Source organism: Streptomyces sp. NPDC058195 (genome assembly GCF_042883525.1).
Taxonomy (GTDB): domain Bacteria; phylum Actinomycetota; class Actinomycetes; order Streptomycetales; family Streptomycetaceae; genus Streptomyces.
Genome location: NZ_JBHVVM010000024.1, coordinates 57,672 through 114,821, shown reverse-complemented (window position 1 = coordinate 114,821; position 57,150 = coordinate 57,672). Strand labels below are relative to the sequence as shown.

The 57,150-nt window shown below is 71.3% G+C and carries 47 protein-coding genes and 8 tRNA genes (2 of these 55 running past the window's edge); 20 read left to right on the top strand and 35 right to left on the bottom strand.

The features are described from left to right. The 11 genes from ACFVWY_RS26495 to ACFVWY_RS26445 form a co-directional block, all read right to left on the bottom strand. Positions 1–1,390: the 5' portion of a PucR family transcriptional regulator gene (locus ACFVWY_RS26495; RefSeq protein ID WP_389876848.1), read on the bottom strand. 314 nt of this gene lie to the left of the window's left edge; the window shows 1,390 of its 1,704 coding nt (coding positions 1–1,390); the start codon lies at positions 1,388–1,390; its stop codon lies beyond the left edge, outside the window. A gap of 34 nt (positions 1,391–1,424) precedes the next feature. Beyond that, positions 1,425–2,660, bottom strand: coding sequence for a cytochrome P450 (locus ACFVWY_RS26490; protein WP_389876846.1), 1,236 nt, complete (start codon positions 2,658–2,660; stop codon positions 1,425–1,427). A 57-nt stretch (positions 2,661–2,717) separates the two neighbouring features. Beyond that, positions 2,718–4,112 (bottom strand): NAD(P)/FAD-dependent oxidoreductase, encoded by a 1,395-nt coding sequence (locus tag ACFVWY_RS26485; protein WP_389876844.1) that lies wholly within the window; start codon positions 4,110–4,112, stop codon positions 2,718–2,720. Beyond that, on the bottom strand, positions 4,102–4,347 hold the full coding sequence (locus ACFVWY_RS26480) for a ferredoxin (protein ID WP_389876842.1): 246 nt from the start codon (positions 4,345–4,347) through the stop codon (positions 4,102–4,104). The genes ACFVWY_RS26485 and ACFVWY_RS26480 overlap by 11 nt, the downstream gene beginning before the upstream one ends. 586 nt (positions 4,348–4,933) lie before the next feature. Beyond that, positions 4,934–6,160, bottom strand: a complete 1,227-nt coding sequence (locus ACFVWY_RS26475; RefSeq protein ID WP_389876841.1) for a mannosyltransferase family protein — start codon at positions 6,158–6,160, stop codon at positions 4,934–4,936. A gap of 31 nt (positions 6,161–6,191) precedes the next feature. Next, positions 6,192–6,623, bottom strand: a complete 432-nt coding sequence (locus ACFVWY_RS26470) for a hypothetical protein (protein ID WP_389876840.1) — start codon at positions 6,621–6,623, stop codon at positions 6,192–6,194. Then, a complete protein-coding gene (locus tag ACFVWY_RS26465; protein WP_389876839.1) occupies positions 6,616–7,113 on the bottom strand; it encodes a SigE family RNA polymerase sigma factor in 498 nt (165 codons plus the stop codon). Before ACFVWY_RS26465 ends, ACFVWY_RS26470 begins: the two co-directional genes overlap by 8 nt. A 117-nt stretch (positions 7,114–7,230) precedes the next feature. Then, positions 7,231–8,142 (bottom strand): hypothetical protein, encoded by a 912-nt coding sequence (locus ACFVWY_RS26460; RefSeq protein WP_389876837.1) that lies wholly within the window; start codon positions 8,140–8,142, stop codon positions 7,231–7,233. Next, the gene (locus ACFVWY_RS26455) at positions 8,139–10,211 is read right to left on the bottom strand and encodes a hypothetical protein (RefSeq protein ID WP_389876835.1); all 2,073 of its coding nucleotides are present in this window, start codon (positions 10,209–10,211) and stop codon (positions 8,139–8,141) included. Before ACFVWY_RS26455 ends, ACFVWY_RS26460 begins: the two co-directional genes overlap by 4 nt. Beyond that, positions 10,208–11,116, bottom strand: coding sequence for a hypothetical protein (locus tag ACFVWY_RS26450; protein ID WP_389876833.1), 909 nt, complete (start codon positions 11,114–11,116; stop codon positions 10,208–10,210). Before ACFVWY_RS26450 ends, ACFVWY_RS26455 begins: the two co-directional genes overlap by 4 nt. A gap of 140 nt (positions 11,117–11,256) precedes the next feature. Further along, positions 11,257–11,901, bottom strand: a complete 645-nt coding sequence (locus tag ACFVWY_RS26445) for a Crp/Fnr family transcriptional regulator (RefSeq protein WP_389876831.1) — start codon at positions 11,899–11,901, stop codon at positions 11,257–11,259. A gap of 685 nt (positions 11,902–12,586) precedes the next feature. Between ACFVWY_RS26445 and ACFVWY_RS26440 the strand changes: the two genes are divergently transcribed. Together ACFVWY_RS26440 and ACFVWY_RS26435 are read left to right on the top strand one after the other, a co-directional pair. Beyond that, on the top strand, positions 12,587–12,826 hold the full coding sequence (locus ACFVWY_RS26440; RefSeq protein ID WP_389876830.1) for a DUF397 domain-containing protein: 240 nt from the start codon (positions 12,587–12,589) through the stop codon (positions 12,824–12,826). Between the two features lie 55 nt (positions 12,827–12,881). Next, positions 12,882–13,835, top strand: a complete 954-nt coding sequence (locus ACFVWY_RS26435) for a helix-turn-helix domain-containing protein (RefSeq protein ID WP_389876828.1) — start codon at positions 12,882–12,884, stop codon at positions 13,833–13,835. 42 nt (positions 13,836–13,877) lie between these two features. Here ACFVWY_RS26435 and ACFVWY_RS26430 read toward each other — a convergent pair whose 3' ends face one another. The 3 genes from ACFVWY_RS26430 to ACFVWY_RS26420 form a co-directional block, all read right to left on the bottom strand. Continuing rightward, positions 13,878–14,657: an SAM-dependent methyltransferase gene (locus ACFVWY_RS26430; protein WP_389876827.1), complete on the bottom strand. Its 780-nt coding sequence runs from the start codon at positions 14,655–14,657 to the stop codon at positions 13,878–13,880. 374 nt (positions 14,658–15,031) lie between these two features. Further along, entirely contained in the window at positions 15,032–15,979 is a 948-nt protein-coding gene (locus ACFVWY_RS26425; RefSeq protein WP_389876825.1) for a helix-turn-helix domain-containing protein, read from the bottom strand. Between the two features lie 141 nt (positions 15,980–16,120). Next, a complete protein-coding gene (locus tag ACFVWY_RS26420; protein ID WP_389876823.1) occupies positions 16,121–16,384 on the bottom strand; it encodes a hypothetical protein in 264 nt (87 codons plus the stop codon). A 589-nt stretch (positions 16,385–16,973) separates the two neighbouring features. On the opposite strand from ACFVWY_RS26420, the gene ACFVWY_RS26415 reads away from it, so the two are divergent. Continuing rightward, a complete protein-coding gene (locus ACFVWY_RS26415) occupies positions 16,974–17,537 on the top strand; it encodes a dihydrofolate reductase family protein (RefSeq protein WP_389876821.1) in 564 nt (187 codons plus the stop codon). Positions 17,538–18,610: 1,073 nt separating this feature from the next. On the opposite strand, the gene ACFVWY_RS26410 is transcribed toward ACFVWY_RS26415, so the two are convergent. From ACFVWY_RS26410 to ACFVWY_RS26400, 3 genes are all read right to left on the bottom strand, one after another. Beyond that, positions 18,611–18,683, bottom strand: a tRNA-Lys gene (locus tag ACFVWY_RS26410). Between the two features lie 117 nt (positions 18,684–18,800). After that, entirely contained in the window at positions 18,801–20,762 is a 1,962-nt protein-coding gene (locus tag ACFVWY_RS26405; protein ID WP_389876819.1) for a DEAD/DEAH box helicase, read from the bottom strand. A gap of 209 nt (positions 20,763–20,971) precedes the next feature. Continuing rightward, on the bottom strand, positions 20,972–21,571 hold the full coding sequence (locus tag ACFVWY_RS26400) for a hypothetical protein (RefSeq protein ID WP_389876818.1): 600 nt from the start codon (positions 21,569–21,571) through the stop codon (positions 20,972–20,974). Positions 21,572–21,836: 265 nt separating this feature from the next. Between ACFVWY_RS26400 and ACFVWY_RS26395 the strand changes: the two genes are divergently transcribed. The 4 genes from ACFVWY_RS26395 (at position 21,837) to ACFVWY_RS26380 (ending at position 22,676) form a co-directional block, all read left to right on the top strand. Then, positions 21,837–22,187, top strand: a complete 351-nt coding sequence (locus ACFVWY_RS26395) for a metallopeptidase family protein (protein WP_389876816.1) — start codon at positions 21,837–21,839, stop codon at positions 22,185–22,187. A 202-nt stretch (positions 22,188–22,389) separates the two neighbouring features. After that, positions 22,390–22,462, top strand: a tRNA-Glu gene (locus ACFVWY_RS26390). A 39-nt stretch (positions 22,463–22,501) separates the two neighbouring features. Then, positions 22,502–22,576: transfer RNA gene (locus tag ACFVWY_RS26385), tRNA-Asp, on the top strand. Positions 22,577–22,599: 23 nt separating this feature from the next. Further along, positions 22,600–22,676 (top strand) — tRNA-Phe (locus ACFVWY_RS26380). Positions 22,677–22,714: 38 nt separating this feature from the next. On the opposite strand, the gene ACFVWY_RS26375 is transcribed toward ACFVWY_RS26380, so the two are convergent. From ACFVWY_RS26375 to ACFVWY_RS26365, 3 genes are all read right to left on the bottom strand, one after another. Continuing rightward, the gene (locus ACFVWY_RS26375) at positions 22,715–23,566 is read right to left on the bottom strand and encodes a cytochrome c biogenesis CcdA family protein (RefSeq protein ID WP_389876815.1); all 852 of its coding nucleotides are present in this window, start codon (positions 23,564–23,566) and stop codon (positions 22,715–22,717) included. Continuing rightward, positions 23,563–24,399 carry a DsbA family protein gene (locus ACFVWY_RS26370; protein ID WP_389876813.1) on the bottom strand — a complete coding sequence of 279 codons (837 nt, stop codon included), beginning with the start codon at positions 24,397–24,399 and terminating at the stop codon, positions 23,563–23,565. The genes ACFVWY_RS26375 and ACFVWY_RS26370 overlap by 4 nt, the downstream gene beginning before the upstream one ends. A gap of 64 nt (positions 24,400–24,463) precedes the next feature. Then, positions 24,464–24,955, bottom strand: a complete 492-nt coding sequence (locus tag ACFVWY_RS26365) for a hypothetical protein (protein WP_389876811.1) — start codon at positions 24,953–24,955, stop codon at positions 24,464–24,466. Positions 24,956–25,111: 156 nt separating this feature from the next. On the opposite strand from ACFVWY_RS26365, the gene hrpA reads away from it, so the two are divergent. Both hrpA and ACFVWY_RS26355 read left to right on the top strand, forming a co-directional pair. Further along, on the top strand, positions 25,112–29,071 hold the full coding sequence (gene hrpA, locus ACFVWY_RS26360; RefSeq protein WP_389876809.1) for an ATP-dependent RNA helicase HrpA: 3,960 nt from the start codon (positions 25,112–25,114) through the stop codon (positions 29,069–29,071). A gap of 138 nt (positions 29,072–29,209) precedes the next feature. After that, positions 29,210–29,284: transfer RNA gene (locus tag ACFVWY_RS26355), tRNA-Asp, on the top strand. A gap of 957 nt (positions 29,285–30,241) precedes the next feature. On the opposite strand, the gene bldC is transcribed toward ACFVWY_RS26355, so the two are convergent. Both bldC and ACFVWY_RS26345 read right to left on the bottom strand, forming a co-directional pair. After that, entirely contained in the window at positions 30,242–30,448 is a 207-nt protein-coding gene (gene bldC / locus ACFVWY_RS26350; protein WP_003949541.1) for a developmental transcriptional regulator BldC, read from the bottom strand. Positions 30,449–31,063: 615 nt separating this feature from the next. Beyond that, positions 31,064–31,906 carry a hypothetical protein gene (locus ACFVWY_RS26345; protein ID WP_389876807.1) on the bottom strand — a complete coding sequence of 281 codons (843 nt, stop codon included), beginning with the start codon at positions 31,904–31,906 and terminating at the stop codon, positions 31,064–31,066. 175 nt (positions 31,907–32,081) lie between these two features. On the opposite strand from ACFVWY_RS26345, the gene ACFVWY_RS26340 reads away from it, so the two are divergent. Together ACFVWY_RS26340 and ACFVWY_RS26335 are read left to right on the top strand one after the other, a co-directional pair. Further along, positions 32,082–33,173, top strand: coding sequence for a Leu/Phe/Val dehydrogenase (locus ACFVWY_RS26340; protein ID WP_389876805.1), 1,092 nt, complete (start codon positions 32,082–32,084; stop codon positions 33,171–33,173). Positions 33,174–33,509: 336 nt separating this feature from the next. Beyond that, a complete protein-coding gene (locus ACFVWY_RS26335) occupies positions 33,510–33,764 on the top strand; it encodes a DUF3073 domain-containing protein (RefSeq protein ID WP_148837076.1) in 255 nt (84 codons plus the stop codon). Positions 33,765–33,947: 183 nt separating this feature from the next. On the opposite strand, the gene purM is transcribed toward ACFVWY_RS26335, so the two are convergent. The 5 genes from purM to ACFVWY_RS26310 all read right to left on the bottom strand — a co-directional run bounded on the left by purM (position 33,948) and on the right by ACFVWY_RS26310 (position 39,071). After that, positions 33,948–35,021, bottom strand: coding sequence for a phosphoribosylformylglycinamidine cyclo-ligase (purM, locus tag ACFVWY_RS26330; protein ID WP_389876803.1), 1,074 nt, complete (start codon positions 35,019–35,021; stop codon positions 33,948–33,950). Positions 35,022–35,081: 60 nt separating this feature from the next. After that, the gene (purF, locus tag ACFVWY_RS26325) at positions 35,082–36,608 is read right to left on the bottom strand and encodes an amidophosphoribosyltransferase (RefSeq protein WP_389876801.1); all 1,527 of its coding nucleotides are present in this window, start codon (positions 36,606–36,608) and stop codon (positions 35,082–35,084) included. Between the two features lie 351 nt (positions 36,609–36,959). After that, complete coding sequence (locus tag ACFVWY_RS26320; protein ID WP_389876799.1) at positions 36,960–37,493, bottom strand: META domain-containing protein; 534 nt, start codon at positions 37,491–37,493, stop codon at positions 36,960–36,962. Positions 37,494–37,602: 109 nt separating this feature from the next. Then, complete coding sequence (locus tag ACFVWY_RS26315) at positions 37,603–38,403, bottom strand: sterol carrier family protein (protein ID WP_389876797.1); 801 nt, start codon at positions 38,401–38,403, stop codon at positions 37,603–37,605. A gap of 29 nt (positions 38,404–38,432) precedes the next feature. Next, positions 38,433–39,071, bottom strand: a complete 639-nt coding sequence (locus ACFVWY_RS26310) for a TetR/AcrR family transcriptional regulator (RefSeq protein WP_389876795.1) — start codon at positions 39,069–39,071, stop codon at positions 38,433–38,435. 121 nt (positions 39,072–39,192) lie between these two features. Between ACFVWY_RS26310 and ACFVWY_RS26305 the strand changes: the two genes are divergently transcribed. Further along, positions 39,193–40,755: an MFS transporter gene (locus ACFVWY_RS26305; RefSeq protein ID WP_389876794.1), complete on the top strand. Its 1,563-nt coding sequence runs from the start codon at positions 39,193–39,195 to the stop codon at positions 40,753–40,755. 134 nt (positions 40,756–40,889) lie between these two features. Here the strand turns inward: ACFVWY_RS26305 and purL are convergent, their stop codons facing one another. From purL to purS, 3 genes are read right to left on the bottom strand one after another with little or no spacing between them, the layout of a single operon-like run. After that, positions 40,890–43,139 carry a phosphoribosylformylglycinamidine synthase subunit PurL gene (gene purL, locus ACFVWY_RS26300; protein ID WP_389876792.1) on the bottom strand — a complete coding sequence of 750 codons (2,250 nt, stop codon included), beginning with the start codon at positions 43,137–43,139 and terminating at the stop codon, positions 40,890–40,892. Beyond that, complete coding sequence (purQ, locus tag ACFVWY_RS26295; RefSeq protein ID WP_389876791.1) at positions 43,136–43,816, bottom strand: phosphoribosylformylglycinamidine synthase subunit PurQ; 681 nt, start codon at positions 43,814–43,816, stop codon at positions 43,136–43,138. Before purQ ends, purL begins: the two co-directional genes overlap by 4 nt. Further along, positions 43,813–44,073, bottom strand: a complete 261-nt coding sequence (gene purS, locus ACFVWY_RS26290; RefSeq protein ID WP_176729353.1) for a phosphoribosylformylglycinamidine synthase subunit PurS — start codon at positions 44,071–44,073, stop codon at positions 43,813–43,815. The genes purQ and purS overlap by 4 nt, the downstream gene beginning before the upstream one ends. A gap of 449 nt (positions 44,074–44,522) precedes the next feature. Here purS and ACFVWY_RS26285 point away from each other — a divergent pair, with 449 nt between their 5' ends. From ACFVWY_RS26285 to ACFVWY_RS26250, 8 genes are all read left to right on the top strand, one after another. Then, a complete protein-coding gene (locus ACFVWY_RS26285; protein ID WP_389876789.1) occupies positions 44,523–44,858 on the top strand; it encodes an Lsr2 family protein in 336 nt (111 codons plus the stop codon). A gap of 132 nt (positions 44,859–44,990) precedes the next feature. Continuing rightward, positions 44,991–45,062 (top strand) — tRNA-Gly (locus ACFVWY_RS26280). 98 nt (positions 45,063–45,160) lie between these two features. Then, a tRNA-Gly gene (locus ACFVWY_RS26275) sits at positions 45,161–45,233 on the top strand. Positions 45,234–45,460: 227 nt separating this feature from the next. Then, positions 45,461–46,405: an ABC transporter ATP-binding protein gene (locus tag ACFVWY_RS26270; protein WP_389876787.1), complete on the top strand. Its 945-nt coding sequence runs from the start codon at positions 45,461–45,463 to the stop codon at positions 46,403–46,405. Beyond that, the gene (locus ACFVWY_RS26265; RefSeq protein WP_389876786.1) at positions 46,402–47,229 is read left to right on the top strand and encodes an ABC transporter permease; all 828 of its coding nucleotides are present in this window, start codon (positions 46,402–46,404) and stop codon (positions 47,227–47,229) included. Before ACFVWY_RS26270 ends, ACFVWY_RS26265 begins: the two co-directional genes overlap by 4 nt. A 12-nt stretch (positions 47,230–47,241) precedes the next feature. Then, positions 47,242–48,621, top strand: coding sequence for a sensor histidine kinase (locus ACFVWY_RS26260; RefSeq protein WP_389876784.1), 1,380 nt, complete (start codon positions 47,242–47,244; stop codon positions 48,619–48,621). Next, positions 48,618–49,229 (top strand): response regulator, encoded by a 612-nt coding sequence (locus tag ACFVWY_RS26255; protein ID WP_389876782.1) that lies wholly within the window; start codon positions 48,618–48,620, stop codon positions 49,227–49,229. The genes ACFVWY_RS26260 and ACFVWY_RS26255 overlap by 4 nt, the downstream gene beginning before the upstream one ends. Positions 49,230–49,251: 22 nt before the next feature. After that, positions 49,252–49,324, top strand: a tRNA-Gly gene (locus tag ACFVWY_RS26250). Positions 49,325–49,486: 162 nt separating this feature from the next. Here ACFVWY_RS26250 and ACFVWY_RS26245 read toward each other — a convergent pair. The 5 genes from ACFVWY_RS26245 to ACFVWY_RS26225 form a co-directional block, all read right to left on the bottom strand. After that, complete coding sequence (locus tag ACFVWY_RS26245) at positions 49,487–50,398, bottom strand: phosphoribosylaminoimidazolesuccinocarboxamide synthase (RefSeq protein WP_389876781.1); 912 nt, start codon at positions 50,396–50,398, stop codon at positions 49,487–49,489. Positions 50,399–50,657: 259 nt separating this feature from the next. After that, positions 50,658–52,121, bottom strand: coding sequence for a N,N-dimethylformamidase beta subunit family domain-containing protein (locus ACFVWY_RS26240; RefSeq protein WP_389876779.1), 1,464 nt, complete (start codon positions 52,119–52,121; stop codon positions 50,658–50,660). A gap of 319 nt (positions 52,122–52,440) precedes the next feature. Further along, a complete protein-coding gene (locus tag ACFVWY_RS26235) occupies positions 52,441–54,189 on the bottom strand; it encodes a hypothetical protein (protein WP_389876778.1) in 1,749 nt (582 codons plus the stop codon). Between the two features lie 307 nt (positions 54,190–54,496). Then, on the bottom strand, positions 54,497–55,747 hold the full coding sequence (gene purD / locus ACFVWY_RS26230; RefSeq protein WP_389876777.1) for a phosphoribosylamine--glycine ligase: 1,251 nt from the start codon (positions 55,745–55,747) through the stop codon (positions 54,497–54,499). A 149-nt stretch (positions 55,748–55,896) separates the two neighbouring features. Next, positions 55,897–57,150 carry the 3' portion of a DNA polymerase III subunit gamma and tau gene (locus tag ACFVWY_RS26225; RefSeq protein ID WP_389876776.1) on the bottom strand. It continues 939 nt past the right edge of the window, so only the last 1,254 of its 2,193 coding nucleotides appear in the window; its start codon lies beyond the right edge, outside the window; it ends in the stop codon at positions 55,897–55,899.

The window sequence follows — 57,150 nt, the reverse complement described above, 5'->3', positions numbered from 1 at the left end:
TCGCGGGAACCACCTCGTGATGCGCGGCCGCCGCCGACACCGCACCCCCGCCGCCCGCACCCCCGTTCTCCGGAGCCCCGCCGCCCGGGGCCCGTGCGGCCCGCTCCCGCAGCACCCGCACCACCAGTTCCGCCGTCTCCCGCGAGGCGGGCAGCTGCGCCGGTCCGGCCGCCACGGGCCCGGCGCCCGCGAACACCGCGCACCGCGTCACCGAACGCGCCGCCGCCAGCAGCGCGCGGGCCGGGTCGGTCTCGCCGTCCCCGGCCGGGACCAGCACGTACAGCCGCCGCCCGGAGCGTGCCGTCACACAGCCCGGCCGGTCCGCGGCGGCCCGCAGCGCGAGCCCGTCCAGCACCCGCTGCCCGGCCCGGTCCGCTCCGGGCACGTCAGCGGTGGACACCTCGGCGAGGACCACCGCGTGCGGCCGGTCCGCCGCGATCCCGGCCTCCGGCGCGGCCCGGACGTCCCCCCGCAGCAGCGCGCGCACCGCCTCCTCCCGGGCCCCGGCCGCGGCCCGGCCCCCGTTTCGGTGGTGGGCCAGATGCGGCACGGCGGCCCGCGCCGCGGTGCGCAGGACGTCCGCCGCGTCCTCGGCGAGCGGCCGTCCGTCGGCGGCGGCCCAGAGGGTGCCGAGCACCTCGGAGCCCTCGCGGACCGCGATGGCCAGGCGTTCGGCGTACCGGCCGTCGGCGGGCAGCCGCACCACGTCGTCGGTGCTCCACAGGGCCTGGAGGAAGCCGCTCTCGCGGAGCTCGGCGACCCGCCAGCGCGGGACCTCCTGGCCCAGGATCGTCAGCCGCCGCATCGGGTCGGGCTCGTGGTCGAGGCGCGAGTAGGCCAGCACCCGGGACTGCGGGTCCTCGATCGTGAGGGCCCCGCCGAGCAGATCCGCGACCGTGTTGGCCAGCCCGGACAGGTCGCCGAGCCGCAGCCCCGCGACCGGGGGGCCCGCGCCGTGCGCGCCGTCCGGGGCGCGGTGCGAGGACAGCGCGGTGCGCAGCCGCCCGAGCACCTCCGTCCAGCCCTGTTCCGGCCGCCGGGACAGCAGCGCGGTACGCCCGCGGGCCGCCGCCTCCAGCAGCTCCGCCCCGGGTTCCCGGCCGTTGTGCCGCATCACGACGGCCGCGGCCCCGGCCCGGTCGGCGGCGCGCAGGACGCCGGCCGCGCCGGAGGAGGCGAGCTCCACGCCGACCGCGAGGAGGACCAGCCCGGCCGCGCCTCGCGGGAGCGGTTCCTCACCGGGGTCGTACAGGGCCACGCCGGTGACCGGCACGGCGGTGGAGCGGGGGGCGACGACGATGTCGAGCGTCCCGGGGGCGACGAGGGCGAGGAGCTGTCCCAGCGAGGGGCCGGGGTCGTCCCGGTCCGGTTCGTGCGTCGGCATCCGCATCCGCCCATCATGACCGGGCTGCGGCCGGCCGGGCCTACGGGCGGAGCCCGTCGAAGGCGACCTCCAGGTGCCGCGGCCCGCGCAGCACCGCGTTCTGCCGGTACGGCGGCGGGTCCGCCACCAGGCGGGGGCCGTCGAGCCGGGTGGCGAGTGCGGTCAGGGCGGTCTGGGCCTCCAGCCGGGCCAGGGGAGCGCCGAAACAGGTGTGGATACCGCTGCCGAAGCCGAGGTGCTGGATGTCCTGCCGGTCCGGGTCGAAGCGGTCGGGGTCGGGGAACCGCCGCGGATCGCGGTTGCCGGAGGCCAGCACGAGCCAGACACCGGCGCCCCTGGGAATGGTGGTGCCCGCGATGTCGATGTCCGCGAGCGTGGTGCGCTGCGGCAGCAGCTGTACGGGCGGTTCGAAGCGGAGCAGTTCCTCCACGACCGGGACGACCAGCCCGGGGTCCTCGCGCAGCCGGTCCAGGACCTCGGGGTGGCGCAGCAGGGTGAGGGTGCCGTTGGTGATGAGGTTGACCGTGGTCTCGTGACCGGCGATCAGGAGCAGGGCCGCGGTGCTGAGTACCTCGGGCCGGGTCATCCGTCCGTCCGGACCGTCCCCGGCGACCAGGGCGGACAGCATGTCGTCGCCGGGGGCGGCGGCGCGTTCGTCGAGCAGCCCGGACAGGTAGAGCCCCAGCTCGGTGCGGGCCTGCCGGGTGGCGCGGAACCGCTCGCCGGGGTCCTGGCCGGGGTCCGGGTCGAGCCCGGCGGCGAGGGTGTCGGCCCAGGAGTGGAAGCGCGCCTCGTCCGCGCGCGGGATCCCCAGCAGCCGGCAGATCACGGTGACGGGGAACGGGTACGAGAAGTCGTCGACGACGTCGACCTGCCCGCGCCCTTCGAAGCCGTCGATGAGCCCGGCGACGATACGGACCAGCTCGCCCCGCATGTGGTGCACCCGCCGGGGTGTCTCGGGCGGCCCGAACGGCCGCATCGTCATCCGGCGCAGCCGGTCGTGCTCGGGCGGGTCCAGCCGCAGGAAGGCGGGCGGCAGCGGGGAGTCCTCCTGTTCCTCCAGGAGGGTGCCGGAGGCGCGGGGGGAGAGGTTGCGGGTGTCGGAGCTGAGCCGCGGGTCGTGCAGCAGGCTCTTGATCTCCCAGTAGGTGCTGACGACGAACAGGTCGTCGCTGTCCTGGAGCACCGGGGTCCGGCGCAGTTCGGCGTAGAGGGGGTACGGGTCGGCGCGGCTGCCGTAGTCGATGATCTGCCGCAGCAGCGTGCTGTTCGTCATGGTGGCGGGTCCTCGCGGTGGCGGTCCTTGCGGTGGCGGGTCGGCCGGGCGGGTGGGTCAGGCGCGGGCGGGGGTGAAGGTGATCCGCTGCTCGGTCGGCGCGTAGCCACTGACGGTCACGGACGGTCCGTGGGTGGGCAGGGAGGGATCCGGGAACTCGGCCGGTACCGGCCGCAGCCCCTCGGTGCGGCGGTCCACCGAGGCGTAGTCCGGCGGGAAGGGCGCGGCCGAGCGGATCTGCCGCTCGTAGAAATCCAGCCACTTGGTCTGGTCGAAGGAGACCGCGGCGATGACCCGGCCCTGGTATCCGTAGACCCCGGTGAAGCGGTGGTCGGCGAGCGAGCCCTGGGCGACGATGATCTCCTCGCCCAGTGACGGCACCCCGACCGACTTGATGTTGACCCCGAACTGGGCGGACCAGAAGGCCGGAACCCACAGGTGCGGGCGGCGCTCCGAGCTGCTGCTGATCATGTTGTGCGCCGCGGTCGCGGCCTGCTCGACGGCGTTGCCCCAGTGCTCCAGGGAGAGGAACTGGTACCCGAAGAGCGCGTGCGGCGACCGTGCGACGTCCCCGGCGACGAAGACGTCGTCGGTCACGATGCCCCGTACGTCGAAGGCGCGGCACCCCGCGTCGCAGGCGATCCCGCGCGGCCCGGCGGCCAGCCCTGACCCGGCCAGCCACTCGGTGTTCCGGGTCGCGCCCAGCGCGATGACGGCGAGGTCCGTGTCGAGGGCGGTGCCGTCGGAGAGGTGGGCGCGGCGCAGGCGTCCCACCGGGTCGCCCTCCAGGCCGGTGACCATGACCCCGCAGCGCAGGTCCACCCCGTGCTCCCGCTGGAGCTCCGCCGCGACCCGGCCGACCACTCCGCCGAGGGCGCCCACCAGGGGGGCCGCTCCGCGCTCCGCGACGGTCACCGGGATTCCGCGCTCACGGCAGGCCGAGGCGATCTCCGAACCGGTGAAGCCCGCGCCGATGACGAGGACCCGGCGCGGCGAGGCCGCCAGCCGTCTGTGCAGCCGGGCCGCGTCGTCCCGGGTGCGCAGCACGAAGACCCCGTCCAGCTCGGCCTCCGCCCGGTGCGGCCAGGGCCTGGCCCGTACCCCGGTCGTGATCAGCAGGCGGTCGTACGGCACCTCGTCGCCGTCGGCCAGCCGGACCCGCCGGGCCGCCATGTCGAGTCCGGTGGCGGCGGTGCCCAGGCGCCAGGTCGCGTCGAGGCCGGGCTGCCGGGGGAGTTCGGTGTGGTCGGGCGAGGCATGGCCCAGCAGGACCTGCTTGGAGAGCGGCGGACGGTCGTACGGCTCGTACGGCTCGTCCCCGACCAGCGTCAGCGAACCGGTGAACCCCTCCTTCCGGAGGGTCTCCGCCGCCCGCAGCCCGGCCAGGGAGGCCCCGACGACCACGATCCGCCCCTCGCGCCTCAGCCGCCCCAGTGCATCGTCACCGGACACCGGACGGCTCCTTCGCCGTGTCCCGCGACGCCCGGTCCGGATGCTCCGGGTACTCCACCCGGATGGCCTGCACCGGGCAGGCGGCGGCGGCCCGCCGCACCTGCTCGCGCTGCGCCTCGTCGGCGTGCGGGTTGTACAGCAGCGCTTCCTCGCCGTGCATGCTGAACACATCGGGGGCCAGGAAGGCGCACTGCGCGTACCCCTGGCACCGGTTGAGATCGACGACAAGCCGCATCGGCCCCGCCCTTCCGGTAGTACCTCCGCCCAGGCTGCGAGGCGGGTGCCGGAAGCGCGACCACGGGCGGACCACTGGGGTCATCACCCGATCGAGCGGATGCCCCTCAGCGTGCGAGGCCGGCCAGGGAGCGCAGCCCTGGCAGCACATCGGCGGCGGACGGCGCCGGCCTTGGGCCACCCCGGCCGAACTGCTCGCGGCATACGGCCCGTTCGACGGGCCCCGCCCCGTGGCCGGCACGAAGCTGATGCCGCTGTCGCCCGCCGAGGCGCTGCGCACCGGCCGGTGCGACCGGACGCCCGTGCTCGTCTGCGTCGACCACGACGGGGAGTGCGGCAGCGTCCTGGGCCGGGAACCGGCGCCGGGCGGCGCGCCGATGAAACCGCGGGCGTACGGGCCCGCCGTCCGGGAGGCGTCCGGCGACCGGGCCGACGGCGAACTGCGCCGCTGCCCGCTGCCCGCTGCCCGCTGCCCGTTCCCCGGCTTCCCCTCGGACCCTGTCGCCCACCGCCCGGGGGCGAGCGGACTTCGTACGGGACCACCCGTACCGGTTCGGGACGCACCCCGCACCCGGCACCCGCACGGCTCAGCCCGCCCAGCGCCCGGACAGGAAGGTGACCGCGACGACCGTCGAGAGGGGCGCCATCACCGCGAGACAGGCGGTCGTCACGCGTGGCCTGCGCAGGCTCCAGACCGCCAGCCCGGTCCACAACGGCCACCACAGCAGGGTCGCGCGGGGCAGCGAGGTGTACCAGTACGAGGTGCCCAGCGCCCACAGACTGAGCGCGATGTACGCCGCCTCCGCCCAGCGCCGCCGCCGCAGCAGCACCCCGCACAGCACCAGCCCGACGGCCATGGTGAGCAGTTCGGCCTGGCACATCAGGGCGTACCCGGTGGACTGGGAGTGCCCGAAGGCGGCGTGCCAGGTGTTCCGCCACGCTTCCCAGGGGGTGTGGAAGTCGCGGTACCAGCCGCGTTCCTCGGCGTGCTTCCAGGCCATCCAGTCGCCCGTGTACGCGTGCAGGTACCAGCTCTGCAGCAGGGGCGGCAGGGCGGGCAGCGCCAGCCAGGGCAGCCGCCGCCAGTGACCGGGGGAGCGGAGGGCGCGGGCGGTCACCAGGAAGTGGACCGCCAGGGCCGCGGCGAGGAAGAGCCCGCTGACCCGGACCGTGGTGGCCAGGCAGACGAGGACGGCCGCCCGCGCCCATTCCTGGCGCTGGGCGGCCAGCCAGGCGGGCAGCGCGAAGGCGAGGAAGAGCGCCTCGGTGTACCCGGCGGCGAGGAAGACCGCGCACGGCGACAGCAGGAAGAACAGCGCCGCCCGCGGCCCCGCCCCGCCCCGCGAGGACTGCGGCGGGTACGACCGGGCGATCCGGCCCAGGGCGAGCACGGCGACCCCGCCGGCGACGAACGAGATCAGCGCACCGGCGGCGGGCCAGCTCGGCACGACGGTGTGCACCGCCCGCAGCAGGAACGGGAAGCCGGGGAAGAACGCCTCCCGGTTGTCCCAGCCCGCGCTCCACGGCCCCTGCCCGTCCGGGAAGTAGCCGGACTGGGCTATGCGCAGGTAGTGCCACCAGTCCCAGTGCTGCCACGACGAGAAGAACGAACCGGCGTACCGGCTCTTCCCGTCGGCGGCGAACAGCCACCGGGTGCAGTACGCGGTGGTCCACACCCCCACCCGGGTCAGCAGGTACAGCCACAGCACCTCACGGTCCGCCGGGCCGAGCCACGGCGCACGCCCCGCCTCCACCGCTGCCGCCGCCTGGGGAGGGTGACGCTCACGCCGCCGGGGCGGGACCAGAAGACTCACGGCACATCTCCTGCGCTCGGGGGCGGCGGGTTCACGACGGCGGCAGCGTGGCGCTGCGGGTCGGACTGGCCGGAGCCCCCGGGCCGCTCGGCGCGTTCGGCGAGGTCTCGCCGGAGGAGGGCACCTGCGTGGGCGGGGTGGTCCGCGGCGTGCTGGTCTGCGGCGTGGTGGGCGAGGACGTCGCCGGTTCGGGTTTGGTGGGCGACGGGGACGGCGAGGGCCGGGGCGAGGGGGTGACGGCCGGCACGGTGGTGCCCGGACTCCCCGGCAGGAGCGAGACCACGGCCGCACCCGTACCGGAGAGAACCAGGCAGGCCCCGACGGCCAGCCCCACCATCCGGTGCCGCCGGGCCCGTTCACCGCGCGCGGTGATGTACGAGGGCGGCGCCGAGCGGGCACGGGACTGCCCGGCCGCGGCGGCCTCCTTGAACAGGGACCTCAGCGGGTCGTGGGGATCAGACACAGGGCCCCTCCTCGGTACGCGGATCGTGCAGACGGTGCGAGAGCGAGGCCCGGCCCCGGGCCAGATGCGTCTTGACGGTGCTGGCCGCCAGGCCGGTCTCGGCGGCGACCTGCTCGACGGTCAGATCGCAGACGTAGTGCAGCGCCAGCGTCCTGCGCTGCTTGGGCGGCAGCCCCCGCAACGCCTCCACCAGCGCCACCGACTCCGGTCCGGGCGGTTCCGCGTGCGGTGGGGCACCCCTGCGCAACCAGGCGTCGGCCGCCCGCCGCCGCCCCCGCCACCGGCTCACCGCCAGCCGCCAGGCGACCGTACGGATCCACGCCTCGGGCTGTCCGTCACGATCGAGCTGGCGCCGCCTGCTCCACCCCTTGACGAAGGCCTCCTGCACCACGTCCTGCGCCTCGTGCTGGTCGCCGAGCATCACGAACAGCTGCCCGGTCAGCCGGGCAGCCGTCTGCGCGTAGAACTCTTCGAACTCCTCGACGGTCAACAAAAAACTCCTGGCTCTCCCGGATCTCACACCACATACGCCCGGCCCCCACCATCCGGACGACATGAAACCCGAGGAGGCCAGGTGACGGTGATCACACCACCCGGGAGCGGAGGCTCACCGGAACCCCTCGTAAGGGGCCGCCCCGCCGTCATCCGTTCCACCGCTGTGGCCGATCCGGCGCAGCACCTCGTCGCCCTGCGGAACACCCACGTCGCTCAGGACCCGCGCCATGTTGGCGCCGACGAAGCTCCGGTCCTCCGGGGTCAGGGATTTGAGCGCTGCCGCGAGGGAGTGCTCCCAGTCGTTGCGGTCGGCGAGGAGGTCGCGGTGGGTCACCGTCCAGTCGAGCACGTCCTTCGCCTCTTCCGGCCGGTGCAGCAGCCAGAGGGCTGCCAGGCCGACCGGACCGCCAGCGACGACCTCACGGTAGAAGCGGTACGCCTCGCGGTGGTCCTCGCCGAAGCCCGTCGGGAGAGCGGGCCCCGAGCCGACACCTGAGGCGGGCAGCAGCGCGGCCGGCGGGTCCAGGAACCAGTAGGCGAGCCCGGATCCGTCGATCACCCGGAGGCGACCGGGCGGTTCCACCTCCGTCGTCCCCGGGTGGGGCGGCGGCTTCCGCAACGGATCGGGGACGCCGGGCAGGCCGGCGTGCTCGTCGATGTGGCGGACGACCAGTTGCCGGGCCTGCTCCTCGGTGAGCTGGCTCCGCGCCGCGACGACAGGATTGCTGATCTTCCAGGCGACGCCGTAGCGGGCCGGGGGCTTCGGCGGCCGACGCGGGATGTCGACCGAGATCCGGCGCTCCGTGAGCGAGACCCACACGACGTCGAAGAACTCGCCGTCGCGCACCATGCGCCGGGTGGGCCGGCGATAGCCCCAGAAGTCGCCCTCCTGGGACGGCACCATCGCGTCGTCGCCGCTGTGCGCGAGGAAGACCAGAGCACGGGTCTCCGGAGCTCCGAACCGGAGCCGGAACAACTGCCAGGTCGCCGAGGTGTCCAGGGGCGAGATGAGCGGGCCGGTCATGATGCGTTCCTTTCATCCGGGGATGCGGTACGAGCGCGATGGCGGCGCAGGACGAAGCGCAGGACGCCGCGGTGGTTCTGGGCCACTGCGGCAAGCGTGGCGAGGAGGTGCGGAAAGCCGGTCCGCTGGCACAGGTCCGGGTCGCCCTCGAGCAGCGACAGCCCCGTCGCCATCGCTTCGTGGGTGGCGGGATCGTCCAGCGCGGTGACCACCAGACGGGAGGCCCGCTCGGGGTGGGACGCAAGCAGGTCGGCGAGACGCACGCGCCGCACGCCCGGGGCATTGGGCGGGGGAAACGATGTCCGGCTCATCGAGCCGACGGCATGGACGGCCAGGTCATGCCGCGGGGAACCCGGGCCGGCCGCCTGCCACTCCCGGAGCAGAGCGATCACGGCGGGGTGATTGGTGTCCTCGGAGAGGAGAGCGCTCAGTGCGAAGGACACCGCGGTACGCAGTGAACCCTCCGGCGTCTCCTGCCTTTCGAGCACGGTGTCCAGGAGCCGCAGGGCCGTGGCGGGGTGGGCCAGACCGTAGCTGCCCCCGCAGGACTCGGCCACAGTGCAGCGGAGTGTGACGGGGGCGCGCCTGCTCCAGTCGTACATCTGTCCGCGCACAGCGGAGGTGAGAGCGGGGCGCTGCGCCATCTCCCCGAGCGCGTGGGCCACCAGGCGGCGACGCCAGCGCTTGTCCGACGTGGCGAAGGGGAGCAGCTGGCGCAGGGTGTCAGGGCCGGTCGCGTGAGCCAGCGCCTTGCCGATGGCCCGGCCCGCCGCCAGTTCGGCACCGGGATGGTGGGGTCCTTCGTCGAGGCTCCTCCACAGCAGCTCAGCCATGCCCTCGTAGTCCAGCCACAACGACCGGAGCAGGGCGTCCGAGCGATGTCGGCCGGCGAAGTCGACCGGCTGGACCGGGTAGCGCCGCCCCGCTCCGTAGCGGAGCGGCAGTAGTCGCGCGCCGACGGCCGCCAACCGGTCCTCGAAGGACGGCCCGAGCACATCGGGCCGAGCCGAGGGTTCCCCGGCCGGCCCACGGGCGCCGACGTTTCCCGGCCCCGTGGCGTTGGCCAGTGCCGGGGAGCCGCGACCGTCGATGTGGGGACGCAGGACGGTGCTGAACCGCTCGACGACCGTGCGGTCCTGCCCGGGTAGCAGCGCGATCGCCGCCATGAGCGCGATGCGATCGGACCGGTCGCGGGCCTCCGCGAGTGCCTTGCGCGCCGCCTCGGGGCTGCCGGTCCGCAAGTCGTCGAGTACGGACGCGGCGGACTTCCCGGCCACGACGAGTTCGCGCAGGCCCTCTGCCACAGCCACCGCGTCCCCCGGCAGCGGGTGGGCGTCCAGATGACCGGCGAAGTCCGGCGCGGCGAGATACCGCAGCGCGGCTGCCTCCTGCCCGACGGTGAGGTCACCCGCCTCGGCCATGGCCCGCAGGTGCCTGGTGGCCGTCTCGGCGGGCGGCGGCGGAGCATGCGTGACCTGCCAGGGGTGCGTGTCGCCGGGCAGCGCGGTCTCCGTGCGCACAGTGACGACCAGGTGGGCGCGGAGATCCCGCAACTGTCCGGCCAGTTGGGTGAGGGCGACCTCGCCGAGCGCGTCGGCGGCCACCGGTGACAGCCCTTGCAGCAGGTAGCCGCGGCGCTCCTTGGGGTGCCACCGCGACAGGTCGTCGGGCGAGTCCAGGCCGGTGATCCCGCCGGTTCCGTGCCGCTCCGCCAGCAGGGCGAACGCGGCCGTCCCCGCCCCGGTTCCGCTGCCGGCCCGCAGGAGCAGGAGGTGGCTGTCCAGCGTCTTGCGGCAGGATGCGTGGCTGGGCGGTTCGACGAACACACGCAGCCGGTCGCGGACATCGCTGCCGGGGTAGGGCCCTTCCCTCAGCCGGGGCTTGACGATGCGGTCGCTGACGTCGTCGTCGGGAGGGACGCCGATGAACAGGTTGCCCTCGAACCCGCCCATGAACGCCACACCCTGACCCACGTGCTGCCGGTTGTCGCGGTAGGAGCTCTCCTGGCCGGGGCTGTCTGCCGGGAGCTCGCCTCCAGATCCGGGCGAGCCGTCCGTACCGGAGTTCACCGCGGGCCCCCGGTGTCACCGATCCGCTTGTCGCCCGACACATTGTCGCCGCCGCCCCAGTGCTGGTTGGTGCCGTGGTACGTGGAGGCCCCGCCGTTGTACGTGAGATCCCGTCCGACGTTCCCCATGACGGCGACGCCTTCGCCCACATGCTGTGTGTTGCCGTGGTACTGCGCACCCGGTGTCGCCGCCGGGCCCTGTTCCCGCCCGTCGGCCGGGGTGGGCGGGGCCACGGGCTCCTCACGTGGCAGCACCCCGGCCTGTACGAGGTTTCCTGAAGGTGAGGGGACATACAGCCAGGCCCGTTGAACGAAAGGCTTCCCCTCCACGGTGGCCGGGACTTCCACGCAGCGGTCAGGGTGCAGCCGGGTGTACGCGCCGAGCACGACGTCCTCGTAGACACGCTGGGAGATGACTGCCGCCAGATGCGTGACCTCCTCGCTCGCCGCGGCCAGGATGGCCTTGACCGGGCGCGAGTCGAGCAGCCGATGGGTGTCGTTGCGAGCGGTCGCGTTGCCGTCGCCGGGGCCGTCCGTGTCCAGCACGGGCCCCACGTGCACGCTGGCCCGGAGCCGGATGCGCGGGCCCACGGACTGCCTGTTGTACGCGCCGAGGGTGTCGTCCAGTACCCCCAGGAACGGCCAGAGCACGAAGGGCAGCAGCGCTGGGTCGAAGCCGAACACCACACCGTCCCCGGTGTTGGCCGGAAAGCGCTTGGCGGCGCGCAGTTCGTGGAGGTCAGCCCGGTCCAGCGCACGGTCGACGAGTTCGGGGATCAGCTGGCTGACCGGTCCGTGCTGCACGGCGGGAAGCCCGGTGAAGTCCTTCGCGTCGACGGCGAACAAGGCGCGGTATGGCGGCAGTGGGCGGCTCTCGGCGTACGGGGTCGGAACGGGAGCGGACATGGCTGATCTCCTCGCGAACGGATTTTGACGAGCGATGACGTAGCCGGTGGTCGGCTGCGTCGAGGTTCCGTCGGTTCCGTTCGTCGGACTGCACAGCACAGGGCAGTTCGCGGGTGTCCCACGTCACAGCGTGGGCGCATTCACCGGGGGGCGGGCGTAGGGAGGAGCGGACGGGCGGCGGCTCCCGGTCCGGTCGTCGCCCAGTCACGCAGGACCTGCATGTTTTTGACGACGATCGTCCTCCGGGCTGTCTCTACCGCCCCGGACGCGCGCAGCAGTTGCAGCCCGCTGATGACCGCGTTGCGGGTCACTCCCGTCGCTTGTGCGATCTCCTCCTGGCTCAGACCGGTCAGCCGTACGACCTCCGGCCTGTCGCCGGGAGCGGTGAGTTCGACCAGTCTCAGCAGCGCTCGGGCCAGCCGGGTAACCAGCGGAAGCGTCAGGAGTTCGGTGCGGTGGGCGTCGGATTCCTGCAGCCGGGAAAGAGCCTGCCGCATCAAGTCCATGACGAGCCCCCGCTGTTCGATGAACCGGCGGAACCGCTCCGCTTCCAGCACGACTGCCGTGCAGGAGGTCAACGCGACGACCTCCGCGGTGCGCAGGGTGCCGTGGAAGACGGACACCTCGCCCAGCAGATCGCCCGGACCGCGGAAGGCCAGCCAGGTCACGGCCCCGCCCGGCTCCCGGCACACGACCTTGGCGAGCCCCTCGGTGAGCGCGAGCAAATGCGTTCCCGCGGAGCCCTGCCGCAGCATCACGCTGCGTTCGGGGAAGGTGCGGGGCACTCCTTGACCTCGTAGTTCGTGCCATGTCTCGTCCGAAAGCACCCGTCGCCTTCCCCTGCATCCAGTACGTGGCCCCGCCCTGCCCCGTACGCGACTCGTCGAGTCCTGCTCGCCACGAGTTGTACGCCGCCTCGTCGGCGTTTGGCCACGCACCGACCGGCCTTGTTCTCATAACGAGCGGTGTCCGCCCACGGGTACACGGGGCCGAACGCGTCCTGCTGGTCCGGAGCCGGATCCTCCGTGCGCGGCCCGTAGTTGGTGCCCTTCCTCTTCGCCACCCGGGAGACCGCGCCGGTCGCCGCGATGGTGGCTCTTCCCGATCGCCGGCTGTGAGGTCAGACGGAATGGAGGAGGCGGGGCCGGTGACGGGGCGGTTGACGGAATCCCCATTCCCCGCCATGTTCAGCCACCCCTTCGCCACCGATCACATTCAAGCCCTTTTTCAATCGGAATAATTTGTTCCGGTTGTTTGGCGGTTCGGCTATTTATTCATATCAGCCCACCGCAAGAGTGCCCTTTTGGGGGACGGCGGCGGCTCACTCCGTGAGCCTATGATCATCGACGTTCCAGGGAGCCGTGAAATTCCATCGACCCTGATGTCTGGGTCGCCAGGGGGCGGGAAACGGCGAGCGGAACACATGGGAAGAACGAGATAGCTGCAGGCCAGAGCGGAAAAGGGGAAAATATGAGCGCGTTTCAGAACGGTGTAACGGCATCCTCGCTCAGTGGTGTGTGCTGGGTGAAGAGCTCTGCCAGCAACCCGGCCGGGGGCGACTGCGTACGCTTCGCGGAGCTTCCGAACGGTGAGGTGGCAATGAGCAACTCGCGTTTCCCGGACGGTCCGGCACTGGTGTTCACCCGCTCGGAGATCGCGGCCCTTCTGATCGGTGCCCGCCAGGGTGAATTCGACAATATGGCCGTCTGAGCCGGGAAGCCCCTGGCCGCGGTCGGTTGTATGACATCCTCGCCTTGAGGAGCTTGTGAGCAAGCTGGTGATCAAGGGGGGAAAGTTGGGCGGTCAGCAACTTTTCGCGGTATCGGACGACGGCAAGCCGTCTGGATCGTCAGCTGGTGCAGGTCGGGTACTCGGGGCTCGCCTGCGCCAGCTGCGCGAGGAGAACAATCTCCGTCTCTCCGACGTGGTGCGGGCCGGAGTTGTCGGTTCGGTCGCGACGCTGAGCCGTATCGAGAACGCGCTCACTCCCCAACGCGAAGAGAAGGTGCTCGCGTTGGCGCGGCACTACGGCGTCAGCGACACCGAGTCCCTGGAGATCATGTGTGAACTCGCCAGGAAGTCGCGGGTCGATGGCTGGTGGTCCGCCTTTCACGATGCGGTGCCCGGCTGGATGGAGCGGCTGGTCAGTGTGGAGGCTCTGGCCAAGTCCGTTCGTACGTACCAGATGCAGTACATTCCGGGGCTGGTGCAGACGGCTCCGTACACTCGCGCCCTGATGCAGGCCCACCAGGACCCGGTGATGAACACGGCCCAGGTCCAGCGCAGCATCGAGCAACGGGTCGAGGTCCGCCGCATTCGGCAGAGCACCCTTCAGAGCCCGTCGCCGCCGCAGTATTACGCGGTTATGGACGAGAGCGTCCTCATGCGGCGGGTGGGCGGTGCGGCCGTCATGCGTGAACAGCTGCGCCACCTGTACAACCTGGAGGAGAACCGGGAGAACGTGCACCTGCGCGTCATCCCTGTCAGCCGGGGGGCCGAAGCCCTCCCGCCCGCCGGTTCCATAACGTACCTCTCCTTCCCGGCCGGCCGGGAAGCGGACATGCTGTACCTGGAGGTGCCCGACGGCGGCACCTACGTGACGAATCCCGGTGACATGTCCCGCTACAAGATCGCGCTGACGCGTCTTTGGGACTTGGCGGCGGGCCGTGCCGATTCCATGGCGCTCCTGGAGAAGCACATCAAGGAGCTGCAGGAATGACGGCCCGGACGGCCCGGCCGCACTCCGGATGAGCCCGGCGGCTCAGGGCACGCGGCCCACACCTCCGTACTCGATCCATTCGTTCTCCGCCTGAAGCGGCACGAGGCCGCTGCCGGGGCGCCAGCGGGACACGTCTCCGAGGTCCCCGATGATTTCCAGCCCGTCGAAGAATCGTTCAACCTGTTCGATCGACCGGACCCTCCCCCATTTCCCGTCGGTGACCCGCCGCATCAGCGCCGTCACTTCTTCCCGTAGCCGCGGATCGTCGCTCGCCAGGTGACAGAGGACGAGATAGCTGCCGGAGGGAAGCCTGTCGATCACGTTCCGGACGAGTCCCCACGGGTCTTCCTCATTGCGGAGGCAGTGCAGGACCGAGACGAAGAGGGCCGCAGCTGGGCGGTCGGGCCGGTACAGTTTCAGTTTTTTCGCACGGTCGAAAATTTGATCCGTACACAGCATGTTGGCATTGATGACGGCGGTGTACTTGTTCTCCTCCAGCATCATGCGGCCGTGCGCCAGGACTATGGGGTCGTTGTCCACGTACATCACACGTGCGTTCCGGCTTACGCGCTGAGCGACCTGATGGACATTGTTCTGCGTCGGTAAACCAGACCCATGGTCGATGTACTGGTCGACCTCTCCGGTGTCGGCGATGTACTTCACCGCTCTTTCGAGGAATCGCCGGTTGGTCAGTGCGATCTGCTGAGTGCTCGGAGCGATGCGCAGCAGCTCCTCGCAGGCCGCCCAGTCGGATTCATAGTTGTCGGTGCCGCCCAGCAGATAGTCGTACATTCGTGCGACGCTGGCCTTGGTGACGTCCACATGAAACCCCCGCTGTCATATGCCAGCACGATATCCCATCGTCATGGAACGCCGCATGACACGTGTGGCGTTTGCAGGCGTTCCATGCTAGGGAGTAATCGCCTGCCCAAACCAGCGGAACAGTGGGCCAGAACCCGAAAGTGAATTTATTCCGGACACCCTGGAATCCCATGACGCAACCACAGAGACGGCTCCTGCGTCTTCCCTGAAATGGCCGACGCCCCGGAGCGCAGGAGCTACGGGGCGTTGACCTGTGAAATGACGGAGGAGTACCGCACCGGCCCGCCGGTCCGCGCGGCGCCCTCGGGGCACTGCCCGGGGCATGAGGTCAGGCGGGGCGACGAGGGGACGGCTGCGGGCTCATGAAGCGCGGCTCAATCCCGCCCCTCGCTGTCCCGCTTGTCGGGTTCCGACTTCACAGACAGGGCCAAGACGCTGTATTGGGCGAGGAGGTTGTGCTGGACGTCGTCCCACAGTGGACGGAACTGTTCCGGGCGCCCGCCGAGGAGGCGGACGAGCAGCGCCGTGTCGTCCCAGTCGGTCATGGAACCGCCGCTGAGGACAGTCTCCAGGCGCCGTGCCTTCCGGGCATCGAGTGGCGTGACGAGTGGGGTGCCGAGCCTGATGTCGTGCGGCACGTCGAGCGGGGCGTCGTCAGGCCAGGGACGCCCGAGGCCGGTGAGGGGCGGACGCCCTGCGGAAAGATGCAGGCCGCGCAGTGCGGCGTGGAACCGCGCCAGGGCAGTGGCGCCGTCGCGCGAGGTGCTGGGGGTCCGGCCCTTCGCCCACACCCACAGGGTGCGGAAGTCTTCGGGCTGGCCGCCGAGGACGGTGACGAGGGTGAAGACCGCCGGCCACTCGGGAAGCCGCTCTCCGCTCAGCAACCGGGCGAAGGTGGTGGCCGGCACCCCTGCCTGGTCGGCCACCGCACCCACGGTGCGGCCGCTCGCGTGCAGCACGTAGCTCACGGCGGCGCCCAGCTGCTGCCGACTGGAACGGAGCGGGGCGACATCCTCCTGGGCCCCCGAAGCTCCCGGCGGCTCGGCGACCGCATCGTCGCCGCCCGGGGCAGACGGCGACGATGCGCCGGGAACGGTGGCCTCCCGCCACCTTCTGCGCGCCGCGTCGAGACTGACCCGCATCGCCCGTGTGATCGAGTCCCAGGATGGTCCGTCGCGCCGCGCGTCGAGCAGGGCGTGCTTGTCCCGTAAACGCTGGGCTTGCCTTCTGCACGAGGGCTGGCAGTAGGTCTGAGGCCGGCCGGGTCCGAGCCGCCGCCGGAATTGCTTCAGGCATTCCTCATAACCGCACAGGACGTCCACGTATCCGTTCTCCCGGGAACGTGCCTCGGGCTGAGTCACGTCACTCTCCATTTCGTCCAGGTGTGGCCGGGAGAGAAACTCCTCGGCCCGATCAGGCGAAAGCCGGGGGGACCTGTCAGCAGATCGACCCCGGCTCAGGTGTCAGCGGCGGCAGTACCGCTGGTAGACCAGGACGGTCCGGTCGGCGGCGCAGGCAGCCGCCAGCGCCCAGAGGGTGCCCGGCTGAACCGCCCTCTCCTCCAGCGAGACGACCGCGAACAGGGGAATCAGGGCCAGTGAGGCCCACTTCACCCGGACGGAGAAAAGGCTGATCCTCGTGTTTCGAGGTTGCGGGAAAGCCGGGAGGGTAACCTCGGCCAGGTGGGGCTGCACGGCGATGTGCAGCCGCCGGATAAGGTGTTGCATTTGTTTTCTCCTACGCTGGAGATACTGACGAATCGGCAACGCTGCGCGGGGGGTTCTGAATGGCCTCAGGCCCCCCGCATTCGCGACACAGGAAAGCTACCCCGCGTCCGGTGAGTGCGTGGATCGGGAACGCAATGAAAACGAGCGGTGAAAACTGAGAGCGATCGACTCGCGAGCGTTGGCGTCGTACTTCAGCGGAACCGTGATTCACGCTTCCCTGTGTCTGATCATTTGAATGTCGAAAATGATCAGATCCCGAAATTGAGTACCCGCGAAATGTGACTCGACTCACACGGCTCTTGATCCTTGGGGGTCGGCTATGCCCGCATATGGGAACCGGCGTGCGTTGCCGCTGTAACCGGAATCTCCGGGGACCGGTCTCCACAGCCCTTAGCTGTCCTCTCGGCGTACGGGAAAGTCTCGCCGCCGATGACATGTCGGCCTTCTGCGACCTGCTGGTCCTCTGTTGTCTCACCGCGACGTCACCCGGGATCAGTCTCAGGCCGATGCCGTTCCCCCGGCGGAACGATGAGTTTCCCGCGCCGTGCCGGTCTGTACGCGTGAGACCGAATCAGGGAAGGCTGGCACCATGCGGAAACTGATCTACGGCATGAACCTGACGCTGGACGGCTACATCGCCGCGCCCGGCGACGACATCGGCTGGAGCGTGCCCAGCGACGAGCTGTTCCAGTTCTGGTCCGACCAGTTGCAGGCGACCGGCCTGACGCTGTACGGGCGCAAGCTGTGGCAGACGATGAGCTCCTACTGGCCGACCGGCGACCAGCAGCCCAACGCCACTCCGGCGGAGGCCGAGTTCGCGCGCCGCTGGCGGGACATGCCGAAGGTGGTGTTCTCTTCGACGATCGACACGGTCGACTGGAACACCCGCCTGGTCACCGGCGACGCGGTCGCCGAGATCACCCGGCTCAAGGCCGGGGACGGCGGCCCGATGGACATCGGCGGCGCGACGCTCGCCGGGGCGGCCATGCGGGCCGGGCTGATTGACGAGTACGTGCTGGCCACCGCGCCGGTCCTGGTGGGCGGCGGCACGCCGTTCTTCTCCGTGCTGGACAACTGGGTGAACCTCAATCTGGTGGAGACGCGGACGTTCCCCGACGGCGTGGTGCTGACCAGGTACGAGACGAGGCGCTGAGCAGCTTCCCGCTGTCACCCGGCTGAATATGGGTGTGTCCTCTCACCGGCGTGGCCCTGGAAGGCCGTGCTGATGCCGCCAGCCGGGCCGTGGCGGTGCCTGGCGACGATCAGACCGGGCCTCTCCCGCGCGGGGCAAATCGCGTCGTAGGCGCCCTCCCGGGGCGGAAGGACGGCGAGGTCGGCGCTACCGCTCGCCCCAGGGCCATTTCCCGCCGCCCGCCCCGGGCCATCCCCCCCGTCCGTGCCCGGAAATTCCCCGCCGGAACGTGTGGACGGCTCCCCGCGGGCCGGTCCGGGCAGGATCCCGGCGGTCGGTCCGGACGACCCGTCGGCCGCGGTGGCGGGTTCCTCGCCGACGGCGGCCCCGGTCCTTCGCCGACGGCCCGGACGGGGTGATCCCGCCCCGGCGCGCGGCACCTCCTCGTCCCACCACCCGATGTCTTTGGCCGCCTCCCGCACGGCCTCGTGCTCGCGGGCGAGCATGCCGTGGGCCTCGCGGAGCGTGGCGTCGACCTGGCCGAGGGCGTCGTCGTCCGCGTCAGCCGAAGGGGCGGGGAGGGCGGCATCGGTACTCCACAGGCTGTGCACCGTCCGTGACATCGTGGCGGAGGCCCGGCAACTCCGCGTCCGGACACATGAGCTGACGTGCCGCCAGATCGGCAACGCGCTGCGCCCTGCCCCGCTCGGCCTCGGCCCGCCAGTCGTGGACGCAGATCGTCCGTCTGCCGCCAGGCCCGCACGAGTCGGCCGCGCCGGCCGGAGCCGGGGCGTACAGGCCGGAGCCGGGGGCGCACGGGCCGCCTCCCGCAACGGCCTGAGCGGCCCGAGCCGTGCGGCGACCTCCCGCCCGGTCTCGTGGGGGAAAACCCGGTTCCGGGTGCGTCGCGGCGTCCGGCAAGGCGTTCGCGGTATCCCCGTCGCTGATCAGTGCCGCGCTCGTCGTGGTGATCACCGTGGTCACGTAGACGCTGACCGGTGCCGAGCGGGCGCGCCCGGGGAGAGGTGGTGCGCGAAGCCGCCGGGGACGGGAACAGCCCCCGGTCCGAATACTTCGGACCGGGGGCTGGACGGTAGGCCGTGTGGGACTCGAACCCACAACCAACGGATTAAAAGTCCGCTGCTCTGCCAATTGAGCTAACGGCCCTTGGCGGATCACCCCTGAGCATAGCCCGCCGGGGCCCGGTGGCCGATCGGGTATCGGCCACCAAGCCCCGGCAGGGCGAAAATCCGCGGACCTTCAGCAGGTCCCGGGGCTCAGCTGTCAGCCGTTGCGCTTCCAGCGGGGCTTGTCGTCGCGACGGCCGAACGAGCCGCTGCTGGAGCCACGGTGGTCGTCACGACGGCCGGTCGGGCGGTCGCCGCCGCCGGAGCGGTAGCCGCCGGTGGAGGGGCGCTCGTCGCGGCGGTCACGGTTGAACGGGCGGTCGCCGCCGCCGGAGCGGAAGCCGCCGGAGGGGCGGTCGTCGCGGCGGTCGCGGTTGAAGGAGGGGCGGTCGTCGCGGCGCTCGAAGGAACGGCCACCACGGTCGTCCCGGCGGTCGTCACGACGGTAGCCGCCGCGGTCGCCGCCCCGGTTGTCCCGGCGCTCGAAGTTGCCCCGGTCGTCCCGGCGGTCGTCACGGGCAGCGGGCTGCTCCGGTACGGAAGCGGCGGCCTCGATCGCGGCCTCCGCCTCGGCGGCGGCCTCGGCCACCGCGGCCTCGGGGTCCTCGCCCCGCTCGCGCGCGGCGCGGGCCACCAGGCGGTCGGCCTCCTCGCGCAGCTCACCGGCGCGGCGCTGGACGCGCTCCAGCTGACGGGTCAGCTCGGCGGCCTCGCGCTCGGCCTGACGGGCCGCGTTGGCGGCGGAGTCGGCCTGGACCTCGGTCAGCGAACGGGCACCGGTGATCTCGGCGACCTCCGGGTCGAAGGCACCCGCGCCGCCCACGATGTGACGCGAGGCGTCGACGCCCGCGTCCTCCATCAGGCGGAAGATCTGACGGCGCTGGTGCGGCAGCGCCAGCGAGACCACGACACCGGACTTACCGGCGCGGGCGGTACGGCCCGAGCGGTGCAGGTAGTCCTTGTGGTCACCGGCCGGGTCCACGTTCAGCACCAGGTCGATGCCGTCGACGTGGATACCGCGGGCGGCGACGTCGGTCGCGACGAGCGCGTTGACGTAACCGTCCTTGAAGTCGGCGAGCACCCGGGTACGGGCGCCCTGCGTCATGCCGCCGTGCAGCGCGTCCGCCTTGACGCCCGCCTCGACGAGCTGCTCGGCGATGCGGTCGGCGCCCAGCTGGGTGCGGACGAAGATGATGGTGCGGCCCTTGCGGGCGGCGATGGCGGAGGTGACCGGCGCCTTGTCCTTCGGCTTCACGACGAGGACGTGGTGCGTCATGGTCGTGACGTTGCCCTGGGCGCTGTCGACCTCGTGGCTCACCGGGTTGTTCAGGTAGCGCTTGACCAGCGTGCCGATCTCGTTCTCCATCGTGGCGGAGAAGAGCATGCGCTGACCGCCGGCCGGGATCTGGTCGAGCAGCTCGGTGACCTCGGGCAGGAAGCCCAGGTCGGACATCTGGTCGGCCTCGTCGAGGACGGCGACCTGGACGTTCTCCAGGGAGCAGGCGCCCCGGTTGATGATGTCGCGCAGTCGGCCCGGGGTGGCGACGAGGACGTCGACACCGCGCTCCAGCGCGTAGATCTGGTTGCCCATCGACGTACCGCCGCAGACGACCTTCATCTTCAGGCCGAGCACGTCGCCGTACGGCTGGAGCGCGTCCGCGACCTGCATCGCGAGCTCACGGGTCGGGGTGAGGATGACGGCGCGGGGCTTCTTCTTCTCGGTGTGCCCGTCGGCCAGCGCGGCCAGGGTCGGCAGACCGAAGGAGAGCGTCTTGCCGGAGCCGGTACGGCCGCGGCCCAGGATGTCCTTGCCGGCCAGGGCGTCCGGGATGGTCGCGGCCTGGATCGGGAACGGCGCCGTCACGCCGTTCTGCGCGAGCTTGCGGACGATGCCCTCGGGCAGGCCCAGGTCGGCGAAGCCGATGGTCGGCTCGGCCGGAGCGTCCGAGCTGTCATCCGAGTCGTTGTCGCTCTCGGCCTGCTCGACGCGCTCGGTCTGCTCGACGCGCTCGGCGGTGTCGGCGTTCTTGGCTTCTTCGGTGATGACGGTCTGCTCGACCTGCTCGACGTCTTCGACGTTCTCGGGCAGGACGGAACGGTCAGAACTGGAAATTGACATGCGAAATGCGAAACCTTCCGGAGTCTCGGCACGCGCCCGTAACTCCGTGATTCGCAATTTCGACCGCCTCAATGCGGTCCAGCCACGGCAAGGGAGAGTACGCGCCACACGGCGCGCTTCTGTTTCGGCGCCGGGCAATGGGATCAAACGATCTACTACCATACGCACTCCTCCCCACATCGCGCAAACCGGCCGTCCCGTGACCCGCGCTACACCGGCTCCACCTGGGGCGAAGCCGCGGGCGTCCGCAGCGGCGCCGGTCCCCGCTCGTACCTCAGCACCTCGCCGTGGAGCCACGCCGCGGGCGAGACGGACGGCGCCGGCGGGGTTCCCGGCTCCTCCGGCTCGGGGGAGACCGGCGGCTCGGGCACTTCCGGCCCGGACGACTCCGGGGGCTCGGGCTTCTGAGGCTGAGGCGCCCCGCCACCCGCCCCCGCGGGCGCGGGCCCCGGCGCCGGTGCGCCCCGGGGCGGCTCCGTACCGCCACCCGCCCCCGCGCCGGTCCCGCCGCCCGCCCCCGCGCCCCCGGGCGCGGCCGGGGAACCGGCGGACGCGCCCGGCTCCGGAGAGCGCGCGGCCTCCCGCTCCGCATGTGCCTCCGCCCCGCCCACGGCCCGGACCCGCCCGGTGCCCGCCACCGTGCCGCCGTCCGGCCGCGCGGCGCTCCCGCCATGTCCGGGCGACGGTGACGGCGACGGTGAGGGGGAGGGCCTGGCGGAGCCCTCGCCGATGCTCATGCAGCCGGTGGACGCGGCGACCGTCACGGCGACGACGGCCGCCCAGCGTGCGGGTACGGGCAATGGGCGCACGGGAAGCACCTCCGGGGTACGGGGAAGGGACGGGAAGCGGCGCGGAAGCGGGGAAGGGGAGGGGGTGAGGGGATGTAGGGGGAGAGGGGATGAGAGGAGCTGCGCGGAAGGGAGAGAAAGGGGCGCCGTGCCCAACTCCCACCACCCCGCCGGGGACACGCCCCACCCCGCCCCGACCCGCATGGAGGACACCCCGGAAGCGGCCCCTCGCGACCGGCGTTCCCCGACCCGCCCGGAATCGGCGCCGCTCGCGGAGAATGGCCCTGTGCTGGAGATGACGCGAGAAGCCTTCGAAGAGCTGGTGGCCGACGCCCTGGACACGATCCCGCCCGAACTGACGCGGATCATGGACAACGTGGCGGTCTTCGTGGAGGACGAGCCACCGGCGGACGACCCCGAGCTCCTGGGGCTCTATGAAGGGACTCCGCTCACGGAACGGGGCGAGTGGTACGCCGGGGTCCTCCCGGACCGCATCTCGATCTACAAGAACCCGACGCTGCGCATGTGCGAGACACCGGACGAAGTGGTCCACGAGGTCGCAGTGACCGTGGTCCACGAGATCGCCCACCACTTCGGCATCGACGACGAGCGCCTCCACGAACTGGGCTGGGGCTGATCCCGGACCGGCCGGGAGGGCGCGGCGGAGCCGCTGCCGTGACGCCGTCCGCACTGCCTCCGCGACGGCGCCCGCACCGCCTTCCGGGCAACGCCCGCGTCGCCTCCGCGTGCACGCCGTAAACCGTTTTGGCGATAGCCGCCGCCATCCCATATGCTTCTCACGTCCCCGACGCACCGGAAGGTGCGCAGGTGGGCCCTTAGCCCTCATCGTCTAGTGGCCCAGGACGCCGCCCTTTCAAGGCGGTAGCACGGGTTCGAATCCCGTTGGGGGCACGCTTTACCGTGTGCGAGACTTGTCTCGCACACTAGCTTGGTCCTGTGGAGCAGTTTGGAGTGCTCGCCACCCTGTCAAGGTGGAGGCCGCGGGTTCAAATCCCGTCAGGACCGCTGCAGCTCCTGGTGAGCTGCGTGGCTGGGTAGCTCAGTTGGTACGAGCGATCGCCTGAAAAGCGATAGGTCGCCGGTTCGATCCCGGCCCCAGCCACCACCCGAAGGCCCCGTCCGATGGACGGGGCCTTCGCCGTGTCAGATCTCCTCCCGGTCCGCCGCGTTCGTGCCCGCCCGGCCGCGCCACGCCCGTACCGCGAGAATCACCAGCACCACTGCGACCACGGCCACCAGGGTGATGGCGTCCGGCACCTGCTCGCCGACGCGCTGGGCCCACTGCTCGACGGCGAACGAGTCGTCCACGTTCAGCAGTCCGGGCAGCGCGGTCGTCCCGTCGTACACGAGGAACAGCACGCCGAGGGCGATGAAGAAGAGGCCGGACAGCAGGCTCGTGGTGTGCAGCTCGAAGCGGCCGAGCCGGAAGGCCCGGCCGCGCAGCCAGGCCCGGCGCCCCAGGTCGAAGCGTTCCCAGAGCAGCGCGAGCACGAAGAGCGGCACCGCCATGCCCAGGGCGTAGACGGCGAGCAGCAGCCCGCCGTAGACCGGGCTGCCGCTGACCGCCGCCACGGTGAGGACGCTGCCGAGGATCGGGCCCGCGCAGAAGCCGGCCAGACCGTAGACCGCGCCCAGGGCGTAGACCGATACGGCGGTGGTGGGGCGGATGCGGCCGCTGAGGGCGGCGATCCGGCGCGAGGCGAAGCCCAGGCCGATGATCTGGGCGATGCCGAGCGCGATGATCAGCCAGCCGGCGCCGAGGACGAGCGCGTCCCGGTGCTGGTAGAAGAGCCGCCCGGCGAACGAGCCCGCCGCGCCGAGCGGGACCAGGGTGGTGGCCAGCCCGGCGTAGAAGATGCCGGTGCGGGCCAGCAGGCGCGAGGTGGAGTCGACGGAGTAGGCGAAGAAGGCGGGCAGCAGCAGGGCGCTGCACGGGCTGACCAGGGCGAGCAGCCCGCCGAGGAAGGCCGCGAAGTAGCCGATGTCCGCGGTCACTTCGGGCCGTCCGTGGCCTTGTCCGCGGGGTTCTTCCCGGCGCCCTTCCCGGTGTCCTTCTCCGTGACCTTCTCCGTGCCCTTCGCGTCCTGTCGCGAGCGGGCAGTCTTGGCGGCTGCGTCGATGGCCTGGGTGAAGGTCTCCATGGGCTGGGCCCCGGCGATCGGGCGGCCGTTGACCAGGAACGACGGGGTGGAGGTCGCGCCGATTCCGTACCCCTGCTCCTGGTCCTTCGCCACAGCGGCGGAAGCGGCGGAGCTGTCCGCGTCCCGGACGAAGCGGCCGAGGTCCGCGACCCCGGCCTCCCGGGCGAGCGCCTTCAGCCGGTCCTTGCCGAAGCCCTTCTCCTTGGCCCCCTCGGCGTACGCGGCGGCGTGGAACTGCCAGAAGCGGCCCTGCTGTCCGGCGGCCCAGGCGGCGCGGGCAGCGGCCTCGGACTCGGCGCCGAAGATCGGGAAGTTGCGCCACTCGATGCGCAGGGTGCCGTTGTCGACGTACTTCTTCACCAGGGCGGGCTCGGTGTCGCGGGCGAACTTTCCGCAGTAGCCGCACTTGAAGTCGGCGTACTCGATCAGGACCACGGGCGCGTCGGCGCGGCCCTGCGCGAGCTTGTCACCGGCGTCGCGGCGGGCGAGCTTCTCCAGCTCCGGATAGACACCGGCGTCCGGCTCGGCGCTGACGTCGGCGACCGAGGAGGAGCCGGAACGCGTCTCGTCGGGGGCGGTGGCCCGGTACGAGACGAAGCCGAGCAGGGCGGCGGCGAGGATGACCCCGGTGCCGTAGAGCACCGGCTTGCGGGACGAGGACCGGCGTGCGGACGGGGACGTGGGCATGCGTGACTCCGTGCTGGTGAGTGTCAGGAAGGAAGGAAAGAGGGGGAGGGTGGGGCGGGGCGGCCTACACCCTCAGCACGGAGAGCTCGACGGGCGTGGGCGCGGCGGCCACGGGCGCGCCCTGCCGCAGCCGGGCGGGCGGGTGGACCGGCGCTTCCCCGGTGGTGGCGGGCAGCCCCCATCCGGTGAGGCCGGGCGCCTGGTCGTACGCGGAACGGGACCGGCCCGGGAGGGCGGGGGCGTCGTCGTGCTTCCTGGTGCGGCCGCAGCCCGGGAGCGGACGCCGGTCGGAGTCCGTCGCGACCACCGGTGCGTCCGCGTCCGCGTCCGCGCCCGCGACCACCGCCGTGTCCGCGCCCGCCGTCGCCGCGATCATCGCCGCAGGTGCCACGGGTGCCACGAGGGTGGCAGGTGCGACAGGTGTGGCGTGTGCGACAGGTGTGGCGTGTGCGACAGGTGCGGCGGTGCCGTCCGCGTCAGTCCTTCCCGGTCCGCAGAACAGCCCCAGTACGACCGCGAGCACCGCCGTCAGGCAGTACCACTGCGTACGGGACACGGCGACCGGCCTTTCCGGACGGGGGCAACGGCTGGTGAGCTGCCCGAAATGGTACGTGCTGTGATCCAGCCGCTCCGAGGGGTGCCCGGGAGGTGACCCGCACCGCACGAAATGCGTTCGCCGATCCTTGTGCCCGGGTGAGATCCTGGGCTCCGTATGTCTACTTCCTTCGCTGATCTCCAGAACCGGCTCGGAGAGATCTCGCTCCGCGACGCGCACCGGCTCGGCCGCCGTCTCGAAGGGGCGCGCCGCATCCGCAAGCCCGAGGCCCGGCAGGCGGTGCTGGACGAGATCGCCGCCGAGACCGGCAAGGCGGCCGAGCGGCTCTCGCTGCGCGCCGCCCGCGTGCCCGCCGTGTCGTACCCGGAACAGCTTCCGGTCAGCCAGAAGAAGGACGAGATCCTTGAGGCGATACGCGACCACCAGGTCGTGATCGTCGCCGGGGAGACCGGCTCCGGCAAGACCACGCAGATCCCGAAGATCTGCATGGAGCTGGGGCGCGGTGTCCGGGGCATGATCGGGCACACCCAGCCGCGCCGGATCGCGGCCCGTACGGTCGCCGAGCGCGTTGCGGACGAGCTGAAGACGCCGCTGGGCGAGGCGGTCGGCTGGAAGGTCCGCTTCACCGACCAGGTGAACCCCGACGCGACGTTCGTGAAGCTGATGACGGACGGCATCCTCCTCGCGGAGATCCAGACCGACCGCGAGCTGCGCGCCTACGACACGATCATCATCGACGAGGCGCACGAGCGGTCGCTGAACATCGACTTCCTGCTCGGCTATCTGGCCCGGCTGCTGCCCAAGCGCCCGGACCTGAAGGTCGTCATCACCTCCGCGACGATCGACCCCGAGCGCTTCGCCCGCCACTTCGGCGACGCCCCGATCGTCGAGGTCAGTGGGCGTACGTATCCGGTCGAGGTGCGCTACCGCCCGCTTCTGGAGGAGGACGGGGACGACGCCGACCGGGACCAGATCACCGCGATCTGCGACGCCGTCGACGAGCTCCAGTCCGAGGGGCCCGGCGACATCCTGGTCTTCCTCTCCGGCGAGCGCGAGATCCGTGACACCGCTGACGCGCTGAACAAGCGGAACCTCCGGCACACCGAGGTGCTCCCGCTGTACGCCCGGCTCTCGCACGCCGAGCAGCACCGGGTGTTCCAGCGCCACACCGGGCGGCGGATCGTGCTCGCGACCAACGTCGCCGAGACCTCGCTGACCGTCCCCGGCATCAAGTACGTGATCGACCCGGGCAGCGCCCGTATCTCCCGCTACAGCCACCGCACCAAGGTCCAGCGACTGCCGATCGAGCGGATCTCGCAGGCCAGCGCCAACCAGCGCAAGGGACGCTGCGGCCGTACGTCGGACGGCATCTGCGTCCGGCTGTACTCCGAGGACGACTTCCTGACCCGGCCGGAATACACCGACCCGGAGATCCTCCGTACCAACCTCGCCTCCGTCATCCTCCAGATGACCGCGGCCGGTCTCGGCGACATCGAGAGGTTCCCCTTCATCGACCCGCCGGACCACCGCAACATCCGTGACGGCATCCAGCTCCTCCAGGAGCTCGGCGCGCTGGAGCAGGGCGAGAAGGTCCCCGAGAAGGTCCCCGAGGAGGGCAAGGGAGAGGGAAGGAAGGGGCAGCGGCTCACCCCGCTCGGCCGGAAGCTCTCGCAGCTGCCCGTCGACCCGCGCCTGGCCCGCATGGTCATCGAGGCCGACCGCAACGGCTGTGTCCGCGAGGTCATGGTCATCGCGTCGGCGCTCTCCATCCAGGACCCGCGCGAGCGGCCCGCCGAGAAGCAGACGCAGGCCGACCAGCAGCACGCCCGCTTCAAGGACGAGACCTCCGACTTCCTGGCGTTCCTCAACCTGTGGCGGTACATCCGTGAGCAGCAGAAGGAACGCGGCTCCTCCAGCTTCCGCCGGATGTGCAAGCAGGAGTATCTGAACTTCCTGCGCATCCGCGAATGGCAGGACATCTACTCCCAGCTGCGCACGGTCGCCAAGCAGATGGGGATCGGGCTGAACGAGGACGACGCGCCGGAGCAGGCGGTGCACGTCTCGCTGCTGGCCGGGCTGCTCTCGCACATCGGGCTGAAGGACACGGAGAAGAACGAGTACCTGGGCGCGCGCAGCGCCAAGTTCGCGGTCTTCCCCGGCTCGGCGCTCTTCAAGAAGCAGCCGCGCTTCGTGATGTCGGCCGAGCTGGTCGAGACGTCCCGGCTGTGGGCCCGGGTCAACGCCAGGGTCGAGCCGGAGTGGATCGAGCCGCTGGCCCAGCACCTGCTCAAGCGCACCTACAGCGAGCCGCACTGGGAGAAGGACCAGGCGGCGGTGATGGCGTACGAGCGGGTCACGCTCTACGGAGTGCCGATCATTGCCCAGCGCAAGATCAATTTTGGCCGTATCGACGCCGAGACCTCCCGCGATCTGTTCATCCGCAACGCCCTGGTCGAGGGGGACTGGCGGACCCACCACCAGTTCTTCCACGACAACCGCAAACTCCTCGGCGAGGTCGAGGAGCTGGAGCACCGCGCCCGGCGCCGCGACATCCTCGTCGACGACGAGACGCTCTTCGACTTCTACGACCAGCGCATCCCCGAGCACGTGGTCTCCGGGGCGCACTTCGACTCCTGGTGGAAGCACAAGCGCCGGGACGAGCCGGACGCGCTGGACTTCGAGCGCTCGATGCTCATCAACGAGAAGGCCGGTGCCGTCACCAAGGACGACTACCCGGACTCCTGGCGCCAGGGAAAGCTCAAGTTCAAGGTGACGTACCAGTTCGAGCCGGGTGCGGACGCCGACGGGGTGACCGTCCACATCCCGCTCCAGGTGCTCAACCAGGTCACCTCCGAGGGCTTCGACTGGCAGATCCCGGGCCTGCGGGAGGACGTGGTCACGGAGCTGATCCGCTCGCTGCCCAAGCCGATCCGCCGTCACTACGTCCCCGCGCCGAACTACGCCGACAAGTTCCTCGACCGGGCTGTACCGCTCCAGGAGCCGCTGACGGTCACGCTGGCCCGTGAGCTTCAGCGGATGGTCGGCGTCCCGGTCGCGGCCGACGACTTCGACCTGGACCGCGTACCGGACCACCTGAAGATCACGTTCCGGATCGTCGACGAGCGGCGCCGCAAGGTCGCCGAGGACAAGGACCTGGAGGCGCTGAAGCTCACCCTGCGCCCGAAGGCCCGTCAGGCGCTCTCCCAGGCCGCCGCGGCCACCGCGGGCCCCTCGGGCGAGTCGATCGAGCGCTCGGGCCTCACGGACTGGACGATCGGCACGCTGAACAAGATCTTCGAGACCCGCCGGGCCGGACAGCCGGTGAAGGCGTACCCGGCCCTGGTCGACCAGGGCGCGACCGTCTCCGTACGGCTCTTCGACACCGAGGCCGAGCAGCAGCAGGCGATGTGGCTGGGCACCCGGAAGCTGATCATGCTGAACGTGCCGGTGAACCCGGCGAAGTTCGTCTCCGACCAGCTGACGAACCAGCAGAAGCTGGCCCTGTCCCGCAATCCGCACGGCTCCGTCCAGGCACTCTTCGAGGACTGCGCGACGGCCGCGGCCGACCGGCTGATCGGTGTCCACGGCGGCCCGGCCTGGGACGAGGAGTCGTACCGGAAGCTGTACGACAAGGTGCGCACCGATCTCGTCGCGCTGACCGAGCACACGGTGAAGCAGGTCCAGCAGGTGCTGGCCGCCTGGCAGTCCTGCGAACGGCGCCTGAAGGCGACCAGCAGCCTGGTCCTGGTCAACAACGTCACCGACGCCCGTGAGCAGCTCGCCGCCCTGATGCCGCCCGGCTTCGTCACGAAGACCGGGCTGCGCAGGCTGCCCGACCTGATGCGCTATCTGGTCGCCGTGGACCGGAGGCTCCAGCAGATGCCGACGGCCGCCCAGCGCGACACCACGCGCATGGAGAAGGTCCACGAGATGCAGGACGAGTACGCCTGGCTGCTCGAACAGCTGCCGCAGGGCAGGCCCGTGCCGCAGGAGGTCCTGGAGATCCGCTGGATGATCGAGGAGCTGCGGGTCAGCTACTTCGCCCACGCCCTGGGGACCGCGTACCCGGTCTCCGACAAGCGGATCGTGAAGGCGATCGACGCGGCGGCACCGTGACAAGGACCGACCGGGCGGGCTGTTTCGGGCCGTTTCGGGCGTGATCGGGCCGCCACCTTGAGTGAGTTCGACCTGGGCCTCTGACCTGCTGTACAGTCTGTCTTCGCAGCCAGCCGCAAGGCCGAAAGCGAAAAGCCTGGTCCTGTGGAGCAGTTTGGAGTGCTCGCCACCCTGTCAAGGTGGAGGCCGCGGGTTCAAATCCCGTCAGGACCGCAGTAACGAAAGCCCGGATCCTCCTGGATCCGGGCTTTCGTGCGTTCTGCCTCGCTGTCGGTGGTCCGTAGTGCGCGGGCCGAGGGTTCTGCCCCGTGCTCCCGCGCGACCTGTGCACCCGTGCCCGGTGTGTCCGTGGCCCGTCGCCCTGCCGTCGGCCGTTTCGTGCACGGCTCCCGGCTCCCGGCTCCTGGTTTCCTGCTTTCGGCCCTCGTGATCGTCCACGCGTCCACTCGTCCGCTCGTCCGCTCCTCCGCCCGTTGGCCCCTGCGCCTCGTTCTGGGGCCAACGGGCGGTCCGCCGCGCCGGATTCCGCCCCGGGCGGCTGAACGCGCCCACAGGGCCGCCGTGGGGCCTTCCGCGAGCCAGGGACGAAAGTCCCGGGGGTGGGTGACCAATGGCAGGCCGTTCCGCGCCTTCGCGGTGGCAGGCTCGTACTTGGCAAGGCTCGGGCAGTGTGACGGGAGTCACCAAAGGAGTTTTGCGGAGGGGTGACTTTACACCTGCCCTACAACTGACGAATTTAATATGTGCAATTGCACCGCTGGAGCGGGGGTGCCGGGAGACCGTTCCTGATCGCCCCGTCTGGTCTCATCGGCCGAGCTGAAACAGTCCCGAACAGACTCGCTCAAGCCCGCACCCGCTCCGATCAGAAACCGGACGCACGGTTTCCTGTGGCGGCCCGTATGCCTCTGTGAGGCCCTGTGCGGCTCCGTGCGGGCTTCCGTCGGCCGCGCCGGCCCGGGCGGCCCTCCGGCCGCCCGGTGGGGCGTCCCGCGCGCGGGCACAAAAAGATCGCGCTGGACTCGGCGGAGTCCAGCGCGATCGCATGACGCACCCGTATTGCATAGGTATGGCGCCCGTTGGGGCGGGCGCCCGTCATGTGGAGCTATGGGGTGGACCCTTACGAGTTGGGGGACTCGGCAGGCCCGGATGGAGCGGCGTGGCAGGGGTGTGTCAGGCCTCGCTGCGCTGCTGCGGAATACCCGCAAGCAGTGCGCGGACCTCTGCCTCGCGGTACCGGCGGTGTCCACCGAGCGTGCGGATGGACGTGAGCTTGCCGGCTTTGGCCCAACGGGTCACCGTCTTCGGGTCCACGCGGAACATCGTGGCAACCTCAGCCGGGGTCAGCAGCGGCTCGGCATCAGGGGTGCGAGCGGTCATGAGCGGCCTCCTCGGGAGAACCGAACCATCTCGGTTCTTTCCTCTAAATTCTGCACCTTGACCCGCGTTGCCCGAAATGGCGGACGCGGGCCGAGTCGGTTATAGGACGAACGGCTTGTCCTCGGCACTACAACTACACCATCCGTCCAGCCACGTCGGCCAAACCGATGGAATTGCCCTCCCAGGTGTTCATCAGCGACGGAAGCCGATGGACCATGCCATAGCGGACAGTTACTCCTCAGTGACGATCAGTCACAGAGTGATCAGGAGCCACCAGACCCCCCATAGCGCACAATGCGGAGCATTCCGCCCTTAGTTGGACGGAGAGAACCCACCCCGGGCTCCTTGTCCTATTTTGGCATGAGGAGTGGGGAAGGGCGCAAGAGCCCAGTTAGTGCCGTCCGTCACGCTTATGAGCCAAAGGCCCGGTTCGGGACGTAGGTCCCGCGACCGTAGAAGTGTGATTCTGCCTCTCCAGCCCCACAGATCACAGCGAATAGTCAGCGGGCCGCGGTGAACGCGTCGGCGGGCGCGGAGGATGCCCCGCTCGCGGCCCCGTCGTCGCGTCCGTCGCCCCCGCCTGCCGCCCCGTCCGCCAGGCCGCCTGTCGGGCCGTCAGTTCGCGAACTGACGGTCCCTGACCGCCCGCCAGCGCTCCGCCAGCCGCCCGTACGCCTCGCCCGCCGCCTCGGCGTCACCGTCCCGCAGTGCCGCGAGGCCCTCCGCCACATCGGCCGCCGACCGGTCCGCGGTGAGCTGCTCGGCCGGGAGCGCGTGCACCAGCCCGCCGTAGTCCAGCTCGACCAGGGCCCGCGGATGGAACTCCTCCAGCCAGCGCCCCACGTCGACGAGCCCCTCGGTCAGCGGGCCCTCCGCCATCGAGTCCCGCAGCGTCTTCAGCCCGCGGGCCAGCCGGCGGCGGGCCTGCACCATCGGTGTCCGGTACCGCAGCACCGGCGCCCCTCCGTCCTCGCCCGCCGCGTGTTCGCGCTCCTCGTCGGAGAAGAGCACGAACCAGCGCACCGGTACCTGCCAGAGCGAGGTGCGGATCCACGGCCTGGCGTCCGGGTTCCGCTCCGCCCACCGCTCGTGGTCCGCCCCCGCCTGCCCGCGCACCACCGGCGGCAGCATCGCGTCGAGCACCGGGCCCGGCAGCAGCTCCGCCAGTTCCTCCAGCGCCAGCCAGCCGCGCAGCCGGGTCCGCCACGGGCAGACGCACACCACTCCGTCGACCTCGGCGACGAACGCGTCCCCGCTCTCGTGCGCCGGTACGGCGGCTGGCGGGGTGGCTGCCAAACCGGCCAGCGAGCGGCGCAGTTCGTCCTGGGCCGTGGGCCTTCGGGACTGCCCGGCGTACCGGGCCCAGTGGGCGCGTTCGGACTCCGGGAAGGCGGCCAGCGGCTCGTACACCCGGAGATAAGACGCGTAAGGGACGACCACCGAAGACACCACCGACATGCAGCAGATCGTGTCACGCCCGTACTCCGCCGGGGGGTCATCCCGGGCATCACGGCGGATCTTCGTCCCCTCAGGACATACCCTCTTGCCCAGTCGGACTGGCCCGGCCGGTCCGACCGCGGCCCTCCCCACCTTCAGGAGGGTCGTCGCCGCTTCTTAATTGGGAGTCACCACAGTGACCGATGTGACCGGCGCGCCTGTCGATGTACTGCACACCCTGTTCCGTTCGGACCAGGGGGGCCACGAACAAGTCGTGCTCTGCCAGGACCGGGCCAGCGGCCTCAAGGCCGTCATCGCCCTCCACTCCACCGCCCTGGGCCCTGCCCTCGGCGGCACCCGTTTCTACCCGTACGCCTCCGAGGCGGAGGCCGTCGCCGACGCGCTGAACCTCGCGCGCGGCATGTCATACAAGAACGCCATGGCCGGGCTCGACCACGGTGGCGGCAAGGCCGTCATCATCGGCGACCCCGAGCGGATCAAGTCGGAGGAGCTGCTGCTGGCCTACGGCCGGTTCGTGGCCTCGCTCGAGGGGCGATACGTGACGGCCTGCGATGTCGGCACCTACGTCACCGACATGGACGTGGTCGCCCGCGAGTGCCGCTGGACCACGGGTCGTTCCCCCGAGAACGGCGGCGCCGGTGACTCCTCGGTGCTCACCTCCTTCGGCGTCTTCCAGGGCATGCGGGCCGCCGCCCAGCATCTCTGGGGCGACCCGACGCTGCGTGGCCGAAAAGTGGGGGTCGCCGGGGTCGGCAAGGTCGGCCACCACCTGGTGGAGCACCTGCTCTCGGACGGTGCCGAGGTCGTGATCACGGACGTCCGGGAGGAATCCGTACGCCGGATCACCGAGCGGCACCCCGAGGTCGCCGTCGTCGCGGACACCGACGCGCTGATCCGTACCGAGGGCCTCGACATCTACGCCCCCTGCGCGCTCGGCGGCGCGCTGAACGACGAGAGCGTCCGGGTGCTCACCGCCAAGGTGGTGTGCGGCGCGGCCAACAACCAGCTGGCGCACCCCGGCGTGGAGAAGGACCTCGCCGACCGGGCGATCCTGTACGCGCCCGACTACGTGGTGAACGCGGGCGGGGTCATCCAGGTCGCCGACGAGCTGCACGGCTTCGACTTCGACCGGTGCCGCGCCAAGGCGTCGAAGATCTTCGACACCACGCTGGCGATATTCGCACGTGCGAAGGAGGACGGTATCCCGCCGGCTGCCGCAGCCGACCGGATCGCCGAACAGCGGATGGCTGACGCCCGCCGACGCTGACGGTGCCGGGCGCGTCACCGCGCGTCCTCGGCACCTCCCACGGCGCATTTCGTGGCGCCTGTGGTCCACCGGCCCGCCGGCCGGCGAGAGAAGACTCACGCCGGTCGGCGGGTCGTATGCCAAGAAGAGGTTAAAATCGCAGTTGACCAGCGAGGACGGGGCTCCTCGCCGGTCTGCTTCCGGGGCGCGTGATGCGGGCGACGTACCGTATGGCCGCGGAAGCAGGTACCGTTGAAGCCCTACGGGCACGGTCTCTCAGTCGAGAGTCCGTCCTGAAACATGAACGCGTGTCAAGACTCTGGGGCCGTCGAGCCCCGTCACCGAGGGGGTCGAGCCATGGGGCGCGGCCGGGCAAAGGCCAAGCAGACCAAGGTCGCCCGCCAGCTGAAGTACAGCACCGGCGGGACTGACCTGTCGCGTCTGGCCAATGAGCTGGGCGCATCGCCTTCGAGTCAGCCACCGAACGCAGAGCCGTTCGAGGACGACGAGGAGGATGACCCGTACGCACAGTACGCGGATCTGTACAACGACGACGAGGACGAGGACGAGGACGACAAGTCCGGTCCGTCGTCACAGCGCCGCGGCGCTTGACCTCGCGCTGACACATCAACCCGGTCCGGGCCTGTCCCGGACCGGGTTCTGTGCTGCTCCGGTCCGTTACGGGTGAGGGCGCGAGCGTCTCCGCCGTGTCCCCCGCCGCCGGGCCTGTCGGCCGTACGGCGGTCGGGGGAGTGGCGGGCATCTCGGGGGCGCCCCCGGTGTTCCCGGCCGTTCCTATCGTGCGTATCCGCCGACGAGCTCGGCGCCCGAGGTGTGCTCCCCGCGCTCGACGATCTCGCCCGCGACCCAGGAGTCGACCCCACGGTCGGCCAGCGTCGTCAGGGCCGCGTCCACGGACTCGGCGGGGACGATCGCGATCATGCCGACGCCCATGTTCAGCGTCTTCTCCAGCTCCAGCTGCTCGACCTGTCCGGTCCGGCCGACCAGGTCGAAGACCGCGCCGGGCGTCCAGGTGGAGCGGTCGACCCGGGCGTGCAGGCCGTCCGGGATGACCCGGGCCAGGTTGTTGGCCAGGCCGCCGCCGGTGACGTGGCTGAAGCCGTGGACCTCGGTGGTGCGGGTGAGCGCCAGGCAGTCCAGCGAGTAGATCCGGGTGGGCTCCAGCAGCTCCTCGCCGAGGGTGCGGCCGAACTCCTCGACCTGCCGGTCCAGCGACCAGCCGGCCCGGTCGAAGACCACGTGCCGGACCAGCGAGTACCCGTTGGAGTGAAGTCCCGAGGACGCCATGGCGATCACCACGTCACCCTTACGGATACGGTCCGGGCCCAGCAGGCGATCGGCCTCGACCACGCCCGTACCGGCACCGGCGACGTCGAAGTCGTCCGGGCCGAGGAGGCCGGGGTGCTCGGCCGTCTCGCCGCCGACCAGGGAGCAGCCCGCGAGGACACAGCCCTCGGCGATGCCCTTGACGATCGACGCGACACGCTCGGGGTGCACCTTGCCGACGCAGATGTAGTCGGTCATGAAGAGCGGCTCGGCGCCGCAGACGACCAGGTCGTCGACGACCATGCCCACGAGGTCGTGGCCGATGGTGTCGTACACGCCCATCTTGCGGGCGAGGTCGACCTTCGTCCCGACGCCGTCGGTGGCGGAGGCGAGCAGCGGACGCTCGTAGCGCTTGAGCGCCGAGGCGTCGAAGAGACCGGCGAAGCCGCCGAGGCCACCGAGGCCCGCGACCTCGGGGCGCTGCGTCTTCTTCACCCACTCCTTCATGAGCTCGACGGCGCGGTCGCCGGCCTCGATGTCGACGCCCGCTGCCGCGTAGGAAGCACCTGTTGTCTCAGACATGGCCTGGGATCTTTCGTGTGGAGATACGGGGCTGGTGGCCGGGGGTGTACGGCGGAACCGTCACGGGCGGCGCAGCGCGTCCGACGCGGCGGTCGCCGCCGGGCCTGCCGCCAGCTCGGTCTCCAGCAGCTGCTTGCCGAGCAGCTCCGGGTCGGGGAGCTCCATGGGGTACTCGCCGTCGAAGCAGGCGCGGCAGAGGTCCGGCTTGGCGATCGTCGTCGCCTCGACCATGGCGTCGAGCGAGATGTACGCGAGCGAGTCGGCGCCCATCGACGTACCGATCTCGTCGACCGACATGCCGTTGGCGATCAGCTCGGCGCGGGTCGCGAAGTCGATCCCGAAGAAGCAGGGCCACTTGACCGGCGGGGAGGAGATGCGGATGTGGATCTCGGCTGCCCCGGCCTCGCGGAGCATCCGGACCAGTGCGCGCTGGGTGTTGCCGCGGACGATCGAGTCGTCGACGACCACCAGGCGCTTGCCCTTGATGACCTCGCGGAGCGGGTTGAGCTTGAGGCGGATGCCCAGCTGCCGGATGGTCTGGGACGGCTGGATGAAGGTGCGGCCGACGTAGGCGTTCTTCACCAGTCCTGCGCCGAACGGGATGCCGCTGGCCTCCGCGTAACCGATGGCGGCGGGGGTGCCGGACTCCGGCGTCGCTATCACCAGATCCGCCTCGACCGGGGCCTCGGCGGCGAGCCTGCGGCCCATCTCCACCCGGGAGAGGTAGACGTTGCGCCCGGCGATGTCGGTGTCGGGACGCGCCAGGTAGACGTATTCGAAGACGCAGCCCTTGGGCTTCGCTTCCGCGAACCGCGAGGTGCGCAGGCCGTTCTCGTCGATGGCGACGAGCTCGCCCGGCTCGATCTCGCGGACGAAGCTGGCACCGCAGATGTCGAGGGCGGCGGACTCCGAGGCCACCACCCAGCCGCGCTCCAGCCGGCCGAGGACCAGCGGGCGGATGCCCTGCGGGTCACGGGCGGCGTAGAGGGTGTGCTCGTCCATGAAGACGAGGGAGAAGGCGCCCCGCACCTCGGGGAGCACCTTGGTGGCGGCCTGCTCGATGGTGAGCGGCTCGCCGTCCTCTCCGGTCTGGCCGGCGAGCAGCGCGGTCACCAGGTCGGTGTCGTTCGTCGCGGCGACCTGGGTGGCGCGGCCGTCCCTGCGGGGAAGCTCGGCGACCATCTCGGCGAGCTGGGCGGTATTGACCAGATTGCCGTTGTGACCCAGGGCGATCGAGCCGTGCGCGGTGGCACGGAACGTCGGCTGCGCGTTCTCCCACACCGAGGCACCGGTGGTGGAGTAGCGGGCATGACCGACCGCGATATGGCCCTGGAGCGATCCCAGAGACGTTTCGTCGAAGACTTGCGAGACCAGTCCCATGTCCTTGAAGACCAGGATCTGCGACCCGTTGCTCACTGCGATGCCCGCGGACTCCTGTCCACGGTGCTGCAGGGCATACAGTCCGAAATAGGTGAGCTTGGCGACCTCTTCGCCCGGAGCCCAGACACCGAAGACGCCGCAGGCGTCCTGGGGGCCCTTTTCTCCGGGGAGCAGGTCGTGGTTGAGTCGTCCATCACCACGAGGCACACCACTGAGTGTAGGCGAGATCGACCACTGGTCCGAATTCGGGACAGTGGGCCGGACCACCGTGGAAGCGCTCCCGGCGGCGATCCGCGGACCCTTCCGAACGGTTACGGTGCGTGATGGCCGGCCGCTCGTGGGGAGGGGCGGATCGGGCCACGGGGCGGCGAGCGCCCGGATCAGCGCCCGGTTACCGTCGAGTTCCGGCCACCCGGTCCGAAGGGTCGATGGGTCAGGCGGTGGCGCTCGGTGAGGCGCGCGGCGGTTCTGTGTACGAGCCGACCGAACGCGCGTTTCGTGGCGAGCCTCACACCCTGATGTCCGGGATGGGGGATTTGCGGTGCCGGGGTGCGGGGTCTAGGGGCGGGTGACGGATGTCGTGGCCGTGACGGGGGTTTCGGCCGGGGAGGGTTCCCCGGCCGGGGAGGAGGTGCTGGCCGCGGCGCCGAGCCCGGTGCCGTTCGCGGCCGTGAGGGTGAGGGCGCGCGGGCCGGTCCGGTACGTCGTCAGCCCGTCCAGGACCCCCATCAGGGCTCGCTCCAGCTTCATCCGGGGAGCGGGGCACATCATCTTGGTGGTCTCCATCGGGCCGAAGGCGATGACGGAGCCGCTGATCTTCGCCGTGCCGCGGAACGAGTTGCAGCCCAGGACGCCGTGCACGGAGCCGCCCTTGCCGAAGATGAGCCGGGCCTTCCCCTCCGCGTCCGCGGGCAGGGGTGAGGCCGGGGCGTCCGGGCCGGATGTCAGGGATGTGACGGTCCAGGTGGTGCCGGTGAGCGGGGCCGGGGGCGGTGAGACGGGGGCGACGGAGCCGCCCGCCCCGGTGTCGGTGCCACGCTCTGTGCCGCAGGCGGCGAGAGCGAGCAGGGCGAGAGGCGCGAGGGCGGTCACGGCCGCTCGCGGGTGCCGGGCTGTTCGTCGGGTCCGCATGGCGCTGGGACGGTGCGGCCCTTCGTCCGGTTCCGCGCTTCCCCCCCCGTCCCTGCTTCCGGGCTTCCCGTCAGCCCATCAGGGGCAGCAGCGCGGCGAGATCGGCCCGTTCCCCGCTGGCGTCGACCTTCGCCCCGTCGAGCGCCCGTGCCCACTGCGTACGCCCGGTGGCGAGCCGGATCCAGGTGAGGGGGTCGGTCTCGACGACGCTGGGCGGAGTGCCGCGGGTGTGCCGGGGGCCCGGTACGCACTGGACGACCGCGAACGGCGGTACGCGCACCTCGACCGAGCCGCCCGGCGCCTTGTGCGCGAGGGCGTCGGCGAGCAGCCGGGTACAGGCGGCGAGCGCCTGCCGGTCGTACGGGATACCGAGGCCGGTCGCGTCGTTCAGGTCGTCGGTGTGCACGACCAGCTCGACGGTGCGGGTGACGAGGAAGTCGGCCAGCCGCATCACCCCGACCCGCGTCGTCACCAGCCGCTCGTCGCCGGCCGTGGGCACCAGCTCCTCGAACCGTGCCGCGACCTCGCCGTACAGCGCGTCCAGGCCGGGGTGGTCCAGAGCGAGGGCCCTGGTGTCGTCGGAGATGCCGGACGCCCGGTCCGCGGTCGCCGAGGGCCACTCGACGAGGGTGAGGCCGGGCTTGGCCGCGGCGGGTTCCGGCAGCGCCAGGCTCCGGGTGACGCCGGAGAGCGCCATGGTCAGGTGGACGGCCAGTTCACGCACGGTCCAGTCGCCGAGCCGGGTGGGCCGGGCGAGCTGCTCGGGCGTCAGGGTGCGCACGGCTTCCCGTACCTGGGCGAACTGGGCGAGGACCGCGGCGCGGGTCCTGGCCGGGTCGTAGCGGCGGGCGCGTTTCCGGGACGGCTGCATGCCGGGAGCCTACGGGCTGCCCGGCCGCCTCACTTCCGGATCGCGAACCCGCCCAGTCCGTCGGCCAGCAGGGCGAACCCGCGCACGGCGAGCGCGGCGGCCTCCGGTGCGATCGCGTCGGACGGCTCACCCGCCAGCAGCCGCGCGTGGTTCGCCTGGATGAGGGAGTTACGCGTGCCGATCAGCTGGGCCGCCGCGATCCGGGCGATCGCCGGTTCGTGCCCCTCCTCGGCCAGAGCCTCGGCGAGGAGTTCGAAGGAACGCATGGAGAAGGAATGGGCGCGCATCAGCAGCGCCGGGGTTTCCTGGATCAGCCGGCGCACCTGCAGCACCACCGGCAGATCGCTCATGCCGACGGACGGGTCGCGGCGCTCGATGCCCTCCAGGAACTGCGTGCGCACCGCGACCAGCGCGGACCTGCCGGGTGCCCGTTCCCGTACCACCCGCGCGACATCGCCGATGTGCTCTTCCATCGGCGAGAGGACCAGGTCCTCCTTGTTCGCGAAGTAGTTGAAGACGGTCATCTTCGAGACCTCCGCGGCTTCGGCGATCTCGGCGACCGAGACCTTGTCGAAGCCACGCTCCGCGAAGAGCTCGGTGGCAGCGGCCAGCAGACGGTGGCGTGTCTGGAGCTTCTTGCGCTCGCGCAGGCTCATCCCCTCGGTCATGGTGTCACTGTACCAGGATGAAAGTTAATACAGGAGTAATTATTGACTGGATATAATTTCTTGGGCCATGGTGGTGCCTGACCACGGCGGCGCGGAGCCGCCTCGGGGAGGGGAATCCGTCATGTCCGCAGTCATGACCGGCCGTCAGCGCATGGTCGGCTTCGCGCTCTGTATCGCCACGATCCTGCTGGCCGTGCTCGACACGAACATCGTTTCCTCGGCGACGGTGCCGATCGTCGGCGATCTCGATCCGGCGCACGGGGTCGACAAGATCCCCTGGCTGATCGCCGGGTACCAGCTCGCCGCGACCGCGGCGCTGCCGCTGTACGGAAGGCTCTGCGACGTACTCGGCGCCAAGAGGGTCCTCATCGGGGCCGTGACCTGCTTCCTGGCAGGCTCGGCGCTTTGCGGAATGGCCAGTTCCATGGATCAGCTGATCGCCGCACGTGCGCTCCAGGGCATCGGCGGCGGTGGGCTGATGAGCGTCACCATGGTCGTGCTGCGTGAGCTCAAGGGCCCTGAGACCGCCGGAGGCAAGGGCGGCAAGGCAGGCGGCAAGGGCGGCAAGGCAGGCGGCAAGGGCGGGAGCGTCGGCGGGCTCGTCGCGGGCACCGGAATGGCGCTCGGGCCATGGCTCGGCGGACTGCTCGCCGACCACGCCGACTGGCGGTGGATCTTCTACGTCAACCTGCCCGTCGGCCTCGCCGTCCTGGCCGCCGCGGTGCGCGTACTCAGACTGCCCGCGCGCACCACCCGCCGCACGATCGATTTCCTGGGCGCCGGGCTCGCCGCCGCCTTCTCCACCGTGCTGCTGCTGGTCACCCAGTGGGGAGGCGAGCACTACGCCTGGTCGTCCCCGCAGATCGTCGGGCTGATCGCGGGAGGCGCCATGCTGCTCGCCCTCTTCCTGCGGCGCCAGAGCACCACCGCCGAGCCGGTGCTCCCGCTCTCCTTGTTCAGGATCCGCGAGCTGCGGTACGGCTTCGCCATCCAGGGCCTCGTCGGTGCCGCCATGATGGGCTCCCTGATCTACGTGATGATCTACCTCCAGGTCGTCCGGGGCGTCGCCGCCTCCTCCGCCGGGCTCTTCCTGATCCCGATGGCGATCGGGATGACGGTCGTCGGGCTGCTCTCCGACCGGCTGGCCTCGGCCGGCTGGTCACAGAAGACCTTCGTCATCGGCGGAACGGTCTGCGCCTCCGCCGCGCTGGCCCTGCTCGCCACGCTCAGCGCGGACACCGGCCTCTGGGCGGTCCGCGCCATGCTGCTGCTGATGGGCCTCGGATTCGGACAGCTCGTCGGCCAGCTGATCCAGCTGGTCCAGGACACCGCTCCGGCCGGGCAGCTGGGGGTGGCGACCACCGGGGTCCGGTTCTTCCAGACGCTCGGCGGTGCCCTGGGGGCGGCGGTCTTCGGCTCCGTACTCAGCAGGATGTACGCGGCCCGCGGCCCGGGTGGCACGACCAGCACCATCGAGCGGCTGACCGGGCATGCCCGCCAGCAGGCGATGGACGCCTTCGTCTCGTCGTTGAGCGTGGTCTTCTGGTGCGCGACCGGGCTGATGCTCCTGGCCGTGCTCCTGGCGAGCCGCCTGCCGTCCCGCCCCGCCCCGGACGGAACGGAGCGGGCGGGGACGGCGGACGCGAAGGACGGCGAACGACAGGCCGCCCCGGCAGCCGCGTGACCGGTGACACGGCTGCGCACACACGGGGAAGGCCCCGCCCATGCATGGGCGGGGCCTTCCCCGTGACGAACAGATCTGACGAACAGATCTGACGAACGGACCGTTACGGACGAGTCGTCACGGGCGGACCGCCGTCAGGCGAGCAGCGCCGGGATGGTCGCCTCGTGCGCCGTGCGCAGCTCGCTCAGCGGAATGCCGAACTCGCCCTGGACCTCGATCTCCTCGCCGTCCACGACACCGATCCGGGAGACGGGCAGACCCCGCGCCCCGCACATGTCGTTGAACCGGAGCTCCTCGCTCCGCGGCACGGAGACGACCGCGCGCCCCGCCGACTCGGAGAAGAGGAAGGTGAACGTGTCCAGACCGTCCGGCACCACCAGCCGGGCACCCTTCCCGCCACGCAGGCAGGACTCGGTGACCGCCTGGATCAGGCCGCCGTCGGAGAGGTCGTGCGCGGCGTCGATCATGCCGTCGCGGGAGGCCGAGATCAGGATCTCGGCGAGCAGCTTCTCGCGGCCCAGGTCCACCTTCGGCGGCATGCCGCCGAGGTGCCCGTGGATCACCTCGGACCAGGCCGAACCGCCGAACTCCTCGTGCGTGTCGCCCAGCAGGTAGAGGAGCTGGCCCTCCTCCGCGAAGGCGACCGGCGTGCGCCGGGTGACGTCGTCGATCACACCGAGCACGGCCACGACCGGCGTCGGGTGGATCGCCGTCTCACCGGTCTGGTTGTACAGCGAGACGTTGCCACCGGTGACCGGGGTGCCCAGCTCCAGGCAGCCGTCCGCCAGACCACGGGTGGCCTCGGCGAACTGCCACATGACATCCGGGTCCTCGGGCGAGCCGAAGTTCAGGCAGTCCGAGATCGCCAGCGGCTTCGCACCGGAGGCGGCGACATTGCGGTACGACTCCGCCAGCGCGAGCTGCGCGCCGGTGTACGGGTCGAGCTTGGCGTACCGGCCGTTGCCGTCGGTCGCCATGGCCACGCCCAGGTTCGACTCCTCGTCGATCCGGACCATGCCGGCGTCCTCGGGCATCGCGAGCACGGTGTTGCCCTGCACGAACCGGTCGTACTGGTCGGTGATCCAGGACTTCGACGCCTGGTTCGGCGAGGAGACCAGCTTGAGGACCTGCTCGCGCAGCTCCGCGCCGTTCGACGGCCGGGCCAGCTTGCCCGCGTCATCGGCCTGCAGCGCGTCCTGCCACGACGGGCGGGCGAACGGGCGGTGGTACGTCGGGCCCTCATGGGCGACGGACCGCGGCGGCACGTCCACGATCTGCTCGCCGTGCCAGAAGATCTCCAGCTGGGAGCCCTCGGTCACCTCACCGATGACGGTGGCGATGACGTCCCACTTCTCGCAGATCTCCAGGAAGCGGTCCACGTGCTGCGGCTCGACGATCGCGCACATGCGCTCCTGCGACTCGCTCATGAGGATCTCCTCCGGCGAGAGCGAGGAGTCGCGCAGCGGCACGGTGTCCAGCTCGACGCGCATGCCGCCGGAACCGGCCGAGGCCAGCTCGGACGTGGCGCAGGAGAGCCCGGCGCCGCCGAGGTCCTGGATGCCCGCGACCAGCTTCTCCCCGAAGATTTCCAGGGTGCACTCGATGAGGAGCTTCTCCTGGAACGGGTCGCCGACCTGGACGGCCGGGCGCTTGGCCGGGCCGGTCGACTCGAAGGTCTCCGAGGCCAGCACGGAGACGCCGCCGATGCCGTCGCCGCCGGTGCGGGCGCCGTACAGGATCACCTTGTTGCCGGGGCCGGAGGCCTTGGCCAGGTGGATGTCCTCGTGCTTCATCACGCCGATGCAGCCGGCGTTGACCAGCGGGTTGCCCTGGTAGCAGGCGTCGAAGACGACCTCGCCGCCGATGTTCGGCAGGCCCAGGCAGTTGCCGTAGCCGCCGATGCCCGCGACGACGCCCGGCAGGACGCGCTTGGTGTCGGGGTGGTCCGCCGCGCCGAAACGCAGCGGGTCGACGACCGCGACCGGGCGGGCACCCATGGCGAGGATGTCGCGGACGATGCCGCCGACGCCGGTGGCCGCGCCCTGGTAGGGCTCGATGTACGAGGGGTGGTTGTGCGACTCGACCTTGAAGGTGACCGCGTACCCCTGGCCGACGTCGACCACACCGGCGTTCTCGCCGATGCCGACGAGCATCGCGTCGTTGGCGGGGACCTTCTCGCCGAACTGCTTGAGGTGGACCTTGCTGCTCTTGTAGGAGCAGTGCTCGGACCACATCACGGAGTACATGGCGAGCTCGGCGCCGGTGGGACGGCGGCCCAGGATCTCGCGGATCCGGGCGTACTCGTCCTCCTTGAGGCCGAGCTCCTTCCAGGGCTGCTCGGTGTCCGGGGTCTCGGCCGCGTGCTTGACCGTATCCAGGCTCATGCGTTGACCAGCTTCTTGATGATCGAGGTGAAGAAACCGAGACCGTCGGTGCGGCCGGTTCCGATCAGCGGCTCGACGGCGTGCTCCGGGTGCGGCATCAGGCCGACGACGTTGCCCGCGGCGTTGGTGATGCCGGCGATGTCGCGCAGCGAGCCGTTCGGGTTCACGTCCAGGTAGCGGAAGGCGACCCGGCCCTCCGCCTCCAGCTCGTCGAGCACACGCTCGTCGGCGACGTACCGCCCGTCCATGTTCTTGAGCGGTACGGAGATCTCCTGGCCCGCGGTGTAGTCCGAGGTCCAGGCCGTCTCCGCGTTCTCGACGCGCAGCTTCTGGTCGCGGCAGATGAAGTGCAGGTGGTTGTTGCGCAGCATCGCGCCGGGCAGCAGATGTGCCTCGGTCAGGACCTGGAAGCCGTTGCAGATGCCGAGGACGGGCATGCCCGCCTTCGCCTGCTCGATGACGGTCTCCATGACCGGCGAGAAGCGGGAGATGGCACCGGCCCGCAGGTAGTCGCCGTAGGAGAAGCCACCCGCCAGGATGACCGCGTCGACCTGGTGCAGGTCCTTGTCGCGGTGCCACAGCGACACCGGTTCGGCGCCCGCGACCCGTACGGCCCTCAGGCTGTCCTTGTCGTCGAGCGTGCCAGGAAAGGTGACGACTCCGATACGAGCAGTCACTTCGACTCCTCGGCCTTCTCCACCTTCACGGTGAAGTCCTCGATGACGGTGTTGGCGAGGAAAGTCTCGGCCATCTCATGAATACGGCTGAGGGCGGCATCGTCGACCGGCCCCTCGACCTCGAGCTCGAAACGCTTTCCCTGACGTACGTCCGCGATTCCCTCGAAGCCGAGACGGGGCAGTGCGCGCTGCACCGCCTGTCCCTGCGGGTCGAGGATCTCGGGCTTGAGCATGACGTCGACTACGACGCGTGCCACTGGCACTCCCGGTGGTGGTGTGGTGCGGCTGTTTCTCCGGGGGGCTCCCCAGACCCCCGCAGGTCCCCTCAGCCTACCTGCCCAGAAATTCTACGCGGGTAGATATCCGGAGGCGCAGATCACGCCCAGATATCGGACACGACAACACGCGGGGAAAGTCCCGCAAAAAAAGAATCTCCGCCGGTGGTGCGCATAGAAGTCGGCGGCGCGCATGGGAAGACGGTGCGTATACGAGGTACGCATACGAGGTACGCATACAAGGCTGACACGCGCAGTTAATTGTGCGGGCTTCACAATGCGGCGTCCACCGCTGTACAAATGATTACCGGGGAATGCAGAATTGCCCTAAACAGTCGGCAGCCCGCCGACGCCGTATCCGCCTACCAGCCGGAAGGCCGGTATCGGTGCCCGCAGGACGGTGCCCATACCGTAGGAAAGGACCGATATCCGTGGCGCAGCGCGTAGTGGTCACGCTCTCCGACGACATCGACGGGGGAGCAGCGGCGGAAACGGTCTCCTTCGCCCTGGACGGGAAGTCGTACGAGATCGACCTCAATCCCGCCAATGCGAAGAAACTGCGCAAGGTCCTCGCGCCGTACATGGCGGCGGGGCGGAAGCAGACGAACGCCGGCAGGCACGGCAAGACGCCTGTGTCCTACCGGCACACCTCGCTCGCCCCCGATCCGGCGGCCGTGCGGGCCTGGGCCCGCTCCCACCGGATGGAGGTACCGGCCCGCGGCCGCATCCCCAAGAAGGTCTACGAGGCGTTCCGCGAGGCGAGCTGACCGCGCCACCGGGGTTCGGAGGCTCCCTCGGCGACACCCTGCGGGCACCGACTTGCGTTGTACCCCCGCAGGTCGGCTAAAGTCTGGAGCACGCCGAGGGGCAAGGCCGCAAAGCCGAACCTCGCGTAGCGTGCGGGTGTAGTTCAGTAGCAGAACATCCCCCTTCCAGGGGGAAGGCGCAGTGTGCGATTCCTGTCACCCGCTCTGCATCGTTCTTATCGACCACTCCGGTGGATCGGGTAGAGTGATGCACGTACCGCTCAGCGGATCTCCTTTCGGGGAGTACAATGAGCGGCAGTAATGCGGACGTGGCTCAGTTGGTAGAGCATCACCTTGCCAAGGTGAGGGTCGCGAGTTCGAATCTCGTCGTCCGCTCTTGATCGAAATGAAGGCCCTGGTCGATATCGACCAGGGCCTTTGTCGTAGGACGAATCCGCCGCCCCGCGTGGTGCGGCTCCTGCGGGGCGGTTCATGCGGCGCGGGCCATGGGACGGACCTCGTACCTTCTCCCCCGACTGTGCCGCTCGTCACATGACGTTTGTCATGGGTAGTGATGACAGCCCGCACTGAGCGCGTTGCCGGTCCGGCGGAAGTCTTGAGACATGACCAGCGACAAGATTTCAGGCAGCCCTGTGATCGAGGCAGACGGCGTGCGGCGACGCTACGCGGGCGGCTTCGAGGCCGTATCCGGCGTTTCCTTCTCGGTGGCGCGCGGCGAGCTCTTCGCCCTGCTCGGGACGAACGGCGCGGGAAAGACCTCCACCGTTGAGCTGCTGGAGGGGCTGGCCGTGCCCGATGCCGGTGCGGTGCGGGTCCTCGGCCACGACCCGTTCCGTGAGCGGGCCGCCGTCCGCCCGCGGATCGGGGTGATGCTCCAGGAGGGCGGCTTCCCGTCCGACCTGACGGTCACCGAGACGATACGGATGTGGGCGGGCTGCACCAGCGGCGCGCGCCCGGTCGCCGAGGCGCTGGGCCTGGTCGGGCTCGGCCACCGGGCGCGGGTGCGGGTCAAACAGCTCTCCGGCGGCGAGCGGCGCCGCCTCGATCTGGCGCTGGCCCTGCTCGGACGGCCCGAGGTGCTGTTCCTGGACGAGCCGACCACCGGGCTCGATGCCGAGGGGCGGCGCGACACCTGGGAACTGGTGCGCGCGCTGCGCGACGGCGGCACCACCGTGCTGCTCACCACGCACTATCTGGAGGAGGCCGAGTCGCTCGCCGACCGGCTGGCGATCATGCACCGGGGGCGCATCGTGACGGCGGGCACCACCGCCGAGGTGACGGCCTCCCGCCCCTCCCGTATCCGCTTCCGGCTCCCGGAGGGCGTACCGGCGGCCCGGCTGCCGCTGGGGCTGCGGGCCGCCGACGAGGGCGGCCGGATCGAGATACGCACCCAGCGCCTGCAGGACTCGCTGGACGAACTGCTGGCCTGGGCCAGGGAGTCGGACGTCCGGCTGCTCGGCCTCGACGCCCGGTCGGCCTCGCTCGAAGACGCGTTCCTCGACATCGCGCAGAGCGCGTCGGAGCCCGAAGAGGTGGCAGCGGCATGACGATCACGACCCGCACATCGAACGGGGCTGTCTCCGCACCGGCCACGCCTGTCCTGCCCGGCACCACGCTCCGGGGCCGGCTGACCGCCCTGGGACGGGCCGAAGTCGCCCTGCTCGTCCGCAACAGGACGGCGGTCTTCGTCGCCCTGCTGATGCCCGCCGCCATGGTCCTGGCGATGAGTTCGACGCTCAAGCAGTCCGTTCTCGACGGGACGGGCCTGAACGTCGCCGCGGCGGCGCTCACCGGCGGCATCGGCATCGTGCTGGTCCAGGCCGTCTACATGAACCTGGTCGCGGCCTACGTGGCGCGGCGCGAGGACCTGGTCCTGAAGCGGCTGCGGACCGGCGAGGTCACGGACCGGGAGATCCTCATCGGCACGGCCCTGCCGTCCGGCGCGCTGGCCCTGGCGCAGGCAGCGGTGATCGTGGCGGCCGGGACGGCCTTCTTCGGCCTTGCCGCCCCGCGCCGCCCCGAACTGCTGCTGGCGGGCCTGCTGCTGGGCGTCGTGCTGCTGGCGGCACTGGCCGCGCTGACGTCCGTGGTGACCCGCACCGTACAGACCTCGCAGCTCACCACTCTCCCGCTGTTCTTCCTGTCGATGATGGGTTCGGGACTCTTCGTCCCGCTGGAGGTCCTGCCCGATCGGATGGCGGCGGTGTGCGCATTCCTGCCGGTGACCGGCGTGATGACGCTCGTCCGGGCGGGCTGGCTGGGCGGGACCGGGGGCTCCGACCTGCTGATGGCCGCGCTGACCGGGCTGGTCTGGACCGTGATCGCCGTGTTTGCTGTGCAGCATCGGTTCCGCTGGGAGCCGCGGCGTTGAGAGGGGAGTGCCGTGCCGGTGTTCGTGCGGGGCTGGCGCCGCAGTTGGCAGCGGCGCAGCAAGCTGGAGCGGATTGATCTCTACTCGAGGCTGACCGTCTCGGTGATCCCCTGGCTCTTCACCCTCACGTGGCAGCTGGTGACCTTCAAGTCGGACATCCGCCACGAGCCGCTGCCGATCGCGCTGGGCGTGGCACTGCTGCTCGTGTCCCTGACGCAGTGCCTGCTCAGCAATCGCAATGTGGAGCTGTCGTACGCGCACTATCTCGGCGTCGGTGTCTTCCCGGGGAAGCGCCAGCTTCCGCCGCTGATCCTGCTGCTGGTGAATCTGGGACTGCTGGCGGCGCTGACCGGGATCGGCGGGGTGAGCGACGCCGGGCTGCTCCTCATGACGATGAACGCGCCGATCGCGTTCGCCATCACGCAGACGCTGCTGGCCCCGGCCCGCACCTTCCTCATCCAGTCGTTGGCCTTCGCAGCCCTGGGCATCGGTGCCTTCGCCGTGGCCGGGGTGCGGAGCGCGGTGCTGGCCGGGGTGGTGCCGACCTCGCTCTTCGGCAGTGTGCTCGTGCTGATCTCGGTGCGGCCCAGCGCCTGGAGCCTGAAGGTGATGTGGCAGGCGGAGGACGCCCGGGACCTCCAGGCCCGGCTCGCGGTCGCCGAGGAGCGGCTGCGGTTCGCACGGGACCTGCACGACGTGCTGGGCCGCAATCTCGCCGTCATCGCCCTGAAGAGCGAGCTGGCCGTGGAGCTGGCCCAGCGCGGCAGGCCGGAGGCGGTGGACCAGATGGTCGAGGTGCAGCGGATAGCGCGCACCTCGCAGCAGGAGGTGCGCGATGTCGTACGGGGATACCGGGAGGCCGATCTGAGTACGGAACTGGCCGGTGCCCGCGGGGTGCTGAGCGCGGCCGGGATCGAGTGCGAGGTGACGGGGGAGTCCGGCGAGTGGCTGCCCGTCCCTGTGCAGTCCGCACTGGGCTGGGTCGTGCGCGAGGCGGCGACCAATGTGCTGCGGCACGGCGACCCGCGCCGCTGCACGATCCGGCTGAGCGCCTCGGAAGGCGCGGCCGTGCTGCGGGTGGAGAACGACGGGGCGGGAATCGAAGGGGGCGAGGGCGTCAGGGGGGAGGCCCAGGGGGCCGGGGCGGGCGCCGGAGCCGTTCCCGGGGGTTCTGGGCTCGCAGGGCTGCGGGAGCGGCTGCGTGTGCTCGATGGCTCGCTGGAGGCGGGCCCGGCCGGGAACGGCCTGTTCCGGCTCACCGCGACGATCCCGCTCACCGCGACGATCCCACCCGGCCCGGTGGAATCGCCCGCCCTGGTGGTGCCCGCCGCCCGTGGCGGAGAGCCCGCCGCCGCCGAGCAGGCGCCCGTGCTCCAGGAGGAAGAACGATGACGACCGTACGGGTGCTGCTCGCCGACGACGAGCACCTGATCCGGGGTGCGCTGGCCGCGCTGCTGGCGCTGGAGGACGACCTCGTGGTGGTCGCGGAAGCGGCGACCGGCCCGGAGGCGTTGGCCATGGCGCGGGCCCACCGGCCCGATGTGGCGGTGCTCGACCTGGAGATGCCGGGCGTCGACGGTGTGAGTGTCGCCACATCGCTGCGGTCCGAGCTGCCCGACTGCCGGACGATGATCGTGACCAGTCACGGCCTGCCCGGACACCTCAAACGGGCCCTCGCGGCGGGCGTACGGGCCTTCGTGCCGAAGACCGTGAGTGCCCGGCAGCTGGCCGGGATCATCCGCACCGTACATGCCGGAAACCGTTACGTGGACCCGGAGTTGGCCGCTGACGCCATCTCCGCGGGGGACTCTCCGCTGACCGCGCGCGAGGCTGAGGTGCTGGCGCTGGCGGCGGACGGGGCGCCCGTCGCGGAGGTTGCTGAGCGGGCCTCGCTCTCGCAGGGAACGGTGCGGAACTACCTCTCCTCGGCCGCCTCGAAGCTCGGCACGGAGAACCGGCATGCCGCTGTGCGTCTCGCACGGCAGCGGGGATGGGTATAGTAGGTCTCGCGCTTCGGCGCTTGCGGACGTAGCTCAGTTGGTAGAGCGCAACCTTGCCAAGGTTGAGGTCGCCAGTTCGAACCTGGTCGTCCGCTCGGTTCAGCAAGAAGCCCCCGGCCTTTGGCCGGGGGCTTCTTCGTGTTGCGGCGGATGTGCCGCCTCCGGCGGGTGCTCCGCGGCGGGTGCTCCGTGTCCCGGGAAACACCCGCCGAACCACGCAGCACCCGCCGATGTGGCGGAGCACCCGCCGGGCGCTCCTACCAGGACGTGCCGGTGAGGAGTTCGTACGCCTCCAGGTACTTCGCCCGGGTCGCGTCCACGATTTCCTGGGGCAGGGCCGGGGGCGGCTGCTCGCTCTTCCGGTCCCAGCCGGAGGCCGGGGAGGTCAGCCAGTCGCGTACGAACTGCTTGTCGTAGCTGGGCTGGGGCCGGCCCGGCTCCCAGGTGGCCGCGGGCCAGAAGCGCGAGGAGTCCGGGGTCAGGACCTCGTCCCCGATGATCAGCTCCTCGCCGCCGTCGGCCGTGGAGGCGAAGCCGAACTCGAACTTCGTGTCGGCGAGGACGATGCCGCGCTCGCGGGCGATGTCCCGGGCCCTGCCGTAGACGTCGAGCGTGGTGCGGCGCAGCAGCGCGGCGGTGTCCGTGCCGACCTGGCGGGCCACCTCCTCGAAGCTCACGTTCTCGTCGTGGTCGCCCACGGCGGCCTTGGTGGCGGGCGTGAAGATCGGCTCAGGGAGCTCGGAGCCGTCGACGAGGCCCTCGGGCAGGGCGAGACCGCAGACCGTGCGGGACTCCCGGTACTCGGCGAGCCCGGAGCCGGTGAGATAGCCACGGGCGACGCACTCGACCGGCACCATGCGCAGCGACTGGCAGACCAGGGTGCGGCCCGCCCAGTCCGCGGGGGCCCCGGCGGGAAGCTCCGTGGACAGCACGTGGTTCGGCACGAGATCGGCGAGCTGGTCGAACCACCACAGGGAGAGCCGGGTGAGCACACGGCCCTTGTCCGGGATCTCGGTCGGCAGGACCCAGTCGTACGCGGAGATACGGTCGCTGGCGACCATGACGAGATCGCCCTCCGCGTTCCGGTACAGGTCGCGCACCTTGCCCGTGTGCAGGTGGGTGAGCCCCGGCACCTGCACAGGCTCGGGCTTTTCTACAAATCCGGACACGCTGCCTCCGCGTAGGTTGATCCAGGAGTCATTCCGATTCTCCCGTATCGGGCACGGCGGCGCGGCGCGGGGGCTCGCCTCGCGGAAGCGGCGGCCTCTAGGGCCTCTCGTTTGGATCATGCCGGGCTCGCGGGGGCTGGCACGCACATCTGCCGCGTTGTCGTCAGTCACCGACGCTCCGCGTCGGCTCCTTCCTCCGCCTTGCAGCTGCACGCACCAGCCCCCGCTCCCTGATCCAGCCTGATCCAAACGAAAGACCCTAGTCGCGCTTGCAGATGCGGTCGAGGAGATTGGCGGTGGCCCGCTGGATGCGGGGGTCCACATGGCCGGGGCGGTCCAGCGCCGGTGACCAGGCGAAGGTGCCCGAGGCGAAGACGATCGCGCCGGACGGCGCCCGGTACACGGAGGTCTCCTGGTGGCGTCGGGCTCCGTCGCTGTCCACGTACGGGGAGTGGGCGAGCAGGATGCGGCTCTCGTGCTCGGGGAGCAGGGTGCGCGGGAAGTAGCGGTCGGCCTCGCCCGCGACCAGGCCGTCGAGCTCGTCGCCCTCGCCGGCGCCGGTCGCCTCCCAGAGCCAGTGCTCGGCGTTCCGTACGACCAGGGGGTGCGGATCGGGCACCCGGCCCGCGTACTGGATGCCCAGCAGCTGCTGCTCGGGGCGGTCGATCTCGCGCCAGAGCGCGGGCTTTCCCGGGCCGCGCCGTTTGCGGCAGGTGAGCAGGCGGTCGGGCACGCCGGACGGCGAGGGGGAGAGGCTGACCTGCCAGTACATGGTGTTGGCGGAGAGGAAGACCAGCGAGGTGCCGCCGTCGCGGGCGCGCTCGGCGGTACGGCGCATGGGGACCGACCAGTACTCGTCGTGGCCGGGGAAGACCAGGCCCCGGTAGCGGGCCGGGTCGACGCGCCCCGCGTGCAGATCGCGGGTGTCGGCGTACGCGAGGTCGTAGCCGTACCGCTCGGCCCAGCGGATGAAGTCGTAGGCATGACCGACGTGGAGCGGCAGTCCGGCACCGGCGTACGGCCGGTCGAAGGAGACGGTGACCGCGGCGTCCTCCTCGCCGAGGAGTCCGCCCGCCTCGTCCCAGGCGTGGTAGAGGCTGGCGCCGGTGTGGCCGTCCTCCGGATAGAGGTTGTACGCCTGCCAGGTGATGTCCGGCAGGACCAGCAGCAGGTCGGCCGGGTGGTCGTCGCGGACCGTGAACGGGATGTGGGAGCGGTAGCCGTCCGCGGTGGTGAGCACGGCGACGTACGCGCCGATCGACCAGTAACTCGGGATCTGGAGCCGCCAGGACTGCCACCAGTGGTGGCAGGAGACGGTGCGGTCGGCGGTGAGCGGCGCGGGCTGGACGATGCCGGAGAGCCGGGGGCTCGTGGTGATCTGGCAGGCGCCGTCACCGCCGTAGTGGCCGATGCGGTAGATGTCCACGGAGAACTGCTGTGGCGGGTCCACGGTGATGTGGAAGTCGATCGCCTCTCCGGGGGACGCGGCGCCGGTGGAGGTGAAGCCCTTGATCTGCCGGTGCACATCGTCGGCGGTTCGGGTGCCGCCGTCGGTGGATCCGCGCCCCAGGGCGGGGTCGGCGTACCAGGGGACGACGTGCCCGGTGTCGTCGAAGTAGTTCTCGCTGCCGCGCAGCCAGGGCAGGGGGCCCTGGCCGAAAGGATCGGAGACGGCGTGCGCGAGGGCACCCGACTCCCACCGCCGAATGTGCTCCGCCCCCATACCGATTCCCTCCCTCGAGTCCCCCGGGACAACAGTCGACATCCGATGCGCGATCGAGCCGACGGCCGATGAGCGAGCCGAGGGTCGATGGTCGATGACCGAGCCGACGGCCGATGGAGCCGAAGGACGATCGAGCCGACGGCCGATGGGCGATCGTCGGTGGTCATGCGTCATCGGTACGCCAACAGCGGTGCGCCGACTGTCAGCGTCGATCCCCAGCACATCACATAACGCACGCAGTCCGTCACCGTTCGTCGCGAATTGACGGGAACGGAGCCTGCAATTCCGGGTGTTGAGTGTGGAAACCGGGACGGATGGGTCAGACGAGACGCACGGGTTTGTCGGTGCGTACGCCGACCTCGTCCAGCCAGGAACGCAGCGGTTCGGCGTCCCCGTCCTCGACCAGGCTGAGCACGGGGACGCCCAGGTCCGCCCGGCGCGCTCCGTCGACCAGCAGGGCGGGGCCGTCGAGCCAGTCGAGGCCGGGCGCCGCGCCCGCCGTGTCCACCGCCGCGCAGCAGACCATCGCCGTGACGTGGTCGGCGAGCAGCTCCGTGCCCGTACGGGGCGGCTGGAGCGGGAAGAGCGGGAGGGCGTCGGGCCCGCAGAGGCCAGTGGTGTCGGCGGCGTCGGCGGTACGGCGGCGCTCGGCCGTCGCGGCCTCCTCCCGGGCCACGGCGGTGCCGATCCCGGCGGCGAGCTCCTCACCGGCCCCGGGGCGGCCGGACAGGTGCTCGACGACGCGGGCCAGGGTGGGCAGCCCGGCGTCCACGGGGCGGGCCGGGGAGGCAGCCGGGGCAGAAGTTACGGGGGTGGCGGGGGAGGCGGGTGCGGGGGACAGGTCGGCCGGGGTCGTCATCGCGTCGAGGACCCGGTGCAGCCGGGCGGCCTCGGTGCGCCACTTCCGGTCGACGACCTCCTCCGGGTACTCCTGCCAGCCCACCGGCGACCAGTCGGGCCCGGGGCGGGCCGGACCGCCGTGGAACAGCCGGGCCGCCAGCAGCGACGCCGCCTCGTCGGCCGCGCCCGGCTCCTCCAGCAGATCGCAGGCGGGGCGCTCGCCGAGCCGCGAGGCGAACCCGTCGGCGAGCCGGTCGCGCCGGGACAGCTCGGTCAGCGCGGCCACCACCCCCGCGTCCAGGCGGCACGGCCAGCGGCCCATCCGCCAGGCGGGCAGGGCGACCCGGGTGAGCAGCCGGTCCCAGCCCGCGTAGGCGAGGCCGACCTGCTCCTGGGCGACGATCCGCAGACCGTAGTCCACACCCTGTGCACGGCTCGACGCGGCGGCGGCGACGCCCCGCTCCATCTCGGCGACATGGCCGCGGCAGCTGCGCAGCAGCAGCCGGGCGGTCTGGCCGACGAAGACGCGCGGCACTCTGCGCAGACCCGCCAGCGGACCGGACAGGGGCGCGGCGGCGTCGGCGACCGCGCCGTCGAGTCCCCGGACGAAACGGCGGGCGGCCGCTATGTCGGGATGGGCGGACGGGCCCGTACCCGCGACGACCGGGGCGAGCACCGCCCGCAGCTCCCCGACCCGCATCCACCACAGGAACGGCGATCCGATGACCAGCACCGGCGCGGCCCGCTCCCGGCGGCGGGCCCGGGACGCGGCGAACCGCGTGACCGGGCCGGTGGCCGCCGGGGGCCGCGCCGCGGGGTGCGTACGGTCCTCCAGCCAGCTGTCGCAGTCGGGCGTCAGGGCTATCGCCGAGGGGGCGGGAACCCCGAGCCGGTCCGCGAGGTCCTCGACCAGCCGGTAGAGATCGGGGGCGTCCCGCTCCAGGAGCGGGACGGTCGGGCTGACCGCCGGCCTCGCCCGTACGACGGCGACGGCGACCGCCACGGCCAGCAGGAGCACGACGATCGCGCAGACCCCGACGGTCCAGCGCACCGTGTTCCAGCCGTCGCCCACGGCGAATCCCTGGGCGCCCGCCACGAGCAGCACCACGGCCAGCGCGGCGGGCAGGATCGCGACGGCTGTCGCCCTGCTGCGGATGCGCAGCAGGGCATGAGCCCGAGCGCGCGCACTCAGCGCACCCAGCTCCTCACTTGCACCGGTACCGGACACGACCGGACGTCACCCCCTCTGCCCCCGCGGCGGTGTAGTTCACTCCCCCACTGTGGCACCCGTCACCGACATCGCAATGCCAGTGGGCCAAGTGCCGGAATGCTTGCGCCGCACCCTAGTTGGGGCCTCGGCAGGCGTCATCCGGATGGCTCAGCCGTCACCCGATGGAATGGCTTTGGGTAAAGCTGCTGACGCGCCGCCGCCCTCTGGGCAACGGCGCGTCGACGCGTTCCGCGCGGCCGGTGGGGTGTGGCTCCGGCCTCGGACCTCATCCCCGGGCCCCGGTCTTCGGCCCCGGGCTCGGGCCTCAGCCCTCCGCGGCCTTACGGGCGATGTCCGTACGGAGCTGGGAGCCGTCGAGCCTGATCCGGGCCGCGGCGGTGTAGGCGCGTTCGCGGGCGGCCGCGAGGTCCTTGCCGGTCGCCGTCACGGACAGCACCCGGCCGCCCGCGCTGACGATCGTGCCGCCGTCCTTCTTCGTACCGGCGTGCAGGACGTACGCGTGCGGGGCGTCCTGCTCCGCCACGTCGTCGAGCCCTTCGATCGGGTCGCCCGTGCGCGGCGTACCGGGGTAGTTGTGCGAGGCGATGACCACGGTGACGGCGGCCTCGTCGTGCCACTTGAGCGGGGGCAGCTCGTCGAGCGTGCCCTCGGCGGCGCCGAGCAGGACACCGGCCAGCGGGGTCTTCAGACGGGCCAGGACCACCTGGGTCTCGGGGTCGCCGAAACGGGCGTTGAACTCGATCACCCGGACGCCGCGCGAGGTGATCGCGAGGCCCGCGTACAGCAGACCGGAGAACGGGGTGCCACGGCGGCGGAGCTCGTCGACGGTCGGCTGGAGCACCGACCGCATGACCTCGTCGACCAGTCCGGCGTCGGCCCACGGGAGCGGGGAGTACGCGCCCATGCCGCCGGTGTTCGGCCCCTGGTCGTCGTCCAGGGCGCGCTTGAAGTCCTGGGCGGGCTGGAGCGGCAGCACGGTGGTGCCGTCCGTGATCGCGAAGAGGCTGACCTCGGGACCGTCGAGGAACTCCTCGATCACCACGCGCTCGCAGGCCAGGGCGTGTTCGCGGGCCTCCTCGACGTCGTCGGTGACGACGACGCCCTTGCCCGCGGCGAGACCGTCGTCCTTCACCACGTACGGGGCGCCGAAGGCGTCGAGGGCGGCGTCGATCTCGGCCGGGTTCGCGCAGACGTAGCTACGGGCGGTCGGGACGCCAGCCCCGGCCATCACGTCCTTGGCGAACGCCTTGGAACCCTCCAGCCGGGCCGCCTCACGGGAGGGGCCGAAGCAGGGGATACCCGCGGCACGCACGGCGTCGGCGACCCCGGCGACGAGCGGCGCCTCCGGGCCGACGACCACCAGTGCGGCGCCCAGGTCGGTGGCGAGGCGCGCGACGGCGTCGCCGTCGAGGGCGTCGACCGGGTGCAGTTCGGCCACCTCCGCGATACCGGCGTTGCCGGGAGCGCAGTACAGAGCGGTGACGTCGGGGTCGAGGGAGAGAGAGCGGCACAGGGCGTGTTCGCGGGCGCCGCCGCCGATGACGAGGACCTTCACGGTGTGCAGCCTAACCGCCGGGGCACGACGCCCCTGACGGCCGCCGTTTCCTGAGACGGTCCGGCGAGGGGGCCGCGGGCAGTCCGGAAGGGGCCCAGGACGGATTCAGGCACGTCCGGGGACGGTCGGGGGCGCGGCTTCGGACCGCGCTACTCGTTGGTGAACTCCTCGACGACCGTGGCGCCCAGCTCGCGGACGATCAGCTCGTGTCCGGAGAGCGCCGAGTCGACGAGATCCGGGTCGTCGGCCTCGGGGATGTCGTCCTCGGGGGCGACCACGCGCGGGGGTGCGGCGTACGACCGGGGCGCGGACTCCGGGGCGGACGCGCCGCCCGGTGACGACGGCTGCTGCGGCCGGGACGGCGACGGCTGCTGCGGGCGCTGCTCCTGTTGCGGAGAGGCGGCCGGGCGGGACTCGTCACTCTGCTGGGGCGCGGGGGGCTGGTACTGCGGCGCGGCGGCGTACGAGCGGCCACCACCGCTCTGCGGGGGTGCCCCGGCACCGCCCGACGGGTCGATGACGGTCTCGATCTTCCACTGCGCGTTGAAGCGCTCGGCGAGGGCCTGGCGGAGCACGTCCTCGCTGCCGCTGCTCGCGAAGGTGTCGCGGGCTCCCGCGTTGAGGAAGCCGATCTGCAGGGTGCTGCCGTCGAAGCCGGTGACCTGGGCGTTCTGGCTGAGCAGGATCCAGGTGAACCGGCGGCGGTTCTTCACCGCCTCCAGGACGTCCGGCCACATGTTCCGCACCTGGGCGGCGCCCTGGGCCATGCCCGCGCCCGGCTCGGCGGCGGCGGACGGCTGCGGAGCGGCCGGGCTGGACGGAGCGGGCGCGGGGGCGCCCTGCGAGGGCTGTGACCGGCCCGGGGTGGAGGCCGTCGGCCAGCCGCCGGGGCGGCGGCCCGGCTCCGGCGCGGCCGCCGTGGGCCAGGCCCCGGGCCGCTGACCGCCCGCGGGTGCGGGGGCCGGGGCGGGCGGGGCAGGAGGGGCCGCCGGGGCCTCGTGGACGGGCGGGGCCTCCGGGGCGGGCGGCGGCGCCTGGACCGGCGCGGGCGCATCGCCCCGGACGGCCGCACGGGCGGCGGCGGGCCCACCACCGGGCGGGGCGACGGGCGCGGGCGCGTGGGCCAGGGCCTCCGGGCCGGGGACGTACCCCATCGCGGGCCCGGGGCCCGCGGTCGCGAACGAAGTGCCCCGCTCCAGCCGGTCGAGCCGGGCCTGGAGCGAACGCTCGTCGTCGAAGGCGGCGGGCAGCAGCACCCGGGCGCAGATCAGCTCCACCTGGAGGCGCGGCGAGGTCGCCCCGCGCATCTCCGTGAGCCCGGTGTTGACGAGGTCGGCGGCGCGGCTCAGCTCGGCGGCGCCGAAGACGGACGCCTGGGCCTGCATCCGCTCGACGACATCGGC

What these genes read in the sequence shown, in the direction of transcription:
- ACFVWY_RS26460 (WP_389876837.1), bottom strand. Translation starts at nt 8,142, where the DNA reads ATGACCGGCCCGCTCATCTCGCCCCTGGACACCTCGGCGACCTGGCAG.
- ACFVWY_RS26345 (WP_389876807.1), bottom strand. Translation starts at nt 31,906, where the DNA reads ATGTCGGTGGTGTCTTCGGTGGTCGTCCCTTACGCGTCTTATCTCCGG.
- ACFVWY_RS26490 (WP_389876846.1), bottom strand. Translation starts at nt 2,660, where the DNA reads ATGACGAACAGCACGCTGCTGCGGCAGATCATCGACTACGGCAGCCGC.
- ACFVWY_RS26270 (WP_389876787.1), top strand. Translation starts at nt 45,461, where the DNA reads ATGACCAGCGACAAGATTTCAGGCAGCCCTGTGATCGAGGCAGACGGC.
- ACFVWY_RS26310 (WP_389876795.1), bottom strand. Translation starts at nt 39,071, where the DNA reads ATGACCGAGGGGATGAGCCTGCGCGAGCGCAAGAAGCTCCAGACACGC.
- ACFVWY_RS26450 (WP_389876833.1), bottom strand. Translation starts at nt 11,116, where the DNA reads ATGTCCGCTCCCGTTCCGACCCCGTACGCCGAGAGCCGCCCACTGCCG.
- ACFVWY_RS26440 (WP_389876830.1), top strand. Translation starts at nt 12,587, where the DNA reads ATGAGCGCGTTTCAGAACGGTGTAACGGCATCCTCGCTCAGTGGTGTG.
- ACFVWY_RS26335 (WP_148837076.1), top strand. Translation starts at nt 33,510, where the DNA reads ATGGGGCGCGGCCGGGCAAAGGCCAAGCAGACCAAGGTCGCCCGCCAG.
- purL (WP_389876792.1), bottom strand. Translation starts at nt 43,139, where the DNA reads ATGAGCCTGGATACGGTCAAGCACGCGGCCGAGACCCCGGACACCGAG.
- ACFVWY_RS26405 (WP_389876819.1), bottom strand. Translation starts at nt 20,762, where the DNA reads ATGTCAATTTCCAGTTCTGACCGTTCCGTCCTGCCCGAGAACGTCGAA.
- purM (WP_389876803.1), bottom strand. Translation starts at nt 35,021, where the DNA reads ATGTCTGAGACAACAGGTGCTTCCTACGCGGCAGCGGGCGTCGACATC.
- ACFVWY_RS26370 (WP_389876813.1), bottom strand. Translation starts at nt 24,399, where the DNA reads ATGCCCACGTCCCCGTCCGCACGCCGGTCCTCGTCCCGCAAGCCGGTG.
- hrpA (WP_389876809.1), top strand. Translation starts at nt 25,112, where the DNA reads ATGTCTACTTCCTTCGCTGATCTCCAGAACCGGCTCGGAGAGATCTCG.
- bldC (WP_003949541.1), bottom strand. Translation starts at nt 30,448, where the DNA reads ATGACCGCTCGCACCCCTGATGCCGAGCCGCTGCTGACCCCGGCTGAG.
- ACFVWY_RS26305 (WP_389876794.1), top strand. Translation starts at nt 39,193, where the DNA reads ATGTCCGCAGTCATGACCGGCCGTCAGCGCATGGTCGGCTTCGCGCTC.
- ACFVWY_RS26315 (WP_389876797.1), bottom strand. Translation starts at nt 38,403, where the DNA reads ATGCAGCCGTCCCGGAAACGCGCCCGCCGCTACGACCCGGCCAGGACC.
- ACFVWY_RS26420 (WP_389876823.1), bottom strand. Translation starts at nt 16,384, where the DNA reads ATGCAACACCTTATCCGGCGGCTGCACATCGCCGTGCAGCCCCACCTG.
- ACFVWY_RS26415 (WP_389876821.1), top strand. Translation starts at nt 16,974, where the DNA reads ATGCGGAAACTGATCTACGGCATGAACCTGACGCTGGACGGCTACATC.
- ACFVWY_RS26240 (WP_389876779.1), bottom strand. Translation starts at nt 52,121, where the DNA reads ATGGGGGCGGAGCACATTCGGCGGTGGGAGTCGGGTGCCCTCGCGCAC.
- ACFVWY_RS26265 (WP_389876786.1), top strand. Translation starts at nt 46,402, where the DNA reads ATGACGATCACGACCCGCACATCGAACGGGGCTGTCTCCGCACCGGCC.
- ACFVWY_RS26480 (WP_389876842.1), bottom strand. Translation starts at nt 4,347, where the DNA reads ATGCGGCTTGTCGTCGATCTCAACCGGTGCCAGGGGTACGCGCAGTGC.
- ACFVWY_RS26255 (WP_389876782.1), top strand. Translation starts at nt 48,618, where the DNA reads ATGACGACCGTACGGGTGCTGCTCGCCGACGACGAGCACCTGATCCGG.